We start from the raw sequence: 56,193 nt of genomic DNA on the forward strand, positions 1-56,193 counted from the left end.
GTGCCAGGTCGCAGCCGAGGTCGATGGTGACGGTGGCCCGTACGCCGACCGTGGCGGTGGAGACGATCCGCAGCTCCTCGGTGAGGCCGTTGCGGGTGGCCCGCCGGAGCCGGTCGACGCGGACGGTGGGGTCGGGCGTGGGGTCACCGAGCCAGCGGGCCAGGCTCACGAAGTGTGCGCCGTGCGGGCCGTCGTCGCCGCGGGTCAGCCCTTCGAGCTCCCGCTCGTCGATCCGCAGCTCGGCGCGGGAGAGCACCCGGGCATCGGCGTGGAAGACGCCCTGGACGCCGGTCGGGCGGATCTGCCCGGTCGCGTCCCCCAGCGCGCTGGTGGGGGCGAAGACCACCCCGACCAACTCGTGCAGGAGGGGTTGCAGCTGGCGTTCGATCACGGTGTAGCTCCAGATCCTCGGGGTGCGGGGCGGCCATCTTGACAACGCGCCCCTGGCGGTGCAAAGTGCGAAACATTCCAGAAACTTGAACGATCTAATCCTGCACTATCCGAATTGGATCGTTCAAGATGGCGAGAGGGATTAAGTGGCCGAAAAGGTGACCATCGCGACGGTGGCCCGGCACGCCCGAGTCAGCCGGCAGACGGTGTCCAACGTGCTCAACAGCCCGCACATCGTGCGGCAGGAAACCCGTCAGCGGGTCGAGGACGCGATCAACGCGCTCGGCTACCGGGCCAACCAGGCCGCCCGGCAGATGCGCACCGGCCGGTCCCGCCTCATCGCCGCCCGGATCGACCCGACCCGCGACGGCATCAACGGCTCCGTGCTCGACCGCTTCCTGCACGGCCTCACCGAGACCGCCGACGCCGCCGGCTACCGGGTGCTGCTCTACACCGCCACCGACGACGAGCGCGAAATCGCCACGTACGACGACCTGCTCGGCACGTACGAGCTGGATGCGTTCGTACTCGTCGGCACGAAGTACGGCGACCCGCGTACCGCCTGGCTTGCCGAGCGGGACGTGCCGTTCGTGACCTTCGGCCGTCCCTGGGACGCCCTCGACGCGCACCCGTGGGTGGACGTGGACGGCGCCGCCGGCACCGCCGGAGCCACCCGGCACCTGCTGGCGGCCGGGCACCGACGGATCGCGTTCATCGGCTGGCCGGCCGGTTCGGGCGTCGGCGACGACCGGCGCGCCGGCTGGCGCGACGCGCTGCACGAGGCCGGTGTCGACCCGACCGGGCTGCACCGCGAGACCGAGGACGGCATCGCCGAGGGCGAACGCCTGATGCACGACCTGCTCGACACCGTGGCGCCGAGCGCCGTGGTCTGCGCCAGCGACTCACTCGCCCTCGGCGCCCTCCAGGCGATTCGCGGCGTCGACCCGCCCGTGGCGGTGATCGGCTTCGACGACACGCCGGTGGCCGCCGCGGTCGGGCTGACCAGCGTCAGCCAACCGCTCGGCGAGGCCGCCGCCCGCTGCGTGGACCTGCTCACCGGGGTCCTCGACGGCGACCACGAGACCCCCACCCCCGTGCTGCTCCAGCCCTCGTTGGCACTGCGGCACACCGCGTAGTCCCACCCCCCACCAGGAGAAACCATGGCACCCCGAACAATCACCCGGGCAGCGGTGGCCGGCCTCGCGGCCGTCGCCCTCCTCGGCTCCGCCGCCTGCGGCAGCGGCTTCGACGACTCCTCCGGCGACACCGCCCAGTCCAGCGGCCCCGCCAGCCTGCAGATCCTGATCGGCTCGTCCGGCGAGGCCGAGACCAAGGCCGTGCAGGACGCCGCCGCGAAGTGGGCCAGCAGCTCCGGCAACACCGCGACGGTCACCCCGGCGCAGGACCTCACCCAGCAGCTCGGTCAGGCCCTCGCCGGCGGCACCCCGCCGGACGTCTTCTACGTGGACGCGGCCCAGTTCGCCAACTACGCCAGCGTCGGAGCCCTGGAGCCGTACGGCGACAAGATCAGCAACTCGGGCGACTTCTACGAGAGCCTGCGCACCACCTTCACGTACGACGGCAAGCTCTACTGCGCGCCCAAGGACTTCTCGACCCTGGCCCTGCAGATCAACACCGACCTGTGGAGCAAGGCCGGGCTGACCGACGCCGACGTGCCGACGACCTGGGAGCAGCTCACCGCCGCCGCCCAGAAGATCAAGGCCAAGGGGCAGGTTGCGCTGGCCCTCGGTGACACCCGGGACCGGGTCGGCGCCTTCATGGTGCAGAACGGCGGCTGGCTGGTGAGCAAGGACGGCAAGCAGCCGACCGCCGACACCCCGGAGAACCTCGCCGCCCTCCAGTACGTCAAGACCATGCTCGGCACCGGCCTGGCCAAGTACCCGAAGCAGCTCGACGCCGGCTGGTCCGGTGAGGCGTTCGGCAAGGGCAAGGCCGTGATGACCATCGAGGGCAACTGGATCAAGGGTGCTCTGCAGAACGACTTCCCGAACGTGAAGTACAAGGTCGTGGCGCTGCCGGCCGGCCCCAAGGGGCAGGGCACCCTCTCCTTCACCCAGTGCTGGGGCATCGCCGCGAAGAGCAAGTACAAGGATCAGGCGATCAAGTTCGTCGAGGCGATGACGAGCGGCGAGCAGCAGCTGACCTTCGCCAAGGCGGTCGGCGTGATGCCGTCCCGGCAGTCCGTGCGCGACCAGTACACCGCGGCCAACCCCGAGGACAAGCCGTTCATCGACGGCGCCGCGTACGCCCAGGGTCCGGTGAACGCCCCGAAGATGGACAGCGTCCTCAAGGACCTCGACACCGGCCTGCAGGCGCTGGCCAACGGCGACCCGAAGACCGTGCTGCAGAACTTCGACAAGAACGCCAAGGCGGCGCTCGGCGGCAGCTGAGGTGATGGCGGGGGCCCCGGCCAGCACCGGGGTCCCCGCCGCACGTCGGCCGGAGAGAGGAAGGGAGGGAAGATGGCAACCGAGACACTGACCGCCGTGGCGACCGCGGGCGGGGCCGGCACCCGCCGAGGCAGGGGCGGCATCCGGAGCAACGAGAACCTCGCCGGCTGGCTCTTCGTTGCGCCGGTGATCGTCATCCTGGGGCTGTTCCTGCTGCTGCCCATCCTGATGGCGCTCTGGGTCAGCCTGACCGACTGGAACGGCCAGGGCAGCCCCTTCACCGGCGACGTCCCGTTCGTCGGCGCGCACAACTACACCCAGTTGTTCACCGAGGACGGGCTGGCCCGCCGCGACTTCATGACCAGCATCCGCAACAACATCTACTACGTGGCGATCGTGGTGCCGACGCAGACCGTGCTCGCGCTCGGGCTGGCGTTGGTCGTCAACAACCGGATGCTCAAGGGCAAGAGCTTCTTCCGCAGCGCCTTCTACTTCCCCTCGGTCACCAGCTCGGTCGCGATCAGCGTGGTGTTCCTGTTCCTCTTCGCCAATTCCGGCGCGGTCAACGCGCTGCTCGGCTTCGTCGGGATCGACGGCCCGGAGTGGTTCGCCGATTCCCGGGGTGTGCTGCACCTGCTGTTCGGCGTGGTCGGCGTCGACTCGCCGCCAGCGGCACTGGCCGACGGTGGCCCGTTCGGACTGACCTGGTGGGACTGGTTGGCCGGCCCGAGCGTCGCGATGATCTCGATCATCACGTTGGTCGTCTGGACCACCTCCGGCACCTTCATGCTGATGTTCCTGGCCGGGCTGCAGAACGTGCCGGTCACGCTGGACGAGGCGAGCACCCTCGACGGCGCGTCCCGGTGGCAGCGCTTCCGGTACGTCACCCTGCCGATGATCAGGCCCACCACCTTCCTGGTGCTCACCCTCGGCATGATCGGCTCCTGGCAGGTCTTCGACCAGGTGTACGTGATGAGCCAGGGCGACCCGGCCAAGACCACGCTCACCCCGGCCTACCTGTCGTACCGGACCGCCTTCCGGGACTTCGACTACGGCTCCGGCGCGGCGATCTCGTTCGTCCTGTTCCTGATCATCATCGTGTTCACCCTGATCCAGCGTCGAGCGCTGGCCGAGCGGGACACCGACCGGCCGCGCCGCGGCTGGTGGCGTCGGCGCGTACCGGAAAGGTCCTGAGATGGCCGTGCTCACCGACCGCCCGGCGGCGACGCCCGCGCGGCGACACCAGCGCGCGGCCCGCACCCTGGCCACCCGCTTCCTGGGGTACGCCACGCTGGTCTTCTTCGGGCTGGTGTTCCTCTACCCCTTCGTCATCCAGATCGGCAACGCGCTCAAGACCGAGCCCGACGCGGCGGCGAACCCGCTGTCACCGTTTCCGGACCCGCTCACGCTGGCCGGCTTCGAACGGATCTTCGCCGGCACCAACTTCCCCCTGTGGCTGGGCAACTCGTTGCTGGTGACGGTGCTGGTCACCATCGGCCGGGTCTTCTTCGACTCGCTCGCCGGGTACGCGCTGGCCCGGCTGCGGTTCCGGGGCCGGGGCGGGCTGTTCGCCGCCGTCATCGCGGTGATGGCGGTGCCCGGAGTGGTGCTGCTGATCCCGAAGTTCCTGGTGCTCAACCAGCTCGGCCTCTACAACAGCTACGCCGGGCTGGTGGTGCCGCTGCTGGCTGACGCGGCGGGCGTGTTCATCATGAAACAGTTCTTCGAGTCGATCCCGGTGAGTGTCGAGGAGGCCGCCCGGATAGACGGGGCAAGCATCTTCCGTACCTTCTGGTCGGTGGTGCTGCCAATGGCGAAGCCGGCGCTGATCACCCTCACCATCCTGTCGTTCCAGGGCTCCTGGAACGAGTTCCCGCACAGCCTGGTGTCGGTGCAGGACCCCGACCTGTTCACCCTGCCGCGCGGGTTGGCCGACCTGGTCAGCGGCTCGCTCGGCAAGGGCACCCAGTACCCGCTCAAGCTCGGCGCCGCGCTGCTGGCCACCATCCCGGTAGCGATCATCTTCGTGGTGTTCCAGCGGTACTTCGTCCGCGACGCCAACGACGGCTCGGACAAGGGCTGACGGCCCGGTGTGGCGGCCCTGCCGGGGCCGCCACACACCGGTTCACTCGGCCGGTACCTTCTCGGTCGGCACGCCCACGTGCAGACGCACCTGGGGCACCAGCATGTCGTCGACGTCCAGCGCCCGGGCCGCGCCGTCGAGCTCCCAGCCCGTGCTGGTGAGGAACTTGCGAGTCGCCTCGTCACCGTCGAACGCCCAGGCCACCGCGCGACTCAGGCCGTCCTCCCGCCACAGGTCGACGGCGGCGGCGAGCAGTCGGCTGCCGTGCCCACGCCGACCCCAGCGCGGCTCCACCAGCAGGTCGGTCACCGCGGCCACGTCCGGGCCGAGTGCGTCGGCCGGCTCACCCGGGGCCAGCGCCTCGCCGTCGGCCGGCCCGGAGGCGGCGAACCCCACCAGATACGATTGCTCGGCCTGTTCGACGGCGACCAGCACCCGGTGCGCGGCTGAGGGCGGCTCCAGCACCGCCGCGCTCCACCGCCGGGCGAGGAACGCCTCGTCCAGGTTGTCGAGCACGTGCCGAGGCAGGATCCGGCGGTACGCAACCCGCCAGGTTGCGAGCTGGATGCGTGCGATCTCGCCGGCGTCCTCGGGACGCGCCGGGCGGACGTACCCGAGAGCCATGGGACGGAAGCCTACGCAGGGCGAGGGAGGCGACGGTGGCGCAGGGTGCCAACAGGACGACCGCGCAGGTCGTCGGGGTGGTGGTGCTCGCCGCGGCGGTCGCCGCGTTCCTCGCCGTCGCCGCCGTACGGCACGGCTTCTTCGACCTGAAGGTCTACTACGGCGCGTTGACCTGGTGGGTGCACGACGGCGGGGAGATCTACGACTACCTCAAACCCAACACCCAGTACGGCTTCACCTATCCGCCGTTCGCCGCGCTGGTCATGCTGCCGATGGCGTACCTGCCGTGGTCGGCCGCGATCCCGGTGAGCGTGCTGGCGAGCGTCGTCACCACGGCGGTGCTGATCTGGTGGCTGGTCGACCCGATCGCCCGCCGCGCCGGCTGGACCAGGTGGTTCGCCCTCGCCGTGGCGCTCTGTCTGGCCGCCGCGTTCGAGCCGATGCGCGAGACCGTCAACTTCGGCCAGGTCAACACGTTGCTGCTCTTCCTGGTGGCGGTGGATCTGCTGCGGCTGCTACCGGCTGGCAACCGCTGGGCCGGGGTGGGCATCGGGCTCGCCACCGCGATCAAACTGACCCCGGGCGTCTTCATCGTCTACCTGTTGCTGACCGGGCGATGGCGGGCGGCTCTCACCGCCAGCGGCACGGCCGCCGGGGTGTCGCTGCTGGCCGGCGCGCTCTTCCCGGACGCGTCCCGGGAATTCTGGACCGAGGCCCTGTGGAACACCGGACGGGTGGGCGAGTTGGCCTTCGTCTCCAACCAGTCGTTGCGCGGGGTGGTCGCCCGGCTCGACCCGCAGCACCCGAGCACCCTGCTGTGGCTGCTGCTGGTGCTCGGCACCCTGGCGCTGTGGGCCTGGCGATCCCGGGCCGCCGTCGCGGTGGGCGACGAGGCGACGGGGCTGGCGCTGACCGGCGCGGTCATGTGCCTGGTCAGCCCGGTCACGTGGGTGCACCACCTGGTCTGGCTGCTGCCCGCGCTGATCCTGGTGGTCGACAACGCGATGGCCGCGCCGGCCGGCCGTCGACGGTGGGTCCTGCTGGTCGCCGCGACCATCGGGTACGTGCTGCTGATCAGCCGGACCGTCTGGTTCTGGGAGAAGGACTTCACCGGCGTCGACGGTTTCCTGGGCAGCAACGCCTACGTGTGGATCAGCTTGGCGCTGCTGGCTTTCCTGCCGATCCGCCGCTGGCTGTCTCCGCCGCACGGGTCAGTGGTCGATGCGTCCGGCGTACCGCAGCTCGACCAGCCCGACCGGCCCACTCCCGCCGGCGAGCGGCACCTGATAGGTCGACTGCTCACCGTCCGCTGACAGTCCGGCCCGTTCGCAGAACCGACGGGCCCGTCGGTTGTCCGCCAGCACCCACGCCCGGAACCCGGTCCAGCCCCGCTCGCTGAGCCCGGCTCGGGCGGCGGCCAGGAGCGCGGTGGCGGTCCCGTCACCCCAGCACGAAGGCTCGACGTAGAGCGCCACCACCTCGCCGACCGTCGGGTCCAGGTCGTCGCGGTCCTGGTTGCGGCGGTACGGCCCGAACGTGGTGAAGCCGACGACCAGCCCGTCCACCTCGGCGAGCAGGGTGGTGAACGGATGCTCCGGGTCGGCGGTGCCGACGTCCCGGCGGCGCTGCGCCCAGGCCGTCACGTTCAGCCGTCCGAGCACCTCGTCCGGCATGAAGCCGGCGTAGCCCGCCTGCCAGCCGTGCACGTGCACCCGGGCGACCGCCTCAGCGTCGTCCGGCTCCTCTCGGCGGATGGTCAGCATTGCACCGTTCTATGCCCCGTTGGTCGTCGCGTCCAGCTTCCCGCACCGACGTCGTACCGATGAATTAAGGTCGCCGACGATGGCCGCACCGGAATCACTCTCGCTCGCCCAGGCTCGGCGGGTGGCGCTCGCCGCTCAGGGCTTCACCGACCCGGCGCCGGTCGGCGTGCCCACGCGCCGGCACCTGCGCCGGGTGCTCGACCGGGTCGGGTTGATCCAGATGGACTCGGTCAACGTGCTGCAACGCGCGCACTATCTACCGCTGTTCAGCCGGCTCGGGCCCTACCCGACCACGCTGCTCGACCAGGCCGCCTACCGGCGCCCGCGTGAGCTGTTCGAATACTGGGGCCACGAGGCGTCGTTGGTCCCGGTGGCGTTGCACCCGATGCTGCGCTGGCGGATGGCCCGGGCGCAGAGCGAAGCCTGGGGCGGGATGCGGCGGATCGCCCAGGAGCAGCCCGAACTGGTCGCCTGGGTCCGCGGCGAGGTGGCCGCCCGAGGTCCGCTGACCGCTGCCGAGATCGAGCACGACGCGCCTCGGGAGACCGGCAACTGGGGGTGGAACTGGTCGGCGGTCAAGCGGGCCTTGGAGTTCCTCTTCTGGGCTGGAGAGGTGGCCGCCGCCGAGCGCAGTACCTCCTTCGCCCGCCGCTACGACCTGCCCGAACGGGTGCTGCCCGCGGCGGTGCTGGCCGCGCCCACCCCGACCGACGCCGAGGCGTACCGCACGCTGGTGGCTCTTGCCGCGCGGTCCCTCGGCGTGGCCGCCGAGCCGGAGCTGCGCGACTACTTCCGACTGCCGCTGGCCGGTGCCCGGCAGGCCGTCGCGGAGCTGGCCGAGGCCGGTGAGCTGGTGCCGGTCAGGGTTGCGGGCTGGCGCCAGCCGGCGTGGCTGCACGCGTCCGCCCGACTGCCCCGTTGGGTTCGAGGCAACACACTGGTCAGCCCTTTCGACCCGCTGATCTGGGAACGTGCCCGCACCGAGCGGCTGTTCGACTTCAGCTACCGGATCGAGATCTACGTTCCCGCGCCACAGCGGGTCTACGGCTACTACGTGTTGCCCTTCCTGCAGGGCGACCGGTTCACGGCCCGGGTCGACCTGAAGGCCGACCGCAAGGCCGGGGTGTTGCTGGTGCCGGCCGCCTGGATCGAGCCCGGCGCCGACCCGGGGGAGACCGCGGTGGCGCTCGCCGCCGAGCTGTACCGGCTCGCCGGCTGGCTCGGCCTGGACGCGGTGGCACCGCCGCTGGCCGGCGACCTGGCCGGTCCGCTCACCGCCGCGTTGGCCAGCTTGTCCGGTGTACCGTGAGCGCGTGACGAGCGCTCCCGGTCCGGTCGACCAGCCGCAGCCCGCCCCCGGGGCGGTCCACACGGTGCCGACCGATGCGGCTGCCGCAGGTCCGGCCAACGCGGGTCCGGTCGGTTGGCCGACGACCCCGCCGGCTGGCTACCCGACCCCCGAGCCGGACCGGATCACCCGGTTCGTGCTACGGCTCTACGAGCGTTCGCCGCGCTGGGCGGTGCCGCTGGCCGCGGTCGGCTGCGTCGCCGCCGGCATGGGCTACGCGCTGATCAGCGACCCGGCCGACGCCAACCCAGACGCCGCGCCCACCTGTCTGCTCAAGCTGACCACCGGTCTGGACTGCCCAGGCTGCGGCGGCACCCGCGCACTCTGGTACGTGCTGCACGGCGACCTGCCAGCCGCCGCCCGGCACCACTTCCTGTTCGTCTTCGCGCTGCCGTTCCTCGCGTACCTCTTCGTGGCCTGGGCGGGCAACCAGGCGTTCGGTTGGCGACTGCCCGAGCTGCGGATCAGCTCGAAGGTCATCGGCGGCTTCCTGGCCGCGTGGCTCGCCTTCTCGGTGCTGCGCAACCTGCCCTGGGCGCCGTTCACCTCGCTCTACGTCTGACCCCGGCCGCTCCCCGTCTGACCCACCGCCGCTCTACGTCTGACCTGCCCGCGCTGCGGGCTCTCGACGGCCGGAAGCGCGGGTGGTGGTGAAGCGTCAGTGTGGCTCGTCCAGCCCGAGGCAGGGCCTTGCGGTGTCCCTGTAGAGCTGCCCCGTGTGCGGGGCAGCGGCCCGGGGCGTGGGGTGCGGGGAGGGTGCTCAGAGGTGGAGCGCGGGGCGGGCCGGCTTGTCGCTGGGGACTCGGCCGGACCACGCAGCGCCTGCCCCACATCTGGGGCAGCTCTACAGGCAACCGGGGAGGTGTCAGGGGTCGGCGGTGGTCGGCGAGATTGTCGAGATCTTGGACACCTCTGGCCCCTGCTGATGCGGGAGGCGTCGGTAATTTGCCGGTAGCTGGGCGGTTTCTGCACCGCGAGCCCGAGTTGGGCTCGGGACCGCCGACCACTACAGTCCCAGGAATGCCGGAGATGGTGCAGCCCCAGGTCAAGTTGATCGCGTGGACCCAGTTCGCGGCCCCGGACGACGTGCCGTGGTCGACCGACGCCGAGGGGGGCCAGGCGCTCGCCGAGTTCGCCGGCCGGGCCTGCTACCAGTCGTGGAAGAAGCCGAACCCGGCCACCGCCACCAACGCCGGCTACCTGGCGCACATCCTCGACGTCGGGCACCTCTCGGTGCTGGAGCACGGGTCGGTGACCTTCTACTTCACCGGGGTGTCCCGCTCCTTCACCCACGAGTTGATTCGGCACCGGCACTTCTCGTACTCCCAGCTTTCGCAGCGCTACGTCCCGGAGCGGGACGCGGCCATGGTCGAGCCGGCGGTCATCGCCGACGACCCGGAGCTGCACAAGAAGTTCGTGGAGGCCGCTGAGGCGAGCGTTCGGGCGTACACCGAGTTGCTGGAGGGCCTCGAGCAGCGCTTCTCCGACGAGCCGAACCCGACGCTGCGCCGCAAGCAGGCGCGGCAGGCGGCCCGAGCGGTGCTGCCCAACGCCACCGAGACCCGGATCGTGGTCAGCGGCAACTACCGGGCCTGGCGGCACTTCATCGCGATGCGGGCCACCGAGCACGCCGACGTGGAGATCCGCGAGCTGGCCGTGGAGTGCCTGCGTCAGCTGCAGGGGGTCGCCCCCAACGTGTTCGCCGACTTCGTGATCTCCACGTTGCCGGACGGCACCGAGGTGGCGGCCAGCCCGCACGAGGCGTCCTGAGCCCTTCCCTGGCGGGCCCCGGCTGGTCGTCCGCTAGGTTGGGGGGTATGACGCACGACCACCTCGACACCGCTGACCGACCGGTGTCCCGCCCCTTCGGCCGGCTGCTCACCGCCATGGTGAGCCCGTTTGCTCCCGACGGCTCCCTCGACCTCGACGGTGCCGCCCGGCTGGCGAGCCACCTGGTCGACGAGCAGGGCAACGATGCGGTGGTCGTCAACGGCACCACCGGCGAGTCGCCGACCACCACCGACGCGGAGAAGGAACACCTGATTCGGGCCGTGGTGGAGGCTGTCGGTGACCGCGCCAAGGTGGTCGCCGGGGTCGGCACCAACGACACCCGGCACACCATCGAGTTGGCCGCCGCCGCCGAGAAGGCCGGCGCACACGGACTGCTCGTGGTCACCCCCTATTACAACAAGCCACCGCAGAGCGGGTTGCTGCGGCACTTCACCGCGGTGGCCGACGCCACCGGCCTGCCGGTGATGCTGTACGACATCCCACACCGCTCGGGCGTGCCGATCGAGACCGAAACGCTGGTCCGGCTCGCCGAGCACGGCCGAATCGTCGCGGTCAAGGACGCCAAGGGCGACCTGACCGCCACCAGCTGGGTGACCAGCCGGACCGCCCTCGCCTTCTACTGCGGCGAGGACGCACTCACCCTGCCGGCGCTGGCCGTCGGCAGCGTGGGCCTGGTCGGCACCTCGACGCACTTCGTCGGGGCGCTGACCGCACAAATGATCGAGGCGTTCGACGCGGGGAACATGCCGGCCGCGCTTGCCCTGCACCGGCGGCTGCTGCCGCTGTTCACTGGCATCTTCCGCACCCAGGGCACCATCCTGGTGAAGGCGGGCCTGGCGTCGCTGGGCCTGCCGGCCGGCCCGGTGCGACCCCCACTGGTGGACGCCACCGACGACGAGATCGCCCAGCTGCGCGCGGACTTCGCGGCAGTGGGCCTGGAGCTGCCCGAATGATCGAACGACACGATGGGCGCCGGGTTACGGCGTCGCAGAATGAGGTGGACGCGTGACCGAGGCGCACATCGACGCGGAGCTTCCCCCGCCGCTGCCCGAGGGCGGGCTGCGGATCATCCCGCTCGGCGGGCTCGGCGCCATCGGTCGCAACATGACCGTCTTCGAGTACGACGGCAAGTTGCTGATCGTCGACTGCGGGGTGCTCTTCCCCGACGTCGAGCAGCCGGGAGTGGATCTGATCCTGCCCGACTTCGGCCCGATCCTGGACCGGTTGGCCGACGTCCAGGCGATCGTGCTGACCCACGGCCACGAGGACCACATCGGCGCGGTGCCCTACCTGCTCGCCCACAAGCCCGACATCCCCCTGGTCGGCTCACAGTTCACCCTCGCCCTGGTCGAGGCGAAGCTGGCCGAGCGGCGCATCCAGCCATACACGTTGACCGTGCGGGAGGGCGGCCGTGAGCGGCTCGGCCCGTTCGAGTGCGAGTTCTTCGCGGTCAACCACTCGATCCCGGACGCCCTCGCGGTGGCCATCCGCACCCCCGCCGGCCTGGTGCTGCACACCGGCGACTTCAAGATGGACCAGCTCCCGCTGGACGGCCGGATCACCGACCTGGCCGGCTTCGCCCGGCTCGGCGCCGAAGGCGTCGACCTGCTGCTGTCCGACTCCACCAACGCGGAGATCCCCGGCTTCGTCACCCCGGAACGAGAGATCGGGCCGGTGCTCGACTCGATCTTCGCGAAGGCCAAGGGTCGGATCATCGTGGCCTCGTTCGCCTCGCATGTGCACCGCGTGCAGCAGGTCTTCGACTCCGCCGCGGAACACGGCCGCAAGGTCGCGTTGATCGGGCGGTCCATGGTCCGCAACATGGGCATCGCCCGGGACCTCGGCCTGCTCAACATTCCGGCCGGTCTGGTCATCAGCATCGACGAGGCGACCACGCTGCCGCCGGAGGAGATCGTGCTGATGTCCACCGGGTCCCAGGGGGAGCCGATGAGCGCGCTGGGCCGGATGGCCAGCGGCGACCACCGGCACATCACCATCGCCCCCGGCGACACGGTCGTGCTGGCCTCCTCGCTGGTGCCCGGCAACGAGACCTCGGTCTACCGGGTGATCAACCGGCTGGCCCGGGCCGGCGCGGTGGTCGTACACAAGGACGTGGCGAAGGTGCACGTCTCCGGGCACGCCCCCGCCGGGGAGTTGCTCTACCTGCTCAACGTGGTCCGGCCCAGCAACCTGATGCCCGTGCACGGCGAATGGCGCCACCTGCGCGCGCACGCCCGGCTCGGGATCGAGTCGGGAGTCGCCGCCGACCGGGTGGTGCTCTGCGAGGACGGCGACGTTGTCGACCTGGTCGAGGGCCGCGCCAGCCTGGTCGGGCACGTGAAGAGCCGGTACGTCTACGTGGACGGCCTCGCCGTCGGTGACGTCAGCGAGTCGCTGCTCACCGAGCGCCGGATCCTCGGTGACGGCGGATTCATCGCCACCACCGTGGTCGTCGACTCGGTCACCGGCAAGGTGGTCGCCGGCCCGACCCTGTCCGCGAAGGGCTTCTCGGAGGACCCGGAGGCGTTCAACCCGGTGGTGCCGCTGGTCACCGAGGCGCTCAACCGGGCCGCGGCGGACGGCATCACCGACCCGCACCAGCTCCAGCAGATCGTCCGGCGGACCGTGGGGCGGTGGGTCAACGACAAGTACCGTCGTCGGCCGATGATCGTGCCCACCGTCGTCGAGGTCTGACACACAGGATCGGGCCGCTCGCCGACATCCCCCGTGGATGTCGGTGACCGGCCCGATCCTGTTGGTACGCGCCCCGGCTCAGCCCCGCGACATCCGACGCCGCAGCACGAGCAGTCCGACCCCGAGGGCCAGCAGCACCGCGCCGATGAGGCCGTACGTGCTGCCGGAGGTGCCGGTGCGGGGCAGCTGCGCCGCTTCCGGGGTGGACGTGCCCACCGTGGTCGGCGTCGGCGTCGGCGTCGGCGTCGGCGTGGCGGTCGGATCGGCCGGTGGCGGGGTGGTGGCGTCGCCGGCACCGGATCCGCCCGTGCCGCCCAGGCGAAGCGTCAGCGCGGAGTCCTTGTTGGTGTAACGGTCCGTCGGGGCGAGGGAGAGCTGCACGGTCTTCGTGCCCGCGGTGACCGTCAGTCGTACGTCGAAGCTGTCGGTGGCACTGTCGGCGATCACACGCCGCCGCGGGATCTCGCAGCCCACGCCGTTCATCCGGCCGCTGTCGGAGCACGCCGGCGCGGTCACCCGCACCCCGGCCGGGGTGGTGATGTTGAGCGAGTAACCGCCGATGTCGAAGGTGCCGGTGTTCGTGACCTGCACCCGTACCGTCGTCATCCCGTCGACGACCGGAGCCGCGGTGGCCCGCAGCCGTAGGGACGCACGGTCCGGCCAGTTGATTCGGAAGTCGGTGAACTGATCGGTGACCCCGGCGGCGTCCCGGCCGGCGACGGAGCCCCACGCGCTCACTCCGAAGACCGGCTTCGGCGCCGACGACGTGACCACCAGCCGGTACGCGCGCTCACCCCCGGCGGGAAGCTCCGCGCCGCCGCAGAGCCAGCTCCGTGGCGTGCCGCTGATGGCCTTGCAGTCCCCACCCGAGGTCGGCTCGACGGAATTCGGCAGCCGCAGAACGAAGAAACCCTTCGCCGCCGTGGCGCCGGGGTTCTTGACGGTGACCTCCAGCGGGCCGGACGGGAACCACGGGTCCTGGGCGAGGAAGACGATGTCGCCACGAGCGGTGACCGTGGGCGCGGCGGTCGCGCTCGGCGACGCGGTCGGGGCCGGCGCGGCGGCGGCCGGCCCGGCGAGGGTGGGCACGAAGAGCAGGGCGGCGGCGAGGAGGCCGGAGCTGAGCAGGCGGTTCATGACGACTCCCGGAATCTGTGGTCGGTGATGGCCGTACCACATCGACACAGCGCTTCCGGTTGCGCACTGTCGGATGTCGCATAGTCGCGCCCCGGGGTGCAACCTCTTGCCCTGTTCGCGACTTAGGGCAGCGCGGCGACCGCCTCGGCGTACGCCACGCCGGTGGTGATGGCGGCGTCCACCAGGACCATGAGTTGCGCCGGTGCGACCCCGTGCGCCAGGTCCGTGGCCACGTCGCCGGCCAGCACCAACTCCTCGCCCAGCTCGTGCGCGTACGCCTTGGGCAGCAGCCGGTCGTGGTTCCACGCATTGCAGAAGGCGTACGCCTCGGCGCGGCGGGCTGCCGGCAGCCGGCGGGTGGCCATGACCCGCGCGTGCAGCACCTCCCCGCGCTCACCGGCCCGCCGGAACTGGATCACCGCGCCACCCCACCGGCCGGCCACCGTGTCGCCCTCCTCCACCAGGTACCGGTCGCCGCGCCCGACCAAAACTTTGGTGATCATGTCGAGGCTCAGCGCCACGAGCTCCCGCTCGCTCCACTGGGCCTCATCGTCGGACCGGTCGGCGTCGGGCTCGTCGAGTTCGTCGTCGGCGGGCAGCGGGACCGATGCCGCGAGCGGGCGCTCGGCGAGCCAGGCAGCTATCCGTCCGGAGTGGTGGCCGGTGCCGTTGCGGGCGTCGAAGCTGCCGGCCAGCTCGTTCGCCACCCCGAGCAGCAGGGCACCGAGTCCGGCCACGTCCGGCTCGGTGGGGGGTCGCCCGCCGTACGCCGGGCGTGGCATCGTCCGCCCGCCCAGCCCCGCCTCCACGGCCAGCGCGCAAACGAGCGCTCCGGCGGCGGCGAACTCCATGGCGGCGAGGTCGTCGGTCGGCTGGTCCAATCGGGGCAGCTGCTCGGCCAGGATGGTCAGCCCGCGTCCCAGGTGCCCGCCCAGTGCGCAGAACCGCAGGTGCGCGGCGAGATGCGCGAACGCGGCGCGCTCGCGTCGGTGCCGGCGGTACGCCCGAACGTGTGCCGCCGCGGCCCGCTCCGGCTCGCCGGCCCGCAGGGCGGGCAGCAGGCCGGCGACCAGATCCCGTTCGGGCTGGTCGGTGCAGGCCTCTCGGTCACCGTCGGACTCCCGTAGTTCGTCGAGCGCGGCCCGCCACTCGCCCCAACCGGCCAGCAGTTCCGCTCGCCGGGCCGGGGCGCAGCCCGGGCAGCCACCGGCCGGGCCGGGCCGCTTACCGGACCACCGTTCGTACCAGTGGCGGGCGGTGGGCTCGTCGCCCAGGTGGTCGGCGATCCGGCAGTGCAGCTCCGCGACGGTCGGCGTGTCCGGACCAGCCACGCCGACCCGGTGGGCCAGGTCGTGCAGCAGGGAGCGGGTCTGGTCCAGACCGACCCGCGGGGTGCCGATCAGTGCCTCCACCGCGTACCGCTGGTAGCGCAGCAGCAGCCCGGCCTCGGCTTCGGTGAGCAGCTCGGGCCGGTGGTCGGCGGCGGCCCGGCAGCGCCGGACCGGCTCGACCAGACGCCACCGCTCCCCGTGCAGCAGGTACGCCTCGATCAGCGCGAACCGTGCGTCCATCCCGGACCGGACGTCGCCGGTCGCGTCGGCGCGCTCGGCGAGCCGCTCCAGGGCGGCCTGCCGGGCTGGTCCGTCGGGCAGGTCCCGGGCGTCGGCGAGCGCGGCCTCCAACGCGGGCAGGCGGCCCCCGCCGACCCCGCCGACCCCGCCGACCCCGCCGACGTGCGGCGCGTCCAGGTCGGCGGCCCGGTCGGTGCGGCTGTCGGTGAACTCGTCCCGGCCGGTCACGACGGCACCGCGCCGGGCAGCCGCCGGACCGCCACGGCGAGTTGGCAGCCGGTGGAGATGCCACAGTCGAGCAGTTGGTCGAGCTGGTGCGGGGTCACCCCGCGTTCCAGGTCGGTGATCACCTCGCCGTAGACCCGGGCCCGACCGTCGTCGTCGACGTGCACGAACGCCTTGGGCCAGAGCCGGTCGTGGTTCCACGAGTTGCAGAAGGCGTACAGGGCGGGCACCTGCTCGATTCCGAAGGTGGCAGTGACCATGGTGCGGACCTGGAGCAGTTCGCCGTCCCCGCCGAGGCGCAGGAACCAGATCATGTTGTCGTCGAAACGGCCCACCAGTTCGCCGTCCACGGTCAGGCCGACGGACCGGCCGCGGGCGGCGAGCACTGCGGCGACCAACTCGTCGGTCAGTGGGCGCAGTGCGCCAGGGTGCCCGGCCAGCGGTTCGCCCGGATCGCTCTCGATTTCCGGCGACGCCATGGGGCATCCCTTCTGAGGCGGATATCACGACCGGCGGCGGGGCCGGTGTTGCGACGCGCGGACACGACCGGGAAAAGCGGGGATCTGCCCGGTCCCACCGTTACCGTGACTCTATGGCGGGCCGTACCTCTCAGGCGAGCCGGCGGCGCGGCGCGTCGCCGCGCGGTGGCACCAACAGTCGTGCCCGTCAACCGGCGAAGAAGACCCGGGCGCCGGTCCGGCGTCGTACCACGCCGGCCCGGCCCGGCCCGGCGGTGTACGTGGGCCGCGCGGTGGGTGCTTTGTGGATGGGCGTGGCGCACGGGATGGGTTGGGCGGTGCGCGCCGCCGGTCGGCAGGCCGCCTCGGCTCGCGATCTCGACCCGGAGCACCGCCGTGACGGCGCCGGCCTGCTGATGTTCGGGCTCGCCCTGCTCACCGCGGTGGCGCTCTGGTTCTCCGGAGCGGGCCCGGTGGGCGCGCGACTGGCCGACTCGATCCGGTTGTTCCTGGGCGCGATCTCCGTCGTCGTGCCGGTGCTGCTGATGATCGGGGCGTGGCGGTTGATGCGTCAGCCGGTTGATCCGGAGCACCGGGGCCGCGGGTTGATCGGCTGGACCTCACTGCTCGTGTCGACCGCCGCGCTGCTCCAGATCGGTCAGGCCCCGGCCAACCCGTTGCAGCGGGACTTCGCGGGTGGCCTGGTCGGCGCGGGCGTCGGCGGGTTGCTGGAGCGCGCGGTCACCGCCTGGGTGGCGGTGCCGCTGCTGATCCTGCTGCTGCTCTTCGGTCTGCTCGTGGTGACCGCGACCCCGATCAACAAGATCCCCGAGCGGCTGGGCCTGCTCGCTGGCGGTCTGGTCGCCCCGTCGGACGCCGCCGTCGGCGAGGAGTCGGACGAGGCGGCCCCACGACCGGCGCGCAAGAGGCCGGCGAAGCGGATGCCGCCGCCGCTGGACCCGGACGACTTCGAGGACCTGGACGGTGCGGACCTCCAGGAGACCATGGTGCTGCCGCGCAAGTCGCCGGCGAAGGTGCCGGCGAGCCGTCGGCCACCGGCCGAGCCGCCGGAGCACTCGCCCCCGCCGACCCGGGCCGAGCAGCTCGCATTGACCGGGTTGGCCGGGGACTACGTCCTGCCGCCAGCCAACATGCTCAGCGCCGGAGCCGCCGCGAAGACCCGCAGCAAGGCCAACGACGAGGTGATCGCCGCACTGACGGGCGTCTTCGACCAGTTCGATGTGGACGCCGCGGTCACCGGTTTCACTCGTGGCCCGACGGTCACCCGGTACGAGGTGGAGTTGGGGCACGGCGTCAAGGTCGAACGGATCACGCAACTCTCCCGCAACATCGCGTACGCGGTGAAGTCACCGGACGTGCGGATCCTCAGCCCGATCCCGGGCAAGAGCGCCGTCGGCGTGGAGATCCCGAACACCGACCCGGAGAACGTCGCCCTCGGCGACGTGCTGCGCTCGCGGGCGGCGACAAGCGACCACCACCCGATGGTGGTGGCGCTCGGCAAGGACATCGAGGGCGGCTACGTGGTGGCCAACCTCGCCAAGATGCCGCACATTCTCATCGCCGGGGCCACCGGAGCCGGAAAGTCGAGCTGCCTCAACACCCTGCTGGTGTCCGTCCTCACTCGGGCGACCCCGGACGAGGTGCGGCTGTTGTTGATCGACCCGAAGCGGGTCGAGATGACCGGCTACGAGGGCATCCCGCACCTGGTCACCCCGATCGTGACAAACGCCAAGAAGGCGGCCGACTCGCTGGACTGGGTGGTCCGCGAGATGGACATGCGCTACGACGACCTCGCCGCCAACGGGGTCCGGCACATCGACGACTTCAACCGCAAGGTCCGCAACGGCGAGATCAAGGCCCCGCCGGGCAGCGAACGGGAGATGCGCCCGTACCCGTACCTGCTGGTGATCGTGGACGAGCTGGCCGACCTGATGATGGTCGCGCCCCGCGACGTGGAGGACTCGGTCGTCCGGATCACCCAGCTGGCCCGTGCGGCCGGCATCCACCTGGTGTTGGCCACCCAGCGCCCCTCGGTCGACGTGGTGACCGGTCTGATCAAGGCGAACGTGCCGTCCCGGCTGGCGTTCGCCACCTCCTCGCTCGCGGACTCCCGGGTCATCCTCGACCAGCCGGGCGCGGAGAAGCTGCTCGGTCGTGGTGACGGGCTCTTCCTGCCGATGGGCGCCTCCAAACCGGTACGCATCCAGGGCGCCTGGGTCACCGAGCGGGAAATCGCCGACGTGGTGAAGTTCTGCAAGGACCAGCGTGAGCCGGAGTTCCGCAAGGACGTGCTGGCCCCCGCGCAGGAGAGCAAGAAGAAGATCGACGAGGACATCGGCGACGACCTCGACCTGTTGGTGCAGGCGGTGGAACTGGTGGTCACCTCGCAGTTCGGCTCGACCTCGATGCTGCAGCGCAAGCTGCGGGTCGGTTTCGCGAAGGCGGGCCGACTGATGGACCTGATGGAGACCCGTGGGGTGGTTGGGCCGTCCGAGGGGTCGAAGGCGCGCGACGTGCTGGTCAAGCCGGACGAGTTGGAGGAGGTCCTGGCCGGTCTGCGCGGCGACGGCGACTGATTGTCAGGGTGCGACCGAGCCTTGTCGGGGTGGCCCGAGCCGGAGTGCGCGACGGGCCCGCCGGATTCCGGCGGGCCCGAGTCTGTGCGGCGTGGTCAGTTGTTGATCAGCGCGCTGAAGACCGCCACACCGATGATCGCGGCCACGACGCTGGCCGCGGCGGCGTACCAGCCCAGCGGCTTGTCACCCAGCACGGCGCCGACAATGCCCGCGATGACGCCGAGCACGCCGAAGATGATCGGGTTGAGCAGCAGTGCGAGGACCGCGAAGACGAAGCCCACGATGGTGAGGATTCGGGCGGCGTTGCTGCGGGGACGGGCGGTGCTGGGCAAGTCGGCCATGTCTTCCTCCGGTTGAGAGCCTGTCGTGACGTATCGACAACTACCCACTGTGGGTGTTGGACACGCCTGTCGATGCGGCTCGTCAGTGGAAGATCTTCAGGCCGATCACGCCGGCGACCACCAGCAGCAGGCACAGGATCCGGGGCAGGCTCGCCGACTCGCCGAGCGCCACCATCCCGACCACCGCGGTGCCGACCGCACCGATGCCGACCCAGACCGCGTACCCGGTGCCGACCGGGATGTCGCGCAGCGCGTACGCCAGCCCGGCCATGCTCAGGGCCAGGGTCACCACGAACACCACTGATGGGATCAGCCGGCTGAAGCCGGCGCTGCGGTCCAGGGCGATCGCCCAGGCCGTCTCCATCAGTCCAGAGATCACCAGCACGAGCCAGGCCATCGTTCACCTCACGCGGGAGTGCCCGGACCGCCGGGGCCGGGACGAGTCGTGTCTGCACGTCGCGGGGCGTCTTGGCCTGACCGGGTACGCCCACCACTCGTCCGGGGTGGCCGCGGGCGACCGGGCCACCGCCGCCGACGCTAGCACCGGTCAGCGGTCGTGGTGGATCGGTCGGGCGGGGTGCCGATGATCCGGTGACCTCCGCCACCCTGCATTGACCTGAACTTGACTCTAACTTGCAGTATGGCGACCATGACGCTGCTGTATGCCGACCCCGAGGTCGCCACCGCGCTGGACGCGGCCACCACGGTCGACGCCATGCGTGCCGCGCTCCTGGCCGCGTACGAGGGACGCCTGGTCGCCCCGCCCCGGGCCGCCGCCCCGCTCAACGGGGGGCGGCTGGTGCTGACCGCCGGGCACCTGGTCGGCGAGTGGTACGGCTTCCGCTCGTACGACACCTTCGGTCACCCGCAGAGCGAGCAACTGGTGGTGCTGCACGATGCCCGGACCGGGGCGATCCGGGCCGTCGCGGTCGGCGAGGAGTTGGGTTCCCGTCGTACCGGAGGGTTGGGTGGCCTGGCCGTCGACGCGTTGGCCCGCCCGGACGCGGCCACCCTCGGGGTGATCGGCTCCGGCCGGCAGGCATGGACCCAGGTCTGGGCCACCGCCGCGGTCCGCCCGCTGCGCGAGGTGGTGGTGCACAGCCGCTCCGCCGCCCGGCGGGACGTCTTCGCCGCTCGGGTCCGCGCCGAGCTGGGCGTGTCGGCCCGCGCGGTGGCCGATCCGGGCTCGGCCGTGGCCGGGCGGGACATCGTGGTGCTCGCGACCACCAGCCCGACCCCGGTGCTCTGCGCCGCCGACCTCAGCCCCGGCACGCACGTCAACGCGGTCGGCTTCAAGCAGCGTGACCGCAGTGAATTCGGCACCGACCTGCTGGACGCCGCGGACCTGCTGGTCACCGACTCGCCGGCCCAGGCGGCGGACTACCAGCCGCCGATGCTCGCGGCCACACCCCCGTACGCCGGACGGTTGCGGGACCTGGGTGGGATCCTGGCCGGCGCGGTCCCCGGCCGGACCAGCGCGGACCAGATCTCCGTCTTCTGCTCCACCGGCCTGGCCGGCACCGAGGTCTTCCTGCTCGACGCGCTGACCCGGATGGGCGCGGAGTGCGGCCGCGCCGCTGCCCGGGGTAGGTGACGAGGCATACACCGGCCGTGCGCACAGCCCGCGTGCGTGGGCTTCCGTGGCCGGCCCGGTACCCTCGGATGGTGTCTGCCACCTCTCCTTCTCCCTCTGACCACGCCGAGGGCCGTCGCGTCGCCCTGCTCACCCTGGGCTGTGCCCGCAACGAGGTCGACTCGGAGGAGCTCGCCGCCCGGCTGCACGCCGACGGCTGGCAGGTGACCACCGACGGCGAGGGTGCCGACGTTGTGGTCGTCAACACCTGCGGCTTCGTGGAGAAGGCCAAGCAGGATTCCATCCAGACCCTGCTCGCCGCCGCGGGCACGGGCGCCAAGGTGGTCGCCGCGGGCTGCATGGCCGAGCGGTACGGCCGGGAGCTGGCCGACAGCCTGCCCGAGGCGCAGGCGGTGCTGAGCTTCGACGACTACCCGGACATCGCCGCCCGGCTGAACGCGGTCGTCGCCGGCGAGCAGATCACCGCGCACACCCCCCGGGACCGGCGTGAGCTGCTGCCGCTGACCCCGGTGAAGCGGCGCGACAGCGCCGTGTCGCTGCCCGGGCACGGCACCGTGACCCGCACCGCCGTCGACACCGACGAGCACACCCCGGCACACCTGCGGCAGATTCTGCGCCGTCGACTGGACACCGGCCCGGTGGCCTCGCTGAAGCTCGCCAGCGGCTGCGACCGGCGCTGCGCGTTCTGCGCCATCCCCGCCTTCCGTGGGGCGTTCGTCTCGCGTACCCCGGACGAGCTGCTCGCCGAGGCGGAGTGGCTGGCCAAGTCCGGCGTACGGGAGCTGGTGCTGGTCAGCGAGAACTCCACCTCGTACGGCAAGGACCTGGGCGACCCCCGCGCGTTGGAGAAGCTGCTGCCACAGCTCGCCGCGGTGACCGGCATCGTCCGGGTGCGGGCGAGCTACCTCCAGCCGGCCGAGACCCGCCCCGGGCTGATCGAGGCGATCGCCAGCACCCCGGGCGTGGCCCCGTACTTCGACCTGTCGTTCCAGCACTCCAGCGAGCCGGTGCTGCGCAGGATGCGACGTTTCGGCTCCACCGACCGGTTCCTGGAGCTGCTGGCCAGTGCCCGCGCGTTGGCCCCGGACGCGGGCGCCCGGAGCAACTTCATCGTCGGTTTCCCCGGCGAGACCCGCGCCGACATCGATGAGCTGGTCCGGTTCCTGACCGAGGCCCGTCTCGACGCGATCGGCATGTTCGACTACAGCGACGAAGACGGCACCGAGGCCGCCGGCCTGCCCGGCAAGGTCTCCGCCGCGACGATCAAGCGGCGCTACGACCGGCTGAGCGCGCTCGCCGACGAGCTGTGCTCGCAGCGGGCCGAGGATCGGCTCGGCTCGACCGTCGAGGTGCTGGTCGACTCGATCGCGGACGGCGTGGTGGAGGGTCGGGCGGCGCACCAGGCGCCGGAGGTGGACGGCTCCACCACCCTGGTCGCTCCGGCCGAGGGTGGGGTCGACCTCGCCGCGCTGCGCCCGGGTGATTTGGTCCGCGCAACGGTGACCGGCACCGAAGGGGTGGACCTGCTCGCTGTGCCGGATGAGATGATCTCGGCGGCGCCCGGCGCGGCACGGTGACGGTGGGCCCGAGCGGAGCGGGGGAGCCCAGTGGTGTGGTGCCGGAAACGCCACGGTTGCCGGAGCGGAGTGCGGCGGTGACCGGAGCGACGGAGTCGACCCCCGCCCGGGTGGTCGCCGTGGTGCCCGTCGTCAACGCGGCGAACGCGCTGACCGCCCTGCGGCTCGTGCTGGTGCCGGTCTTCGGAGCCTCGGTGATCATGTCCGGGATGACCCACTCCGGCTGGCGGATGGCGGCTTGTCTGATCTTCGCGGTGGCCTCGGCGACCGACCTGGTGGACGGCTGGATCGCCCGCCGGTTCGGGCTGGTCACCTCGGTCGGCAAGGTGGCCGACCCGATCGCCGACAAGGCGCTCACCGGTGCGGCCCTGGTGCTGCTCTCCTGGTACGACCAACTGCCCTGGTGGGTGACCGCGCTGATCCTCGTCCGCGAGCTGGGCATCACGGGGTTGCGGTTCTGGGTGCTCCGGCACGGCGTGATCGCCGCCAGCCGGGGCGGCAAGGTCAAGACTGCGCTGCAGATCCTCGCCATCGCCTGGTACCTCTGGCCGATGCCGGCGGCCCTCGCTGGCGTCGGCCCGTGGATCATGGCGGCTGCCGTCCTGGTCACGGTCGCCACCGGCTTCGACTACGTAGCCCAGGCCCTCCGCCTCCGCCGTCCGCACTGACCCACCCCGACCCATCCCCGGTTGATCATGAAGGTATCGCCACTCGGGGCGGCGTGTCGTGCCGCTAACTTCATGATCGACGCGATCGGGCCGGGAAGGTTGGGGGTCGTTGGGTGGGGAAGGAAGGGTTGATGCAGCGAGAGGCGGATGGTGCGGCGGACGACGCCGCGACAGGCAGCGCGGCGGCGGGTGTGGTGCACAGTCTGGCGCAACGGCACGAGACCCTGGCCACGGTCGAATCGCTCACCGGTGGGCTGCTGGCCGCATCGATCGTGGAGATCGCCGGGGTCAGCGGGATCTACCGCGGCGGCCTCGTGGTCTACGCCACCGAGTTGAAGGGGACCCTGGCCGGCGTGCCCGCCGACCTGCTGTCCGAACGGGGACCGGTGGACCCGGAGGTGGCGACGGCGCTCGCCGAGGGTGGCCGCCAGCGCTGCGACGCGGTCTGGGGAATCGCCACCACCGGCGTCGCCGGCCCCGAGCCGCAGGACGGCAAGCCCGTCGGCCTGGTCTACGTCGCGGTCGCCGGCCCGAACGGCACCGAGGTCCGCCAGCTCTCCCTCGACGGCGGGCGGGAGCACGTCCGCGCGGCGGCGGTGGTCGAGGCGCTGCGGTTGCTCGCCGAGCGCATCCACGCCGCCGAAGACGCACAGGCCGCTGCCGACGCCGCCGCCCCTGACGCCGACTCCCAGACCGTAGCCGGGGCCACCCGGGGCGGGGCGGGGTCGGCCCGCGCCGACCGCCGGTGAGCCCGTCGCGGCGAACCGACGGGCGGGGCGGGATGTCGGCCGGGCCCGCAACGGGTACGGTTGCGGGAAGGCTCCGACGTTTCGGGGTCGGCGCGGGTCTACCGCGGCCGGCCGCCCAGCGCCGGGCGCGAGGTATCCCTCAGGGGGAGGTGCGATGATCCTGCTACGCCGGGTGATCGGTGACGCACTGCGGGCGCGCCGGCAGGGGCAGCAGCGCACGCTGCGTGAGGTGTCCACCGCCGCCAACGTCAGCCTCGGCTACCTCTCCGAGATCGAGCGGGGGCACAAGGAGCCGTCCAGCGAGCTGCTCGCCGCGATTTGTGACGCCCTCGGCGCCCGTCTGTCCGAGCTTCTGCGTGAGGTGAGCGACACCGTGGCACTCGCCGAGCAGATGCCCGAGGTGCTCGTCTCGATGCAGGACGAGCCGGCCGATGCCGCGACAGTGCCCAAGAGCACCAGCCGCGGTGTTCGTCAGGTCACCTCCGATGGCAAGGTCGCCGTTTCGGTCCGCCAGGACTCTCCGCTCAAGGCCACGTTGCGCAGCTCCCGCGTCCGCCCGACCGAGCGCGACCGGGACGTGGTCTGCGCCGCCTGAGTCCGGCCTCTGGTTGCCCCCTGGGTGGGCTGGCCCCAGCCGCGTAGGGTGGCCCGCAGGAGCTGCCGGTGCGATCGACCGCCCGGTACGGATGCCCCGTTGGCGTTCGACTGGGACGATGGAGATCGGCCGGTGGTGGTCGGGTCGGTTCATCCGGCCCGGCCGTGGTGGAGCGACGCAAATGAGGGGATACCGCGGAGATGGCGAACCCGTTCGTCAAGGGTTGGAACTACCTGATGGCGCTCTTCGGTGCGAAGATCGACGAGCATGCCGATCCCAAGGTGCAGATCCAGCAGGCCATCGAGGATGCCCAGCGGCAGCACCAGGCGCTGGTCCAGCAGGCCGCCGCGGTGATCGGCAACCAGCGTCAGCTGGAGATGAAGCTGTCCCGGCAGATGTCCGAGGTCGAGCGGTTGCAGGGCAACGCCCGGCAGGCGCTGGTGCTCTCCGACCAGGCCCGGGCCAAGGGTGACGAGGCCGAGGCAGCGCGGTTCGAGCAGTCGGCGCAGACCCTGGCCACCCAGTTGGTCTCCGCCGAGCAGGCCACCGAAGACCTGAAGACCCTGCACGACCAGGCGTTGGGTGCCGCCGCCCAGGCCCGCCGCGCGGTCGAGAACAACTCGATGATCCTCCAGCAGAAGCTCGCCGAGCGCACCAAGCTGCTCAGCCAGCTGGAGCAGGCCAAGATGCAGGAGACGGTGGCCCGCTCGCTGGAGTCGATGTCGTCGCTGACCGCGCCCACCAACACCCCGTCGCTGGACGAGGTGCGTGACCGCATCGAACGGCGTTACGCCAACGCGATGGGTCGCGCCGAGCTGGCCGGTAACTCCGTCGAGGGTCGGATGTTGGAGATCCAGAAGGCGACGATCGACTCGGCGGGCTCGGCCCGGCTGGAGCAGATCCGGTCCAGCATGGCTGGGGAGCAGCTCGGTGGTGCGTCGCAGCGACCGGCTGTGCCGCAGGCCGAGAAGACCGGCCCGGCCAACGACCCGACGGCCGCTGCCCGGCTGGACGAGCTGCGCGCCAGCATGGCTCGCGAGCGGGGCACCGGCGACCCGACCGCCGCCGGCTGAACGACCGGACCGAGGAGGTCAGGGTGGCAGACGAGCGGACTCGATACTTCCGGAGGCTGGGTCGGCTTCGCCGGTCCGCCCGACGGTGGAGCGTGCTGGCCGGTGGGCTTGGCGGCGCGGCGGCGGTGCTGACCCCGTACGCCGGGCTTGGTCTGCCCGACGCGGCCTGGGCCGGCGCCGCGGGCAGCGCGGTGGCACTCGCGGCCTGGCGTTGGATCGACGTGCGCGCCCTCGCCGCCCAACCGGCGCCACCTGCGCTCGACCCGGCCGAGGCCGCGGCCCGGTCGCGGGCGCGGCTGATCGCCGCCGTCGAGCGGCTGCCGGTCGGCCCGGGTGTGCTGGCCGAAGTCCGCCGGGTCCGGTCCCGCATCGCGCTGCGCGGCACCAGCGCGGGTGAGCAGTGGGCCCGACTGGACCGGGCGGCACTCACCCTCGCCGGGATGGCCTCCCGGCTCACCGGGCTGGCCGAGCCGGCGGTGCTGGAGGCCGCCGCCGCCGACCGTTCGCTGCGCGACCTGGCCGCACGGGTGGCCAGCGTCGAACGTGCGCTGCGGCTGGCCCCGGCCGACGCCCGGCCGCCGCTGGCCGAGGCACACGCCGTGCTGACCGCCCAACTGGAGGGCGGGGTAGCGGCCTACGAACGGCTGGTGGTCGCCGCCGCCGGCTACCTGGCCGAGGACGCCCGACCAGAGACCGCCCACCCGGCCGCCGAGCGGCTCACCGAGGCAACCGACCTGCTGCACGGGGTTGCCGGGGCCCTGGCCGAGCTGCGCGCCGTCGGCACCCCGCTGCGCGCACCCACCCGCTGACCACGCACGCCCGCCGCACGACGCGGCCCCCGCGACCGGTCACGGCGGCGTCGTGATCAGGACCGGGCGGGTGTACGGCGAGCTGCCCACGACGTTGAACGAGCGGATGCGGTAGTGGTAGGTCACCCCTCGGGCCAGTCCCGTGTTGGTGAAGCCGCGACCGGTCACCGTGAAGGTGGCCGCCTCCTGGTCGAACGCCGGGTCCAGCGCCCGCTGCACGATGAACCCGGACCCCGGGCCGGCAGGTGTGCTCGCCGCCCAGGCGAGGATCACCGTCGCGGTGTCCGGCCCCGGTGCGAGGGCGGTGACGCTCACCCCACTCGGGGTGCCCGGCGCGGGTGGAGAGGTCACCGTGGCGACCGTGGACCAGGCCGAGGCGGCGCCCAGGTAGGTGGTCCGTACGCGGTAGTAGTACGTGGTGTCCGGGGCGATCGTCACGTCCAGGTGGTTGTCGCCGGCGCCGATCGCCGTGGTGCCCGGGCCGCTGGTGAACGTCGGGTTGGTGGCCCGCTGCACGTCGATCCCGGTGGCGAACGAGCGGTTCGCCCAGCGCAGCGCCACTCGCAGCGGCGCGGCGGGCGCGAGTGCCGCGACCAGCCCGCTCGGCGCGGCCAGGTGCACCGAGGCGGGCACGCTGTTCGACCAGGACGAGTAGCTGACCGCGTTCTCCGCCCGGATCCGGTAGTGGTAGGTCACCCCGGGGGTGACGGACGCGTCGGTGTACCGGGTGGCGGCGGCCGCAACGGTGATCGTGGTGACCTCGCTGAAGGTCGCGTCGGTGGCCCTCTGCAGCAGGTGGCTGGTGGCCGGTGGTCGACCGCCGTTGCTGGTCCAGGCCAGCGCGATCGCGGGTAGCGCGGTGGCGGAGCCGGGCACCGGCGTGGCGGTCAGCCCGGTCGGTGCCTTCGGTGCCACCCGCAGCACCAGTGGCCGGCTCATCCCGCCGTCGCGATGGCCGGCGAGCTGGCTGTGCCAGCGATACTCCCAGCCCAGGTTGACCAGTTGGTTGACCACCGTGGCGGGCCGTCCGTCCGCCGGGCTGATCGGGGTCGACCCGGTCCTGGTCCCGGCCGGGCGGCCCGGGTCGAGCAGCCGCACGCTGTCGCCCAGCTTGAACGGCAGCACCGGGGCGACCGGGCGCAACGCCACCACCACGTCCTCCCGGGGGTTGACCCGGACGATCTGCTTCCAGCCCAACTCCGTGCCGTGTGGGAGCCGCAACGTGCCGTCCCAACCGACCCGGTTGACCACCTGCACGTCGCAGCCACCGAAATGCAGCGGCTCGGTCTGCCGGACGTTGCCGCTGATCCGCCAGAGCTGGGTGCCGTCGGTCGGAGTGCCCACCGGCACGGCGAGGTCGGTGGCGAAGACGACCTCGGTGACCGGGTCGGTCGGACCGAGCGGCAGGGTCGTCGGGTTGAACGGCCCGGCGTGCGGGTGTCCGACGCCGAGCCGGCCGGCCAGCCGGCCGTGGTCGGGCTCGAAGACCTGCTGTGCGGCTTTGACCGCGATCGGCAGGGTCACCGGGCCGGCGCCCGCTGCCGGCGTGAACGTCACCGAGGTGGCGTGCACCGGCACCATCGTCTGCGCCGCGGTCCGGGTGCCGAACGCCGGGTCGTACGCCGGCTGGGGCACGATCGGCGGGCGTTGGCTGGCCGCGTACGCCAGGGGCAGCCTTTCGCGCAGCCGGTCCAGGTCGTACGGCGGCGCCGCCGCTCCGGTGACCCGGAACTGGAGCAGGGTGCGGGTGTTCGGGCCGTACCCCGGTTCGGTGGGGGGTGGGCCGCCCTCGGCGGTCCGGTCCGGCGCGTCGGTGTGCTGGTCGTTGCGTGGGTCGAACCCGGGCAGTGGAGCCGGGGCGTCGTTGTAGAGGAGCAGAGTGCTGCCCGGCGGCACGGTGGAGAAGTCGACAAGCACGTCGGCCCGTTCACCCGGGGCGAGCAGCAGGGCGTGCCCGTCGACGTTCAGCACCGTCGGGTCGAGCCGGTCGTAGCGGTAGCCGATCGGTCGGTTCGGCAGCACCACCGGGGCGGGCAGCAACCCGGCCTCGTTGCCGATCTGGATGAACTCCGGCCCGGCGGCGCGCGGGTCCGGCACACCGCCGTCGCGTCCGTCGGTCGGCCACCCCGTGGGCCGGTCCACCGCCCGCACGGCGGGCACCATCGGCACCTCCCCGGCGTCGGCGTCGGCGAGTGCCCCGTCGGCCGACCAGATGGCATCGTCGGAGCAGGCGCGGTAGAGCTGGAGGTTGAGGCTGCGGTCCAGGCAGGCGTTGAGGATCCGGAACCGGTACGCGCGCGGCAGCACCTCCAGGTACGGGTAGGCGACGCCGTTGACGAGCGGCGTGTCGCCGTACGCCTCGGGAACTGCGGACGGGTGCGGCACGTCAGGGCTCAACGGCGGCTCGTCCGGCGCGGAGACAGGGTCGTGGTGCGGGTTCGGGACCCAGCCGTCGGTGTGGGCGCCGTCCCGGTCCGGGTTGCGCGACCAGGGGCCGTAGTCCCACCGGCCGGTGGGGTTGCGTCCGCCGGAGCGGTATGGGTTCTGCCGCGGCTGGTAGACGTGTGGGTGCCACAAGCTGCCCCGGGCGCCCCAGCGTTCCCGGTCCCAGGTCGGGTCCTCGGCGGCGAGTTGGACGTCGTCCGGCACGAACGTCTTGTCCTCGATCACCAGCGGCAGTTGGTCGGCCGGCAGCACCGCGTCGGCGACGAGCTGGTCCTCGGCCGGGTCGCTGAGCAGGTAGAGCGCGAGCTGCCCACCGTAGACGGTGAGCCGGGCCAGGCCGAGGGTGTTGTCGTGGAACCACAGCAGTCGGCCGCTCTGCTCGTTCGGGTAGTACAGCGTGGTGGCCCCGGCACCCGGCGCCGGCATGTCCGGTACGTGGGTCACCCCCACCCCGGTCGGGTACGGGGTGATCTCTCCAGCCGGAGTGATCCACTGCCCCGGGTTGCCGGCGCTGGTCCACCCGGTCTGCGCTCCGGACAGGTGCAGCACCGCGCGGTTCTGCGGGAACGGCGCCGGCCCGTCCAGTGGGCCGAGGCCGGCTCCCTCGATCGTGTCGTCGACCGGCAGGAACAGTTCGCCGGCCCGACCGGTCGGGAGTTGGTTGATGAACTTCACCCGGACCGGTCGGCCCCGGCGGGCGAGGATCATCGGGCCGAGGTGCCAGGGCCGCTCCGGGGGTGCGACCGTGTTGTGGCCCGCCTTGTCGGTGCCCAGGTTGAGTTGCCGGTAGCCGCGCAGCCGGGTGACCGGCAGGTCCCGGTGCAGCCGTTGCGCGTACTCCTGCACGCCGATCTCGTAGTAGTCGCAGCCCGGATAGCTGATCGTGTCCGGCGTGGCCACCGGCAGGTGGCCACCGAGGTCGGTGCGGCCCTGCTGGCCCGGGATGGGCAACGGGTCGACGAACTTGCGCAGTCCGGTCCCGGGCACCAGCTGCCCGGAGGCGTCGCGCGTTGGGCGAGGGCTGTGTGCGAAGTTCGGCACGGGGCCGAAGCAGCGGGGCACCACGGCCGGGTCCAGGCTCGGTGCCGGGGCGGCCGTCTCCTCGGCGGTACGCGCGGCCGGCACGGCCGTGGTCCGGCCGTTGACGTGGCCGGTGGTGTCGCGGGTGGTCCGCTCGAAGAAGGTGGAGCGGAGTCTGCGGAACATCGCCATGACTCTCCCCGGGTCGGGGCGCGAGGTCCGCCACCCCGGCGTGGTGGACCTCGGCGCTCTGCTGACGATCGGTGAGCACTCAATCGCAGCATGCGACTCCGACGGCCAGTTAGGAATTACCCAATCGTCCGTTTCTGGGATGGCGCCGGGCGATGGGCTCCCTGCTCAGCCGGTTGTCGACGAGCCCGGTTGCTCGGGCTGGCAGACCGGGCACCAGTAGGTGACCCTTTCGCCCAGCTCTTCCTTGCGGATGGCGGAGCCGCAGCGGCGGCAGGGCTGGGCGCGGCGACCGTACACGTAGGTGGTCTGCCCCCGGTGCAGTGAGCCGGTGCTGCTCTGCGTCCACCGACCGCGGTTGGCGGCGAGCAGCCGCTGCGCGAGGGCCACCAGGCCGGGCAGGTCGGGCACCGCGCCGACCGGGGCCCACGGCGACACACCGCGCAGGAACAGCACCTCGCACTTGTAGAGGTTGCCCACCCCGGCCAGGTTGCGTTGGTCGAGCAGCGCCGCACCGATGGTCTGCTCCGGGTGGTCGGCGAGTCGGCGGACCGCCTCGGCCGGGTCCCAGTCCGCGCCGAGCAGGTCGGGGCCGAGGTGCCCGACCAGCTGGTTCTCCTCCGCGGTCGGCACCAGAGTCACCTCGTGCAGGTGATAGCCGACGGCGACAGCGCCGGGGCTGCGCAGCACCACCCGGATCAGGTGGGCGGGCCGACCGGTCCAGCGTTCCCCCGGGGCGTACGCCCGCCAGGCCCCGTCCATCCGCAGGTGCGAGTGCAGGGTCCAGGGCGCGTTGTCCGGGGCGTCGAGGCGCAGCAGCAGGTGCTTGCCCCGGCTGGCCGACTCACGGACGGTCCAGCCGGTGAGATCCGTGGTCGCCAGCTGTGGCACCCGGAAGTCGCTGCTGGTGATTCGCGCGCCGGCCAGCGCGCGGTGCAGCACACGCGCGGTGTTCCAGACGGTGTCGCCTTCGGGCACCCTGCCATCCTCCCTCTTTCGAGCGGGATTCGCATGTGTCGCTATTTGTACACAGGTTCCTCCTGATCTCCCGACATGCGAGGGTCAGGGGGTTCTGAGGAGAATATCCATGACCCGACCTCGTTGTCGTTTCTCATCCGTCGCCCTCGTCGGCACTCTCTCCCTCGTCCTCACCGCGGCACTCCTGCCCGCCGCCGGTGCCCCGAGCACTCTCGCCGCTGCCGGCGGCCCGATCGCTCTCGCCGCTGCCGCAGCCCCGGGCACTCTCGCCGCAGCCCCGGGCGTCGAACGGTGGAACGTCGACCTGTCCGTCGTCGACCGCGACGACGTCAACGTCCGGCGCACCGCCACCGGGCTGCGACTGCGGGCGGCCAAGCCCACCGGGCGCAACGCGCGCAGCCCACGCAGCGCGGTCGCCGAGGGGATGCTCCTGAGCACGTCCCGCACCCTGGCCCGGCCGGCCACCCGCGTCCGTGCCGAGATCACCGCCTCGGTCCCCGCGGGTGCCACCGTGGAAGCGCAGGTCCGCGGGTGGCGGACCGCCGGCTGGACGGAGTGGCGGGCTGCCACCGCCGGCGCGGTCTTCGACCGGCCAGTCACCCAGGTGCAGGCCAGGGTGGTGCTGACCGCGTCCAACGGCGGCGCCACCGCGACGGTACGCGGTGTGCAACTCACCGCCGACGCGGCCGCCGCCGTCTCCGCCGCCACGCCCGGCCGCACCTACCGGGTGTACGCCACCCGCATCGGCTTGGTCGGCGAACTGACCGCCAACGGTCGAACCGTCCAACCCCGGGACCACTTCGCGGCGCTACCGTCGCGGCGCGGCCTGTCCCCACTCAACACCGGCGACTACACCGTGCGGGTCTGCACGACCAGCGGCTCCCGCTGCGAGTACGCCCCGGTCTGGGATGTCGGGCCGTGGAACACCCGCGACGACTACTGGAACCTCTCCTCGGTCCGAGAGAACTGGAAGGACCTGCCGCAGGGCCGGCCCGAGGCGCAGGCCGCGTACCAGTCGGGCTACAACGGCGGGCGCGACCAGTTCGGGCGTACCGTGCTCAACCCGGCGGGCATCGACCTGGCCGACGGCACCTTCTGGGACGGCCTGCAGTTGACCACGAACGCCTGGGTGGACGTCGCCTACCTGTGGACCGGGGGCGGGCCGCGCGGCGTGGTCGGTGACGGGCCGCTCAACATCCGCGCCGGGGCCAGCACGTCGTACGCGATTCGTGGCCTCGCCGCCCGGTTGGCCCACGTGCCGATCCAGTGCTACGTCATCGGCCAGTCGGTGGCTGGTCCCTACCGCACGACCACCCGCTGGAACCGCCTGGCCACCGGGCAGTACATCAGCCACGCGTACATCTCGGGTGTGTACGGCGGCACTGTGCCCGTCTGCTGAGCCACGCTTGCCCGGCGGGCGCCGATCAGGGGCGCTCGTCGGGGCGAGCCGGGCGCACCATGTCCTGGTAGCGCGGGTGGCTGGCACCGTAGACGGCGTAGTTGAGTCGGGCGTGCGAGAGGCTCAGGTCGCCGTTGGGGCCGCCTCGGACCGCGTCCGCGTCGGCGTCGGTCTGGCCGTCATCGGTCCAGAAACAGACCGGGCAGGTCCCCCCGCCGGTCCGGGATGCACAGCAGGGACAACCCACGGGAACCACTTGTTCACCCACCGGGGCAGCATTCCATAGTCGAATATCAGCCGGATACCCGCAGGAGGTCCCCGGTCATCGGCCGGGGCGCCGCCGAGCGTCCGTTCCGTACGGCCGGCCCGGCCGGCGTCGAATCCGGCGGACCGACGCGCAGCGCCGCCGGGAGCGGGTCGACCGGCGAGAGGCGGATATGGGACAGCAGGGCCACCGGCCAGCCCTTCCCGCCGCCGGACGCCGTTGGGCAGACTGCCAGGGTGACAGTTCGGAGCCTGCCCGCCGTCGGAGCCCTGCTGGTCGCCGTCGCGCTCGCTGCCGGCTGCGGCAGCGGTGACGCCGACCAACCGACCGCGGCCCCATCCGGTCCGTCCGTGTCGGCTCCGGCCGCCTCCGGTTCCCCGAGCGCGACACCCCCGGCTATTCCGCCCACCGCGGGCGGCGCGGCCTCTCCGCCGGCGTCGCCTCCCGCGCCGGCCACGCCGGCTCCACCCGCCGAGGCGCAGGGTCCGACGCAGCGACGGCGGGCCACCCCACCGCCGGTGGTGCTGCCCCAACGCCCGGCCGGGGCACCTGGGGCGAAGCAGGTCGTCGACGCGTTCAAGGCGGCCGGCCTGAAGGTGCCACATGCGAAGGACCGCTCGGTCGACTGCGGACCGGACGGGCTCGGCCTGGGCTGCTCCGAGGTGATCGCCACCGACACCGTCACCGTGTACGTGTTTCCGGACGAGATCAGCGCCGGCGACATCGCGGAGACCTGGGGCGGTCAGTCGTACCGGCGTGGCGCGGTGGTCCTCAACTATCTCGAGGCGAAGACCCCGGCCGCCGAGCGCGCTCGTTATGAGCGGGTGCTCAACGCCCTTCGCTGACCGCCAACTTGTCCCCTCGGCGATCTGGGCAGCGATGTCTGGTGAGTGGTATACCGGTGTGTCATAAATATGACTCACAGGTATACCGCTCTCTCGGGTGCGATGGGTCGCGTGGTGGCTCGTCCAGATTGCGCTCGGGCGCCGACCGATGTCTCGCAGTGACGGGTGCCGCTCCGGCCACGCGCGAAAGGGACCTCAGCCGGCGCGAGGTCGGCCGGCGCGTCACCACCCGGCGCGTCACCACCCGGCCCGATGCCAGCTGGCCCGATGCCAGCCGGTGCGAGGTCAGCCGGCCCGTCGCCGGCAGCCATGGCGCGGGGCTGGGTCAGCCGCGCAGGCGCAGGCCGCGTGGGGTGGCCCGGAAACCGGCGGCGGTCAGCGCGTCGCGCAGCGGCGAGGAGTGCACGGCCTCGCCGTCGGCCCGCTCCACCGACAACGCACCCAGGGCCCCGGAGTGGACCGCGTCGGCGAGCGCCTTGCCGGCTGCGGCGAGCGCGTCGGTGTCGTCGCTGAAAGACAGCAGTGTCCGGCCGCCGCGTTCCACGTAGAGGACCAGCTCGCCGCCGACCTGCACCACCAGCGCGCCCGCCTTGCGGCCGGCCCGGTGTCCGGTCGCCGGGGTGGCCCCGTCGCCGGAGTCGACGACGCGCTCCGGCCAGGGCAGCGCCGCGCCGTACGGATTGGCCGGGTCGGTGGCGGCGAGCACGGTGGCCGGCGTGCCACGGCCCCGGGCACCGTCGGCCGGCTCGGCCAGTGCGCGCAGCCGGTCCACCGCGCCGGGCACCGCGAACTGCGCCGCACCCAGCCCTTCGACGAAGTAACCCCGACGGGCAGCGCCGCGCTCCTCCAGTGCCGACAGCACCGGGTAGACCGCCGAGAACCCGCCGACGACCTGCTCGGCCATCACCGCACCGCGCGTGACCACCCCGTGCCGCTCCAGCAGCACGTCGGCGAGGGCGGCGGCGCGTCGGGTCGGGTCGACATCGCGCTCGGGTAGGCGTGACCAGCGACCGGCGACGGTCGGCGGACCACCCCGGCTGGGCAGCGCCACCCGACCGGGTCGCCGGTAACGGGTGCGCGGCGCGGTCGGCCGCGAGCGGTGTGCGCCCCCGGCGCCGAGCACCGCGCGCAACGGGGCGAGCGTGTCGTTGGTGAGATGCCCAGCCCAGACCAGGTCCCAGATCACCCCGGTCAGCGCCGCGTCGTCGGTCGAGCCGACCCGGTCGGCCAGCGGCCGGAAGAACAGCGCCTGCCCGTCGCCGAGCGCGTCGAGCACCGCGTCGTGCAGCGGGGTGCGGGTCAACGCCTCGTCGGGCGGCGGGAGCAGCAGCGGTGCGGAATCCGCGTACGCCAGGGTGACCCAGCCGTCGCCCCCGGAGATCGCCCCCGACCCAGCCCAGAGCACCTCCCCGCTGGCGCACAGCTCGTCGAGTTGGGCGGGGGAGTAGTCCGCGACCCGACCGGGCAGCACCAACCGCTCCAGTGCGGACGCCGGCACCGCCGCGCCCTGCAACTGCTCCACCGTCGCGGCGAGCGCCTCCACGCCCCGGGCGGACGAGCCGACCTGCTGCCAGCGGGGCAGGAACGTGGCCAGCGCCCGGGGCGGCACCGGCTCGATCTCCCGGCGCAGCGCCGCGAGCGAGCGGCGGCGCAGCATTCGCAGCACCTCGGCGTCGCACCACTGGGCGCCGGCCGAGTCCGGGGTGAACTCCCCGGAGACCACCCGCCCGGTGGCGCCGAGCCGGCGCAGCGCCTGCTCGACGACGAACACACCCAACCCGAAGCGGGCCGCGCAACTGGCTGCGGCGAACGGCCCGTGGGTGCGGGCGTAGCGGGCCACCAGGTCACCGAGCGGATCGGCCACCGGGGCGAGGTACGCCTCGGCCACACCGACCGGCAGCGCGACACCGAGGGCGTCGCGCAGCCGGGCGGCGTCCTCGACGCCCACCCAGCGCTGCTCGCTGGCGATGCGGACCCGCAGCACCCGGCGGGTCGCCTCCAGCTCGGTCAGCCAGGACTCGGGCACACCCCGCTCGGTCAACTCGGCGTCGCTCAGGTCACCGAGCACTCGCAGCAGCTCGACGACGTCTTCGGCGTCGCGGGGGCGGCGTTGCTCGGTCAGCCAGCGCAGCTGCCGATCGGTCTCGGTGAGCACGGCGGGGTCGAGCAACTCGCGCAGGTCGACCCGGCCGAGCAGCTCACCGAGGAGGGTGGAATCCAGGGCAAGCGCGGCGGCGCGCCGCTCCGCGAGCGGGGCGTCGCCCTCGTAGAGGAACGCGCCGACGTAGCCGAAGAGCAGCGATCGGGCGAACGGCGACGGCGCGCTCGTCTCCACCTCGACCAGCCGCACCTTGCGGGTGGCCAGGTCGCGCATGAGCCCGGCCAGCGCCGGCTGGTCGAAGACGTCCTGGAGGCACTCCCGGGCGGCTTCCAGGGTGACCGGGAAGTCCGCGTACTCGCGGGCGACGTCGAGCAGTTGCGCGGCCCGTTGCCGCTGCTGCCAGAGCGGTTGGCGGCGACGCGGGTCGCGGCGGGGCAGCAGCAGTGACCGGGCGGCGCACTCCCGGAAGCGCGCGGCGAAGAGGGCGGAGGTGCCGACCGACTCCTCCACGAGCTGAGTGATCTCGTCAGGCTCGAAGACCACCACGTCGGCACCGGGCGGCTCGTCGGCGGTGTCGGGAAGTCGCACCACGATGCCGTCGTCGGAGGGCATCACCTGGGCGTCCACCCCGTACCGTTCGGCCAGCCGGCGGCCCACCGCGAGGGCCCACGGCCCGTTGACCCGCGCACCGAGGACGCTGTGCACGGCGAGCCTCCAGTCGCCCAGCTCGTCGCGGAACCGCTCGACCACGATCGTGCGGTCGTCAGGCAGCGAGCGGGTGGCCTCCCGCTGCTCGCGCAGGTATGCCATCAGGTTGCTGGCGGCCCAGTCGTCCAGCCCACCGTCGTGCAGCGCGGCCAGCGCCGCTTCGTCGCTCTGCCGGAGCAGGGTGCGCACCCGCGCACCGATGGCGCGGCCCAGCTCCACCGGCCGGCCCAGCTGGTCGCCCTTCCAGAACGGCATTCGCGCGGCCTGCCCGGGTGCGGGCGAGACCAGCACCCGGTCGGGGGTGATCTCCTCGATGCGCCAGGACGAGGAGCCGAGCAGGAAGACATCGCCGACCCGGGACTCGTAGACCATCTCCTCGTCCAGCTCGCCGACCCGGGCGGCCCGTTCGGCACCGGCCAGGAAGACCCCGAACAGCCCACGGTCGGGGATGGTGCCGCCGCTGGTCACGGCGAGTCGCTGTGCGCCGGGACGGCCGGTGAGCAGGTCGGTGGCCCGGTCCCAGACCAGGCGGGGGCGTAGCTCGGCGAAGGCGGTGGACGGGTAGCGGCCCGAGAGCATGTCCAACACGGCGTGCAGCGCCGAGTCGGGCAGCTCGGCGAAGGGCGCGGCCCGGCGGATCAGCACGGCCAGATCGCCGAGTGGCCACGGCTCCAACGCCACCATCGCGACGATCTGCTGGGCCAGCACGTCCAGTGGGTTGCGCGGGTAGTGCAGCTCCTCGATCGCGCCGTCGGTCATCCGCTCGGCGACCACCGCGCAGGAGAGCAGGTCGCCGCGGTGCTTGGGAAAGACGACCCCACGGGAGACGGCGCCCACCTGGTGCCCGGCCCGGCCGACCCGTTGCAGCCCGGCGGCCACGCTCGGCGGCGCCTCGATCTGCACCACCAGGTCGACCGCGCCCATGTCGATGCCCAGCTCCAGGCTGGAGGTGGCCACCACCGCCGGGAGCTGACCGGACTTGAGGGCCTCCTCGATGTGCTTGCGCTCCTCCCGGGAGACGCTGCCGTGGTGGGCGCGGGCTATCACCGGCGTCGCGCCGGTGGCCGCGCCGGACTGGGCCATCACCTCGGCCGGGGGCCGGTTGCGTGCCGGACCGGCGGGGCCACCCCACCGCTGCGCGTCGGACGCGGGGCCGCCGTCGCCGGCCGGGTCGTCGCCGCCCGACAACCCCTGCGGTACGCCGAGGGCGCCCTCGGTCGAGGCGGAGGTCACCTCTTCGGCGGCCAACTCGTTGAGTCGGGCGCAGAGACGCTCGGCACTGCGTCGGGAATTGGTGAAGACGATGGTCGAGCGGTGCTGCCCGATGAGGGTGAAGACCCGCTCCTCCACGGCCGGCCAGATCGAGGCGCGACGCGGCCCGGGGCCACCGAGGTCGTCCTCCGGTGGCTGCTCCTGCTCGTCCAGGCGGGTCATGTCTTCCACCGGGACCTGCACGCTGACCTCGATGGTCTTCGTGCTGGCCGGCTGCACGACGTCGACCGGGCGGGCGCCGCCGAGGAACTGCGCGCAGGCGTCGATCGGCCGCACGGTGGCGGAGAGGCCGATGCGCTGCGCCGGGGCGGGCAGCAGCTCGTCGAGGCGTTCGAGGGAGAGGGCGAGGTGAGCGCCCCGTTTGCTGCCGGCGACCGCGTGCACCTCGTCGACAATCACCGTCTGGATGCCGCGCAGTGAATCGCGGGCCGCGGACGTGAGCAGCAGGAACAGCGACTCGGGCGTGGTGATGAGGATGTCCGGTGGGGTGCGGGCGAAGGCTCGTCGCTCGTCGGCTGGCGTGTCGCCGGTGCGCATGCCGACGGTGATGTCGGGTGGTGCGACGCCCAGCCGGGTCGCGGCCTGCCGGATGCCGGCCAGCGGGGCGCGCAGGTTGCGCTCCACGTCGACGGCGAGGGCCTTGAGTGGGCTGACATAGAGCACGCGGCATCGTTGGCGAGCCTCGGCCGGTGCGGGCTCGCGGGCCAGCCGGTCCAGTGACCAGAGAAAGGCCGCGAGCGTCTTGCCGGAGCCGGTGGGTGCCACCACCAGCGCGTTGCGGCCGGCGGCGACCGACCGCCAGGCGCCGGTCTGTGCGGCGGTGGGCGCGGCGAAGGCGGCCTCGAACCAGGCACGGGTGGCCGGGCCGAAACCGGACAGCACCGCGCCGGCGTCTGCGTCTGCCCCGGTCACCGGTCCATCGTGCCCCGCCGGTACGACATCCACGACCGACCCACAGGGGAATGTGCCGGACCAAAGCAAAAAGCGCTAAAAGCGCGCTTGATGCGTTAAGTCTCACTTAACTGCTTGCTTCCAAGGAGCAACATAAAGTAACTTCACTCCCAACGCGAATCGGGGTGAGGGGATTCGATGGCCGGCGAGCAGCGCAACGTCGAACCGGGCACCGACGTGCTGATTCGCAAGGTCGACAGCCACCTTGCCGCGCTCCGCAGTGGTCTGCACGGCCCCGAGCTGGAGCTCGCCGAACGTCTCGCCCGCTGCCTGCGGGAGCTGGTCCTGTGCACCGCCCAGGCCAGCGCCGCCGATCGGGGCCAGGTCCGCGTCGCCGTCCATTACTTCGTCCTGCGCCGCGAGAGCCGCGGCCGATTGCTCGCGGTGCGGTCGCTGGCCGCCGCGGAGCGGGTGGTCGACAGGGTCGCGCGCCAACTGGGCCGCGTCGACCTGCTGGCCGAGCTGGCGCGCGACCGCCCCGCCCGCGACGACGCGCTGCCCATCAGCGACGCCCTGCTGCACTGACCCCCCGCGGGCCCCCGCGTTGCTGCGCCCCCACTCCCGGCCCAGCCGAGGGCGAATTCCGGCAAAACCCCCCGGGGGGCAACGAACTGGCGTCTGATCGCTGCTAGGCGCCACCGCTGCCCGGGCGTCGGCCACCTCGATCGGGAGCGCAGGTGCTGGTACTGCTCGTCCTCCATCTCGTGGCGGCCCTTGCTGCGCCTCTGCTCGTCCGATGGTGGGGTCCACGCGCGTGCTACCCGTTGGCGCTGGCGCCGGCCGCCGCGTTCTGCTGGGCGGTGGCCCACACGCCGGCCGTCGATGACGGCGGGGCGGTGGTCGAGACGTACCCGTGGATCCAGCAGTTGGGCCTTGACATCGCATTACGGCTCACCACCCTGTCCTGGCTGATGACCCTGCTGATCGGCGGAATCGGCGCGCTGGTGCTGGTCTACAGCGCCCGCTACTTCAGCGCGGGTTCGAGCGGGCTGGCGCAGTTCGCCGCGGTCCTGGTCGCCTTCGCCGGCGCGATGCTCGTCCTGGTCTTCGCGGACGATCTGCTGCTGCTCTACGTCGGCTGGGAGTTGACCACGATCTTCTCGTACCTGCTGATCGGGCACAGCACCGAGCGGCGTTCCAGTCGGTGGGCGGCGGCGCAGGCGTTGACCGTCACCACGCTGGGCGGGCTCGCCATGCTGGTCGGGTTCATCCTGCTGGGCGAGCACGCGGGCACCTACCGCTGGTCGGAGATCGCCGCCCAACCGCTGTCCGGCGGCGGATACCTGATGGTCGCCGTGCTGCTGATCCTGGCCGGCGCGCTGTCCAAGTCGGCGGTGCTGCCGTTCAGCGCCTGGCTGCCGGTCGCGATGGCGGCACCCACGCCGGTCAGCGCATACCTGCACGCCGCCGCGATGGTCAAGGCCGGCGTCTATCTGGTCGGGTTGCTCGCGCCGGTGCTCGCCATGGTCGGCCCGTGGCGGCCGGTGGTGCAGATCGCCGGCGTGGCCACCATGCTGCTCGGGGGCTGGGCCGCGCTGCGGCAGACCGACCTGAAGCTGCTGCTGGCGTACGGGACGGTCAGTCAGCTCGGCCTGCTGGTCGCGGTGACCGGGTCGGGCACCCCGGACGCCGCCCTGGCCGGCACCGCGATGCTGCTGGCGCACGCCCTCTTCAAGGCGGCGCTGTTCCTGGTCGTCGGCATCATCGATCACGGCGCCGGCACCCGTGACCTGCGTGAGCTATCCGGGCTGCGGCACTGGTCCCGGCCCCTGTTCGTGGTCGCGGTGCTCGCCGCGGCGTCGATGGCCGGGGTGCCACCGTTGGTCGGCTTCGTCGCGAAGGAGGCGGTGTTCGGGGCGTTCATTGACCAACCGGTGCTCCTGACCGGGCTGGTCGCCGGGACGGTGCTCACCGTCGCGTACAGCGCCCGCTTCCTCTGGGGCGCGTTCGCCCACCGGCCGGGTGTGGCACCGCCCCAGCCGGGCCCGATCGCCGCGTCGCTGCTGGTCCCGCCGGCAGTGCTCGCCGGAATCGGTCTGCTCGTCGGCCCGGCCGCGAGTGTGCTGGACGGCCTGCTGCGCCCGTACGCCGATCTGCTCGGCGGGGTCGACGCGCATCTGGCGCTCTGGTCCGGACCGACCCCGGCGCTCGGCCTGTCCGTGCTGGCGCTCGCCGGAGGCGGCCTGCTCTTCGCCGTGCGCGGGCCGCTCGCCCCGGTGCTGGCCCGGCTCCGTGCGCCGGTGGGCGGCAACCAGGGGTACGAGTGGATCGTGGGCCGGTTCGACCGGCTGGCCATCGAGGTCACCGGTGCGACCCAGCGCGGCTCCCTGCCGCAGTATCTCGGCGTCATCCTGGTGACCCTGGTGCTGGTGCCCGGCGGGGCGATGCTCTCCGCCAGCCCCTGGCGGGCTCGGATCCCGCTCTGGGACAGCCTGCTGCAACCGGTGGTCGTGCTGGTCATCGCGGTGGCCGCGGTGCTGGCGGTCGGTGCCCGCCGTCGCCTGACCGCGATGCTGCTGGTGGGGATGACCGGCTACGGCACCGCGATGCTGTTCGTCCTGTATGGAGCGCCGGACCTGGCGCTCACCCAGTTCCTGGTGGAGACCGCGACGATCGCGGTCTTCGTGCTGGTGCTGCGTCGCCTGCCGGAGCGGTTCTCGGCCCGCCCGCTGCGCCGCAGCCGGTGGACCCGCCGGGCACTCGGGGTGGCGGTGGGTCTGGTGGCCGCCGGGCTGGCCCTCACGGCCGCCGGCGCCCGTCGGGCACCGGACATCTCCGCCGCCTTCCCGGATCTGGCGGTGGCGCAGGGGTACGGGCGCAACGTGGTCAACGTGACCCTGGTCGACATTCGGGCCTGGGACACCATGGGCGAACTGGCGGTGCTGGTGGTGGCCGCGACCGGGGTGGCCAGCCTGATCTTCGAGCGGTCCCGCACCGGGCCGCGACCGCGCCGGCCGGAGTCGGACGCGCAGGCGAACCGACCCGGCCGGCCGGTGTGGCTGCGCGGCGGACCCACCCTCTACGAGGAGCGGCGCTCGATCGTGTTGGAGGTGGTCATCCGGCTGATCTTCCACACCGTGGTGCTGTTCTCCCTGTTCCTGCTCTTCTCCGGCCACAACGCGCCGGGTGGCGGTTTCGCCGGCGGTCTGGTCGCGGGTCTCGCCCTGGTGGTCCGCTACCTGGCCGGCGGCCGCTACGAGTTGACCGAGGCGGCTCCGATCGGCGCCGGTGCGATCCTCGGTGCCGGGCTGGCCGTGTCGGTGGGCAGCGGCCTGGTGGCGCTGCTGGTCGGTGGATCGGTGTTGGAGAGCGCCAAGGTCGACCGGTCCCTGCCGCTGATCGGCGACGCCCACCTGGTCACGTCGCTCTTCTTCGACATCGGCGTGTACCTGGTCGTGATCGGGCTGGTGCTGGACATCCTGCGCAGCCTCGGGGCCGAGGTGGACCGGCACATCGAGGCAACCGGGGTGGCCACGGGCGGCCTGACCGTGGACAAGGGCGAGCGGGCATGAGCGCGAGGAGTGAGCCGGGTTTGCGAGCCCCGCAGTCGCGAAGAGAGGTGGCGCCATGAGTGGGAACGGCGCTGGGCCGACGTTGGTGCTGGTGCTGGCCGTCGCGGTGCTGGTCGGTTGTGGAGTGATCCTGCTGTTGGAGCGCAGCCTGACCCGGATCCTGCTCGGGGTGATCATGCTCGGTAACGGGGTCAACGTGTTGATCCTGCTGGGCGGGCGGCCCGGTGAGGCGCCGGTCGTCGGCACCGGCCCGATCGAGCGGATGAGTGATCCGCTGCCGCAGGCGATGGTGCTGACCGCCATCGTGATCACCTTCGGGTTGGCCGCGTTCCTGCTCGCGGTGGCGTACCGGAGTTGGTATCTGACCGGCGACGACGAGGTGCCCGACGACCTGGAGGACCGGCACATCATCCGGCGAGCCGTGCGTGACGAGGTGAGCACCGTCGACCAGGGCGGGGAGGGCCCGAACGGCGATCCGGAGCAGGTCGATCCGGAGCCCGCCCGCCGCCGGCTGCGGCGTGGGGACGAGGCGTGATGAGCACGCTGGTGCCGCTGCCGGTGGTGGTGCCGCTGCTCGGCGCGGCGTTGACCCTGCTGCTGGCCCGGCAGCCCCGGCTTCAGCGGACCATCAGCGTGCTCTGCCTGAGCGGCACTCTCACGGTGGCGGTGCTGCTGCTGGTGCAGGCGTACCGGTACGGGCCGGTGGTCGTGGCGGTCGGGGCGTGGCCGGCGCCGATCGGCATCGTGCTGGTCGCCGATCAACTCGCCGCGCTGATGGTGGTGGTCTCGTCGGCGGTCACCCTCTGCGTGCTGCTGTACTCGATCGGGCAGGGTCGCAGTGAGACGAGCGAGACCACGCCGGTGGTCATCTTCCACCCGACGTACCTGGTGCTCACCGCGGGCGTCACCAACGCGTTCCTCGCCGGTGACCTGTTCAATCTCTTCGTCGGCTTCGAGATCCTGTTGGCCGCCAGCTTCGTGCTGATCACCCTGGGCGGCACGGAGACCCGGATCCGGACCGGATCGACGTACGTGGTGGTCAGCATCCTCTCCTCGATGGTCTTCCTGACGGCGGTGGGCCTGGTGTACGCGGCCACGGGCACGCTCAACCTGGCCCAGCTCGCCCAGCGCCTCGACGACCTGCCCGACGGCGTCCGACTGGCCCTGGAGCTGACGTTGCTCCTGGCCTTTGCGATCAAGGCGGCGGTCTTCCCGCTGTCGGCGTGGCTACCGGACAGCTATCCCACCGCGCCCGCCCCGGTCACCGCCGTCTTCGCGGGTCTGCTCACCAAGGTCGGCGTCTACGCGATCATCCGTACCGAGACGTTGCTGTTTCCCGGTGGGCAGGCCGACGTGCTGCTCATGGTCGTCGCCGGGCTGACCATGGTGATCGGCATCCTCGGCGCGGTGGCCCAGTCCGATCTGAAGCGGCTCTTCTCGTTCACCCTGGTCAGTCACATCGGCTACATGATCTTCGGCGTGGCGTTGAGCACCGCCGCCGGGCTCTCCGGCGCGATCTTCTACGTGGTGCACCACATCACCATCCAGACCACGCTGTTCCTCGTCGCCGGGCTGGTCGAGGTGCGCGCCGGCAGCACCGACCTGCGCCGCATCGGCGGGTTGGCCCGGGTGGCGCCGCTCCTCGGTGTCCTGTTCTTCGTCCCGGCCATGAACCTCGCCGGGGTGCCGCCGTTCTCCGGTTTCCTCGGCAAGCTCGGTCTGCTCCAGGCCGGGGTGGCGGCCGGCGGGACGCTGCCCTGGGTGCTGGTCGCGGCTGGCACGCTGACCAGCCTGCTCACCCTCTACGTGGCGTCGCGGGTGTGGAACATCGCCTTCTGGCGCGCATCCCGGCTGGCCACCAGTGAGCCGTCCGTCCCGCTGCCGAAGCTGATGGTCGGTGCGACGGTGGCCCTGGTCGCCTTCGGGTTGGCGCTGACCGTGCTGGCTGGTCCGCTCTTCGATGTCACCGCCGATGCGGCCGCCGACCTGCGACTGCGTACCCCGTACGTCCGTGCCGTGCTGCCGTCGGGCGTGCCGTGACCGGCCCGCCCGAGACGGCCCGGGATGCGCTCGGACCGGCGGGGTCGGGTCGCCGCCGGTTCGGGCGCTGGCGGGACCAGACGGTGGCGCTTGGGTGGCTGGTGGTGGTCTGGAATCTGCTCTGGGGCGACATCAACTGGGCGAACGTGGTCGGTGGCCTGCTGGTGGGCGGCGCGGTGCTGCTCTTCTTCCCGCTGCCGGCGGTCAGCTTCGGTGGGCGGCTGCGGGTCCGGGGGATGTTGGTGTTCGCGGCGCGGTTCGCTGTGGAGCTGGTCAGCGCGAGCCTGCACGTCGCCCGGATCGCCGTGCAGCCCGGCTACCGGCCGCGAGGGGCGATCATCGCGGTCCAGTTGCGGGTGCCCACCGACCTGAACCTGGCGCTCACCGCCGAGGCGGTCTCCTTGGTGCCGGGCACGCTGATCCTCGAGGTGGACCGGGACTCCGGAACGCTCTACCTGCACGTGCTGGACACCCACGGGCCGGCCGACCTGGACGTGGCCCGGGAACGCACCCGCACCGTCGAGCGGCGAATCGTCCGTGCGGTGGGCTCCGCCGCCGAACTGCGCCGCGTCGAGACCGACCAATCCGAGAGGGGAATCCGCCCGTGACCACGCTCCTGGCCGCCGTCCTCACCGTACTGCTGTCGGTGACCGCGCTCCTCGCGCTGGCCCGCCTCTACCGCGGTCCGTCGCTGCTGGACCGGGTGATCGCCGCGGACATGCTGCTCGCCACCATGATCGGTGCGGTGGGCGCCGAGGCGGCGGTCAACCGCCATGCCACCACACTGCCCGTGCTGGTGGTGCTCTCCCTGCTCGGCTTCGTGGGGTCGGTGTCGCTGGTCCGCTTCGCGGTGCGGGAACAGCAGTGATCGCCACGATCGCGGACTGGCTGGGCGCCGGTTGCCTGGTGGCCGGCGCGCTGCTCGGCCTGGCCGCCGGGGTCGGCGTGCTGCGCTTTCCGGACGCGCTGTCCCGGATGCACGCGGCCACCAAGCCGCAGGTGCTCGGGGTGCTCCTGCTGCTGCTGGGCATCGCGTTGCGGCTGCGATCTCCGGCGGATCTGGGCATGATCCTGCTGGTGGCGGTCTTCCAGTTGGCGACCGCGCCGGTCGCGGCCCAGATGATCGGGCGGGCCGCGTACCGCTCGGGGCGGCTCGACCGGGGCCTGCTCGACGCCGATGAGCTGGCTGAACGGGGGTCCGGTGGTGGGTCGGCCGGACCGGCGTGACGACCTGGCGGCGGCGGGCGAACCGGACGATCCGCTCCTTCGGCCCACCCCCAGCGGAGTCCCAGCCCGCGCCGATAAAATAGCGGCATGATCGACTCTTCTGCCCAGGAGGGCAGCAGTAGCCAGCCGGGTCGTGCCCGGCATATCCCCGTACCGACGACCCCGGGAGCCCTGAGCAACCCGTGTTGATCGTCGTTGGTCTTCTTCTGATCATCGTGCTCACTGCCGCCACCGGTTATTTCGTGGCGCAGGAGTTCGGCTATGTCGCCGTGGACCGGGGCAAGCTACGCCAGCTTGCCGACGACGGCGATCAGGCCGCCGCCCGGGCACTGACCGTCACCAGCCGGCTCTCCTTCATGCTCTCCGGCGCCCAACTCGGCATCACCGTCACCGCCCTGCTCGTCGGTTACGTCGCCGAGCCGTACCTCGGCGGCGGCCTCGCCGACCTGTTCGGCGTGGCCGGCTTCAGCGAGGCCGTCAGCCTGCCGCTGTCGGTGGCGTTGGCCCTGGTCATCGCCACCGTCGTACAGATGGTCCTCGGTGAGCTGGCCCCGAAGAACCTGGCCATCGCGCGGGCCGAGCAACTGGCCCGGGCGCTGAGCCGATCCACCCTGATCTACCTGGCCGTCGCCGGGCCACTGATCCGGCTCTTCGACCGGGCATCGGTGCGTCTGCTGCGCCGGATCGGCATCGAGCCGATCGAGGAACTGCCCAGCGGCGCCACCCCGGCGGACCTGGAACAGATCATCGCCGAGTCCCGCGAGGAGGGCAGCCTCGACGCCGAGATGTCCACGCTGCTCGACCGAGGTCTGGACTTCCGGGAGCTGACCGCCGGCGAGGCTATGGTGCCCCGGGTCGACGTGCACACCGTACGGGCGCACGAGCCGGTCAGCCGGGTGGTCGAGCTGCTGGACACCGGCCACTCCCGCTTCCCGGTGCGCGGGGCGGAGGGCGTCGACGACCTGCTCGGCGTCATCGGCATCGCCGACGTGCTCGGCGTACCCCCGGGGGAGCGGGCGACCACGCCGGTGAGCGCGGTGGCCGGGCCGCCGCTGCTCGTACCGGAGACGTTGCCCCTACCCACGGTGCTCGACCGCCTGCGGTCCGGGCACCGGCAGATGGCCTGCGTGGTCGACGAGTACGGCGGTTTCGCCGGCGTGATCACGCTGGAGGACATCGCCGAGGAGCTGGTGGGCCCGATCCGGGACGAGGACGACCCGCCCGATCGGGCGCCGGCCCAGCAGGACGACGGCTCCTGGGTGGTGCCGGCCCGCTGGCGGATCGACGAGGTCGCCGACAGCACCGGCATCGCGTTGCCCGAGGCACCGGAGTACGACACCCTGTCCGGGTTGGTGATGCGGGAGCTGGGCCGGGTGCCGGAGGTCGGTGACCGGCTGGAGATCAGCCTGCTGCCCGAGGGCGCGGACGGTGAGGACAACGAGGCCGAACCGAGGGCGTTGGTCGAGGTGCTGGCCGTGGACCGGCACGTGGCCGACTCGGTACGGCTGCAGTTGACCAAACCGGGGGTGACCGCATGAGCGCGAGGAGCGAGCTTGCGAGCCCCGCAGTCGCGAATGAAGGAAAGCACCGATGAGCCCCGGGATCGCACTGTTCATTTCGGTGATCCTGCTGGCGCTGAACGGGTTCTTCGTGGCCGCCGAGTTCGCTCTGGTGGCCAGCAAGCGGTACCGCCTTGAGCAGGCGGCGGCCGGAGGGGGTCGGGCGGCACGCGCCGCGCTGGACGGCGTCCGCGAGCTGTCGCTGATGTTGGCCGGCGCGCAGCTCGGCATCACGCTCTGCACCCTGGGTCTCGGTGCGCTGGCCGAGCCGGCGATCGAGCACCTGCTCAGCCCGCTGCTGCACGCGGTGGGTCTGCCGGACGCGGCCAGTCACCTGGTCGCCCTGGTCTTCGCCCTCGGGGTGGTCACGTTCCTGCACCTGGTGGTGGGGGAGATGGCGCCGAAGTCGTGGGCGATCACCGACGCGGAGCGTTCGGCGACGTTGCTCGCGCTGCCGTTCCGCGCTTTCGCCCGGGTGTCCCGACCGGTGCTCTCCGCGCTCAACGCCCTGGCCAACGCGATCCTGCGGCTGTGCGGGGTGAACCAGCAGGATCAGCTCGCCCAGGTGCACGGCCCGGACGAGCTGCGGATCCTGCTGGAGCAGTCCCGTGAGCACGGGCTGCTCGGCGCCGAGCAGCACCAGTTACTGACCAGCATGCTGGAGTTGCAGGGCACGTCCGTGGCGCAGGTGATGGAACCGTTCGCCACGATGGTCACCGTCCGTCGGGACGACCCGGCCGAGCGGATCGAGGAAATCAGCCGGGACAGCGGTCGGTCCCGGCTGGCGGTGCTGGACGAGGCGGGCGACGTCTGCGGCCTCGTGCACGTCCGGGAGGCGGTGCGGGTGGTCACCACCGGCCGCGTCGCCACCGCCGGGGCGCTGATGACGCCCGCGTTCACGCTGCCCGCGACGTCCTCGGTCACCGAGGCGGTGGCAGCGATGCGGGCCCGGCAGTCGCAGCTCGCGCTGGTGCGCAACGGCGGTGGCCCAGCTCGGCCGATCGGCTTCGTGGCCCTGGAAGACCTCCTGGAGGAGGTCATCGGCGAGTTCGACGACGAGACCGACACGGTGCCGCGCGGGCGGCGACTGCGCTGAGCTGCCGACCCCGGCCGCGCCGACGAGGTGCGGCCGGGTGTGTTGCGGGCTTGAGGTCGCCTCGACGGGGTAGGCGCGCCTGGTGCGGGGCCGGCGGGGCCCCGTCCCGGGAAGGGGTGCGCGGTGCGGCTGACGGGGGTGTCCCGGGAGTCCGGCTGGACGGGGCTCTCCGTGCAGACCACGCTGCCCAACCCGAGCACCCGGCCGGGCCTGCGTCTGCCGGGGCGGGTGACCCTGGCCGCCGGGCCGGAGGATGTGCTGGTTCGGCACATCCGGCTCGGCCTCGTCACCACCGTCGAGCCGGATGATCCGGCCGCCCCCCGGCGACTCGTGCAGTTCCATCACCTGCCGATCGCCGGCCGGTTCGTCGTACCGGCCGGTCGGCGGCGGGCGGTCGACTTCGCGTTGCCGCTGCCGTGGGAGACCCCGGTGACCATCTTCGGCGGGGTCCCGCTGCTGAGTCTGCGGATGGGTCTGCGCACCGAGGTGTCCGTCGACCCTGATCTCGACCAGGGGGCCATGGTGCCGGTCTTCGTGCACCCGATCCCCACCCAGCAGCACGTGCTGGCCGCGCTGGACACGCTGGGTTTCATGATTCGCCAGTCCGGGTTGCAGGAGGGCGGGCTGCCCGGGGTGGAGCACTCCTTGCCACTGCACCAGCGCTGGGGCTACTGGGTGGGGCCGCTCTATGCCGGCCCGATCACCGAGCTGGAGGTCATCTTCGTGACCAACTCGGCGGGCCTGGAGGCGATCCTCTGGATGGATCGTCGGCTGGCGCTCGCCGGGATCACCCACCAGAGCATCAGCCGGTTCCGGATCTGGCATGCGGACGCGGGCCGGCGGGACTGGGTCGCCACCGTGGACGGCTGGATACGCCAGGCGATCAACCGGCACGCGGCGGCTGCCGCGCACGCCGACTGGTCCGCGCAGATCGCGGGGTCGGCCCACGTCAGCCGCCACCCCGACGAGCCGGTCCATCCCGGCTACGGCCTCGGCGGCACCGCCGGCAGCGCCGGCGTGGGAGGCGGTGGCTCCGGCGGTGACGGCACCTGACCGGGCCCGGTCAGCGGGGGTTAGCCGGCGCTGGCTGTGGCCAGCTTGAGGCTGAAGGCCAGGAAGAGGGCGGCTACCGCGGTGGTGCCACCGGCCGCCAGGCGGCGGCGTTGGCGGAACTGGGCGGCGAGGAAGGTGCCCGCGAAGATCAACGCGGTCAGGTAGAGCGCGCTGGTCACCTGCGCGATCAGTCCGAGCAGCAGGAACGACAACGCCGGCCAGGCATAGCCGGGGTCGACGAACTGGATGAAGAACGAGATGAAGAACAGGATCGCCTTCGGGTTCAGCAGGCTGATCACCAGTGCCTTGCGGAACGGGCTGCGCATCGCCGCCGGCTCCGCGGCGTCGATGAGCCGCGGCGTGCTCGGGTCGTTGCGGTCGCGCCAGCGCCGCACCGCGCCGAGCAGCATGGTCACCCCGACATAACCGAGGTACGCGGCACCGGCGTACTTGATCACCAGGAACAGCGGCGGGTACGCCTTGAGCAGTGACGCCACCCCGGCCGCGGAGAGGAACATCAGCACCCCGTCGCCGACGAACACGCCACCGGCGGCCCGGTAGCCGACCGCGACACCCCGTTTCGCCGCGGTGGAGAGCACGAAGAGTGAGTTCGGCCCGGGCAGCAGGATGATGGCCACGGTGCCCAGCACGTACGTCCAGATGTCGGTGATCCCCAGCACGCCCGCCATCATCACGCCACCGGTGCCGTCCGCAGAAGTCCTTCTCGCAGCCTGGCCTGTGCGTTCGGCCACTCGTCGACGGTCATCGCGTACTGCACGGTGTCCCGCCAGGAGCCGTCCGGGCGTTGCCGGTGCATCCGCAGCACCCCTTCCCGGGTCGCGCCGAGCCGTTCGATGGCCGCCTGGGAGCGAACGTTGCGGATGTCGGTGTGCCAGGCGACCCGTACCGCGCCCAGGTCGTCGAAGGCCCGGCTGAGCAGCAACAACTTCGCCTCGGTGTTGATCCCGGTACGCCACCAGGGTCGGCCGAGGAAGGTGTGTCCGATCGCCACCGCCCGCCGCTCCGGGTCGATGTCGTAGTAGGAGGTGCTGCCCACCACCGCCCCGGTCGCCGCGCACCGCTGCACCCAGGCCACCCGCTCGCCCCGGTGCTGGGCAGCCAGGGCGGTGCCGATCACCTCGGCGGTACCGGCGGGAGCGGTGGGCAACGCGGCGCTGAGGTGTCGCCACACCTCCGCGTCGGCCGTGGCGGTGTGCAACTCGTCGGCGTGCGCCAACTCCAGCGGCTCCAGCCGGACGTGCTCGCCGTGCAGTGACACCGGCTCGTGCCAGGGCGTGCGGGGCGTCCGCAGGTACGCCGGCAGCGGCGCGGTGACCCCGGCGTCCGGCTCGGGTGCCCCGGCGGTCAGTCGTAGCGGCAGCACGCCGGCCCAGTGCGGCAGGTGCAGGTCGGCCTCGTCCTCGCGGACCCCGCCGGTGCGGGCCCGGACGGACACCTCGCGCAGTGGCAGCGCCAGTACGGCCGTCTCGGCCAGCTCGCGGCGGCTCGGCGGACGGGTGGCGGTGCTGCGTCCCGCGCCGACCTTCTCGACCAGCGCGGTGAGCATGGCGAGCTTCTCCCGCTCGTCGGTGACCAGTCGGGCGGTGCCGAGCGCGACGACCGAGCGGTAGTTGGCGCTGTGGTGGAACTGGGAGCGGGCGTAGACCAGCCCGTCGAGCAGGGTCACCGCGACGCAGACCGGCAGCCCCTCGCCCCGGGCCGCGAGCAGCGGACGACTGCCGGTGGATCCGTGCAGGTAGAGCGTGTCACCGATGCGGACGTGCAGGGTGGGCAGCACCCGTGGCTGGCCGTCGACGGTGAAGCTGAGCGCACAGTCGTACGCCTCGTCGAGCACCGCGTGAGCGGCCGCCCGGTCGTAGCTCATCTTGTCGCGCGACCGGTTGGGTGTGGTCCGGGCGGTGGGTGGGTACATGCTCGCCCCTTTGTGCTAGTACAATCTCCTGATTGTGTCAGCACGCTATCAGCTCACCGGTACGACGGCCGTCCAGATTTCGGCCAGCATCGAGTCAGGCATCCGTACGGGCGCCCTGTCACCGGGGGCCGCCCTGCCTCCCGTGCGGGCACTCGCCGCCGAGCTGGGCGTCAGCCCCGCCACCGTGGCCCGCGCCTACCAGGAGCTGCGCCAACGCGGCCTGCTCGCCACGGCCGGCCGGCACGGCACCCGGGTACGCCCCCGCCCCCCGGTGGCCGCCCGACGCTCCGCGCTGCGACCCCCACCGTTGCCCGGTGCCCGAGACCTGTCCGGGGGCGAGCCCGACCCCCGGCTGCTCCCCCCGCTCGGCCCGCACCTGGCGGCGCTCGCCGCCCACACCGGCCCGTCGATCGGCTACTCCGACGCCGGGGTGCTGCCCGAGTTGGCCGAGGTGGCCCGCGCCCGGCTGGGCGCCGACGGCGTACCGGCGGGGGAGCTGACCCTCACCGGCGGCGCGCTGGACGGCATCGAGCGGCTGCTCGGCGCACACCTGCGCCCCGGGGACGCGGTGGCGGTGGAGGACCCGGGCTGGGCCAACCTGCTCGACCTGGTCGCCGCGCTGGGGCTGCGCCCGATCGGCGTACCGCTCGACGACGAGGGTCCGCTGGTGGCTGGGGTGGCCGCCGCGCTCGACGCCGGCGCACGGGCGCTGGTGGTCACCAGCCGGGCGCAGAACCCGACCGGCGCCGCCGTCTCGGCTGCCCGCGCCGAGGCGCTGCGGGCGCTGCTCGCCGGGCGGCGGGACCTGCTGGTGATCGAGGACGACCACGCCGCCGAGCTGGCCCGGGTACCCCTGCACCCGCTGGCCGGGGCGACCGGGAGCTGGGCCTTCGTCCGCTCGGTGAGCAAGCCCTTCGGCCCGGACCTGCGGATGGCGGTGCTGGTCGGCGACGAGACCACGGTGGCCCGGGTGACCGGCCGTACGCGGGTCGGTGCCGGTTGGGTCTCCACCGTGCTGCAGCGGTTGGTCCTCGCTCTCTGGCAGGACCCGACGGTCACCGAGTTGGTGCAGCGGGCGGCGCAGAGCTACGAGCAGCGGCGCGACGGGCTGCTGGCCGCGCTGGCCGAGCACGGCCTGACCGCGCACGGCCGCAGCGGCATCAACATCTGGCTGCCGGTGGCGGACGAGACCAGCACGGTCACCGCGTTGCGGGACGCCGGCTGGGCGGTGGCCCCCGGCGCCCTCTACCGGATCGCCGCGCCACCCGCCCTCCGCATCACGGTCAGTCCCCTGAACACGGAGGATCTAGCCCCCTTGGCGGCCGCGCTGGCCCAAGCCGAAAACCCCACCCCACCCCGAGGCTTCCCCACTTAACTCACCCCACCCCCGCCCCGCCCCCAGGCCCGCGATCTTGCGCTTTGTGTCGTTGATATGCCCGCTATGGCTAATAAGTCGGGGCAGAAAGTGCAAGATCGCGAGGATTCGGGAGGGATGTGATGGGTATGCGGGCGCCGGAGGTGGGGGTCATGGCTTCAGGTGGTGGGTCGCGTAAGGGCGTCTGGATCGCGGTGGCGGTGGCGGTGATCATCATCATCATCGTGCTGATCGCGATCGCTTCCGGTGGGGATGGCGGCGGCAACGGGTACTGACGCGGGACAGCGTTCGGCACCGCGCCGGGGCGTACCCGGCAGTGAGCATCGAACGGGTATATAACAGTCGGCATGGCCGAGCAGACCGGGAGTGCCCCGGGCGCCCAGCGGTTCATCCCGCCCGACGCCGACACCATCGACGACCTGCGCACGGGGGCCGGCGGCTGTCGGGGCTGTGAGCTGTACCGGGACGCCTCGCAGACGGTCTTCGGTCGAGGCGACGAGAGCGCCCGGGTGGTGCTGGTCGGCGAGCAGCCCGGCGACATGGAAGATCAGAAGGGGTTGCCCTTCGTCGGGCCCGCCGGTCGCCTTCTGCGCCGTGCGGTCGATGACGCCGGGCTGGACCCGGGCGAGCTGTACCTCACAAATGCCGTAAAGCACTTTCGTTTTGAACTGCGCGGCAAGCGGCGGATCCACCAGACCCCGGACCAGGTGCACATCACCGCCTGCCGTCCCTGGTTGGTCGCCGAGTTCGCCCGGCTGCGTCCGGAGATCGTGGTGGTGCTCGGCGCGACCGCCGCCAAGGCGCTGCTCGGTCCGTCCTTCCGGGTCACCCGGCAGCGGGGCGAGCTGCTGCCCTGGCCGGAGTCGGCCCAGCACCCGGAGGACTTCACCCAGGTGCCGATCGACAGCACCGGCGCGGTGGCCGACGCGCCGACGGCCCGGCTGCTGGCCACCATCCACCCGTCTGCCGTGCTGCGCGCCGACGACCAGGACAAGGCGTACGAGGGACTGGTCTCCGACCTCACCGTCGTCACCCGCGCCCTGCCCGGCTGACGCCGAGAACGGAGCACCGGGCACCGCCGGGTGGCGATGAGGGAGTGCGACAGCAACGACGACGCGCCCGGCCACTGGCCGGGCGCGTCGATCGACGGTGTCAGACGATGCTGTTGAAGCCGTTCCAGCCGCTGCCGATCTGCTTGCTGGCGGAGTAGGGGACGCCGTTGTCGCGGACGAAGTTGTTCGCGTACAGCAGCAGGGTGCCGTCGGTCTTGCGGCCGACGAGGTCGGTGAAGCCGTCACCGGTCACATCGGCGCCGACCAGGGTGTCGAAGCCGTTCCAGCCGCTGCCGATCTGCTTGCTGGCGGAGTAGGGGACGCCGTTGTCGCGGACGAAGTTGTTCGCGTACAGCAGCAGGGTGCCGTCGGTCTTGCGGCCGACGAGGTCGGTGAAGCCGTCACCGGTCACATCGGCGCCGACCAGGGTGTCGAAGCCGTTCCAGCCGCTGCCGATCTGTCGCGCCGACGCGCTGCTGTACGGGGTGCCGTTGTCCCGTTCGATGTTGTTCGGGTACAGCCAGAGGGTGCCGTCGGTCTTGCGGGCGACCAGGTCGGTGTAGCCGTCGCCGGTCACGTCCGCGCCGACGATCCGGTCGAAGTTGCCCCAGCCGCTCCCGATCTGCCGCGCCGAGGAACTGCTGTACGGCACGCCGTCGTCGCGGACAATGTTGTTCGGGTACAGGAGCATGCTGCCATCCGGCTTCACGAGGAGTAGGTCGGTGAAGCCGTCACCGGTGGCGTCGGCGTTGACGATCCGGTCGGAGTCGCCCCAGCCGCTGCCGATCTGTCGCGCCGACGCGCTGCTGTACGGGGTGCCGTTGTCCCGTTCGATGTTGTTCGCGTACAGCCAGAGGGTGCCGTCGGTCTTGCGGGCCACCAGGTCGTGGTAGCTGTCGCCGGTCACGTCTGCGACCCCGGGGTCCTTCTCCGGAGTCTGGCCGCTGGTGGTGATGTTCTTGTAGCGCCGTGCGACGTAGTTGCTCGCCGGGTGCGAATCGATGAGACCGTCCCCGCCGCCGCTCAGGGTCTCCGTGGCCATCTTCACCGGCGTCGAACCGAAGGCGTAATACTCGAATGTGCCCGTGGACTGGTTGGTCCAGCGTTTGAAGAGGATGACGTGCTCGCTCGCGGAGTTCAGGATGTCGCCCGGCTGGAGGTCGCTCTTACTGATCTGCGTCGACACCGTGTACATGTTGTAGGTCGTCTTCGACGTCGAGAGGTGCCAGGCCATCGAGACGAACCCCGAGCAGTCCCTGCGGTAGTTCTTGCCGTTCTCGTCGGGAAAGTAGCCGCTCTGGCTGTAATTGATGCTTCCGCGATTGTCGTACCAGTACCGGGCGCGACTGAGCACCTCGGTCGGACTGATCGACCCGCCCACGCTCGATGCGGCGAAGGCGGCCTCGGGAGTGCTTGCCAGCACGGTGGCGACACCCCCGGAGAGGCCGGCGCCGGCGGCGAGTGCCACACCGAGCGCCATGGTGGTCAGACGGCGAATAGCACTTCTTTGCATGGTGTTCCTTTCGGTTTCTGTCCTATTTTCAGGCAAGTTTGTTCGGCCACCGAGTCGTGATCGGTGACAGGAGCGTCGAGAAATTAGGGAAAATCGTGCTGTGGGTCAGATGATTCGCCACGAGTAGAGCAGGGCAGTGCTGGCGATCGTCTTGTCGACAACGTGACGCAAGGTGTCGGCGGCCTCCGTCGGGTCGTCGGTGTCGACAAACGCCAGGATGTCGGCGCTGTCTGGGCCGGCGCGGACTCGTAGGTGCTCTACGCCACTTCCGGCCAGGGCGTGCACGTGGAGCAGATCTCGCAGTTCCGCAGGGCCGATGGCTGTCGTCGAGGTGAGCGGGGCGATGCGGATGTACGTCGCGATCATCAGAGCATTCCGGCTGGATTGACCGGTGCTGGTGCACCCCAGCCAAACCCATCGGCCACAAGTTGGACAGGTGACGTTTCCTGCGGAGGGCTGCCCCATCCGAAGCCGTCGGCGAGTGCCACCGTCGCGCCCGGCCCCGTGCTCAGGATGATTGCCAGACCGACGACGAGGAGAGCGAACGCCGCAAGACGGTAATTGGAATTGATGAACCGGAACATGCGATCAACTTCTCTCTGTGTATGGCATTCCGCTGTCGGTTTGGATCTAGACGCTCTGTGGTCGATGTTTCCGCCGTGAATTAAGCATCGCGATTCCACCCCGCCTTGTCACCGGGCGCGGCCTGGCGTGACCCCGCCCGGCGGGACCACGCCAGTTGCTCGGCCGGGTCCACGAAAACGATCAGTGCCCGGCAGAATGGCGGGCGTTGGTCCTACTCGGGGAGGGGCTATGTTCGATTTGCTCGGGTTGTCCGCGCAGCACGAGAGTGTCTACCGCGCCATGTTGCAGCGTCCTGATCTGAACATCGCCGGGCTCTCTGCTCACCTCGGTGTGGAGCCCGGGGAGGTGCATGCGGCACTGGACGTGCTGGCCGACCTCGCGCTCATCCGGCTCGACCCGGAGGGTGATCACGCTCGACCGGTGCGCCCGCAGGCCGGGCTGACGGCGCTTCTGACCAAGGTGGAGGCGGAGGTCGCGGTCCGGCAGAAACACGTCGAGGCGACCAAGGCCGCCATCGCCGCCATCGCGGCCGCCCACGACGACTACCACCAGGGGGCGGAAGGCCGGGTGCTCGAAG

Annotated in this window: 51 protein-coding genes and 1 riboswitch (2 of these 52 only partly in view); of the genes, 34 read left to right on the top strand and 17 right to left on the bottom strand. The window is 72.1% G+C overall.

Annotated elements, in window-relative coordinates; genetic code table 11:
- A protein-coding gene (locus tag JOD64_RS33535; RefSeq protein ID WP_204943839.1) for an amylo-alpha-1,6-glucosidase crosses the window boundary here: on the bottom strand, positions 1 to 391 show its 5' portion. The gene continues 1,712 nt to the left of window position 1, outside the view; the window shows 391 of its 2,103 coding nt (coding positions 1-391); its start codon is at positions 389 to 391; its stop codon lies beyond the left edge, outside the window.
- A gap of 145 nt (positions 392 to 536) precedes the next feature.
- Here JOD64_RS33535 and JOD64_RS21435 point away from each other — a divergent pair, with 145 nt between their 5' ends.
- From JOD64_RS21435 to JOD64_RS21450, 4 genes are all read left to right on the top strand, one after another.
- Positions 537 to 1,526, top strand: a complete 990-nt coding sequence (locus tag JOD64_RS21435) for a LacI family DNA-binding transcriptional regulator (protein WP_204943840.1) — start codon at positions 537 to 539, stop codon at positions 1,524 to 1,526.
- A 24-nt stretch (positions 1,527 to 1,550) separates the two neighbouring features.
- Complete coding sequence (locus JOD64_RS21440; RefSeq protein WP_204943841.1) at positions 1,551 to 2,801, top strand: sugar ABC transporter substrate-binding protein; 1,251 nt, start codon at positions 1,551 to 1,553, stop codon at positions 2,799 to 2,801.
- Positions 2,802 to 2,873: 72 nt separating this feature from the next.
- Positions 2,874 to 3,995, top strand: a complete 1,122-nt coding sequence (locus JOD64_RS21445) for a carbohydrate ABC transporter permease (protein ID WP_204943842.1) — start codon at positions 2,874 to 2,876, stop codon at positions 3,993 to 3,995.
- Position 3,996: 1 nt separating this feature from the next.
- Positions 3,997 to 4,884 carry a carbohydrate ABC transporter permease gene (locus tag JOD64_RS21450; protein WP_204943843.1) on the top strand — a complete coding sequence of 296 codons (888 nt, stop codon included), beginning with the start codon at positions 3,997 to 3,999 and terminating at the stop codon, positions 4,882 to 4,884.
- Between the two features lie 42 nt (positions 4,885 to 4,926).
- Here JOD64_RS21450 and JOD64_RS21455 read toward each other — a convergent pair whose 3' ends face one another.
- Positions 4,927 to 5,508: a GNAT family N-acetyltransferase gene (locus tag JOD64_RS21455; protein ID WP_204943844.1), complete on the bottom strand. Its 582-nt coding sequence runs from the start codon at positions 5,506 to 5,508 to the stop codon at positions 4,927 to 4,929.
- 35 nt (positions 5,509 to 5,543) lie between these two features.
- Here JOD64_RS21455 and JOD64_RS21460 point away from each other — a divergent pair, with 35 nt between their 5' ends.
- Positions 5,544 to 6,821: a glycosyltransferase family 87 protein gene (locus tag JOD64_RS21460; RefSeq protein ID WP_204943845.1), complete on the top strand. Its 1,278-nt coding sequence runs from the start codon at positions 5,544 to 5,546 to the stop codon at positions 6,819 to 6,821.
- On the opposite strand, the gene JOD64_RS21465 is transcribed toward JOD64_RS21460, so the two are convergent.
- Positions 6,720 to 7,271 (bottom strand): GNAT family N-acetyltransferase, encoded by a 552-nt coding sequence (locus tag JOD64_RS21465; RefSeq protein ID WP_204943846.1) that lies wholly within the window; start codon positions 7,269 to 7,271, stop codon positions 6,720 to 6,722. The genes JOD64_RS21460 and JOD64_RS21465 overlap by 102 nt on opposite strands.
- 79 nt (positions 7,272 to 7,350) lie before the next feature.
- Here JOD64_RS21465 and JOD64_RS21470 point away from each other — a divergent pair, with 79 nt between their 5' ends.
- The 5 genes from JOD64_RS21470 to JOD64_RS21490 all read left to right on the top strand — a co-directional run bounded on the left by JOD64_RS21470 (position 7,351) and on the right by JOD64_RS21490 (position 13,104).
- Positions 7,351 to 8,580, top strand: coding sequence for a winged helix-turn-helix domain-containing protein (locus tag JOD64_RS21470; RefSeq protein WP_204946177.1), 1,230 nt, complete (start codon positions 7,351 to 7,353; stop codon positions 8,578 to 8,580).
- 64 nt (positions 8,581 to 8,644) lie between these two features.
- Entirely contained in the window at positions 8,645 to 9,181 is a 537-nt protein-coding gene (locus JOD64_RS21475; protein WP_307813972.1) for a DUF2752 domain-containing protein, read from the top strand.
- A gap of 467 nt (positions 9,182 to 9,648) precedes the next feature.
- Positions 9,649 to 10,389 carry an FAD-dependent thymidylate synthase gene (thyX, locus tag JOD64_RS21480; protein ID WP_184188768.1) on the top strand — a complete coding sequence of 247 codons (741 nt, stop codon included), beginning with the start codon at positions 9,649 to 9,651 and terminating at the stop codon, positions 10,387 to 10,389.
- A 47-nt stretch (positions 10,390 to 10,436) separates the two neighbouring features.
- On the top strand, positions 10,437 to 11,363 hold the full coding sequence (gene dapA, locus JOD64_RS21485; protein WP_204943848.1) for a 4-hydroxy-tetrahydrodipicolinate synthase: 927 nt from the start codon (positions 10,437 to 10,439) through the stop codon (positions 11,361 to 11,363).
- Positions 11,364 to 11,415: 52 nt separating this feature from the next.
- The gene (locus JOD64_RS21490) at positions 11,416 to 13,104 is read left to right on the top strand and encodes a ribonuclease J (RefSeq protein ID WP_204943849.1); all 1,689 of its coding nucleotides are present in this window, start codon (positions 11,416 to 11,418) and stop codon (positions 13,102 to 13,104) included.
- A gap of 78 nt (positions 13,105 to 13,182) precedes the next feature.
- On the opposite strand, the gene JOD64_RS21495 is transcribed toward JOD64_RS21490, so the two are convergent.
- From JOD64_RS21495 to JOD64_RS21505, 3 genes are all read right to left on the bottom strand, one after another.
- Positions 13,183 to 14,241: an LPXTG cell wall anchor domain-containing protein gene (locus JOD64_RS21495; RefSeq protein ID WP_204943850.1), complete on the bottom strand. Its 1,059-nt coding sequence runs from the start codon at positions 14,239 to 14,241 to the stop codon at positions 13,183 to 13,185.
- Positions 14,242 to 14,363: 122 nt separating this feature from the next.
- On the bottom strand, positions 14,364 to 15,932 hold the full coding sequence (locus tag JOD64_RS21500) for a type III secretion system chaperone family protein (RefSeq protein WP_239561495.1): 1,569 nt from the start codon (positions 15,930 to 15,932) through the stop codon (positions 14,364 to 14,366).
- A gap of 104 nt (positions 15,933 to 16,036) precedes the next feature.
- A complete protein-coding gene (locus tag JOD64_RS21505) occupies positions 16,037 to 16,516 on the bottom strand; it encodes a type III secretion system chaperone family protein (protein ID WP_204943852.1) in 480 nt (159 codons plus the stop codon).
- A 113-nt stretch (positions 16,517 to 16,629) separates the two neighbouring features.
- On the opposite strand from JOD64_RS21505, the gene JOD64_RS21510 reads away from it, so the two are divergent.
- On the top strand, positions 16,630 to 19,092 hold the full coding sequence (locus tag JOD64_RS21510) for a DNA translocase FtsK (protein ID WP_204943853.1): 2,463 nt from the start codon (positions 16,630 to 16,632) through the stop codon (positions 19,090 to 19,092).
- Positions 19,093 to 19,187: 95 nt separating this feature from the next.
- Here the strand turns inward: JOD64_RS21510 and JOD64_RS21515 are convergent, their stop codons facing one another.
- Positions 19,188 to 19,433, bottom strand: a complete 246-nt coding sequence (locus JOD64_RS21515) for a hypothetical protein (protein ID WP_204943854.1) — start codon at positions 19,431 to 19,433, stop codon at positions 19,188 to 19,190.
- An 82-nt stretch (positions 19,434 to 19,515) separates the two neighbouring features.
- A complete protein-coding gene (gene sugE / locus JOD64_RS21520) occupies positions 19,516 to 19,830 on the bottom strand; it encodes a quaternary ammonium compound efflux SMR transporter SugE (RefSeq protein WP_110566159.1) in 315 nt (104 codons plus the stop codon).
- 60 nt (positions 19,831 to 19,890) lie between these two features.
- Positions 19,891 to 19,957: riboswitch (guanidine-III (ykkC-III) riboswitch) on the bottom strand.
- Between the two features lie 125 nt (positions 19,958 to 20,082).
- Here sugE and JOD64_RS21525 point away from each other — a divergent pair.
- The 7 genes from JOD64_RS21525 (at position 20,083) to pspM (ending at position 26,498) form a co-directional block, all read left to right on the top strand.
- Positions 20,083 to 21,027: an ornithine cyclodeaminase family protein gene (locus JOD64_RS21525; RefSeq protein WP_204943855.1), complete on the top strand. Its 945-nt coding sequence runs from the start codon at positions 20,083 to 20,085 to the stop codon at positions 21,025 to 21,027.
- Between the two features lie 68 nt (positions 21,028 to 21,095).
- Entirely contained in the window at positions 21,096 to 22,604 is a 1,509-nt protein-coding gene (gene rimO / locus JOD64_RS21530; protein WP_204943856.1) for a 30S ribosomal protein S12 methylthiotransferase RimO, read from the top strand.
- A gap of 77 nt (positions 22,605 to 22,681) precedes the next feature.
- Positions 22,682 to 23,272: a CDP-diacylglycerol--glycerol-3-phosphate 3-phosphatidyltransferase gene (gene pgsA / locus JOD64_RS21535; RefSeq protein ID WP_204943857.1), complete on the top strand. Its 591-nt coding sequence runs from the start codon at positions 22,682 to 22,684 to the stop codon at positions 23,270 to 23,272.
- Positions 23,273 to 23,403: 131 nt separating this feature from the next.
- On the top strand, positions 23,404 to 24,021 hold the full coding sequence (locus JOD64_RS21540) for a CinA family protein (RefSeq protein WP_204943858.1): 618 nt from the start codon (positions 23,404 to 23,406) through the stop codon (positions 24,019 to 24,021).
- Positions 24,022 to 24,175: 154 nt separating this feature from the next.
- Complete coding sequence (locus JOD64_RS21545) at positions 24,176 to 24,616, top strand: helix-turn-helix domain-containing protein (RefSeq protein WP_204943859.1); 441 nt, start codon at positions 24,176 to 24,178, stop codon at positions 24,614 to 24,616.
- Positions 24,617 to 24,816: 200 nt separating this feature from the next.
- Positions 24,817 to 25,689 carry a PspA/IM30 family protein gene (locus JOD64_RS21550; RefSeq protein WP_204943860.1) on the top strand — a complete coding sequence of 291 codons (873 nt, stop codon included), beginning with the start codon at positions 24,817 to 24,819 and terminating at the stop codon, positions 25,687 to 25,689.
- Between the two features lie 23 nt (positions 25,690 to 25,712).
- Positions 25,713 to 26,498: a phage shock envelope stress response protein PspM gene (gene pspM / locus JOD64_RS21555; protein WP_204943861.1), complete on the top strand. Its 786-nt coding sequence runs from the start codon at positions 25,713 to 25,715 to the stop codon at positions 26,496 to 26,498.
- Positions 26,499 to 26,537: 39 nt separating this feature from the next.
- Here the strand turns inward: pspM and JOD64_RS21560 are convergent, their stop codons facing one another.
- The gene (locus JOD64_RS21560; RefSeq protein ID WP_204943862.1) at positions 26,538 to 30,155 is read right to left on the bottom strand and encodes a hypothetical protein; all 3,618 of its coding nucleotides are present in this window, start codon (positions 30,153 to 30,155) and stop codon (positions 26,538 to 26,540) included.
- A 165-nt stretch (positions 30,156 to 30,320) separates the two neighbouring features.
- Positions 30,321 to 31,130, bottom strand: coding sequence for a DNA-formamidopyrimidine glycosylase family protein (locus JOD64_RS21565; RefSeq protein ID WP_204943863.1), 810 nt, complete (start codon positions 31,128 to 31,130; stop codon positions 30,321 to 30,323).
- A 109-nt stretch (positions 31,131 to 31,239) separates the two neighbouring features.
- On the opposite strand from JOD64_RS21565, the gene JOD64_RS21570 reads away from it, so the two are divergent.
- Entirely contained in the window at positions 31,240 to 32,529 is a 1,290-nt protein-coding gene (locus JOD64_RS21570) for a DUF8814 domain-containing protein (protein ID WP_204943864.1), read from the top strand.
- A gap of 25 nt (positions 32,530 to 32,554) precedes the next feature.
- Here the strand turns inward: JOD64_RS21570 and JOD64_RS33140 are convergent, their stop codons facing one another.
- Positions 32,555 to 32,797 (bottom strand): CPCC family cysteine-rich protein, encoded by a 243-nt coding sequence (locus JOD64_RS33140; protein WP_110566168.1) that lies wholly within the window; start codon positions 32,795 to 32,797, stop codon positions 32,555 to 32,557.
- A 233-nt stretch (positions 32,798 to 33,030) separates the two neighbouring features.
- On the opposite strand from JOD64_RS33140, the gene JOD64_RS21580 reads away from it, so the two are divergent.
- Complete coding sequence (locus JOD64_RS21580) at positions 33,031 to 33,639, top strand: hypothetical protein (protein ID WP_204943865.1); 609 nt, start codon at positions 33,031 to 33,033, stop codon at positions 33,637 to 33,639.
- Between the two features lie 325 nt (positions 33,640 to 33,964).
- Here the strand turns inward: JOD64_RS21580 and JOD64_RS21585 are convergent, their stop codons facing one another.
- Entirely contained in the window at positions 33,965 to 38,632 is a 4,668-nt protein-coding gene (locus JOD64_RS21585; RefSeq protein ID WP_204943866.1) for an ATP-dependent helicase, read from the bottom strand.
- A 177-nt stretch (positions 38,633 to 38,809) separates the two neighbouring features.
- Here JOD64_RS21585 and JOD64_RS21590 point away from each other — a divergent pair, with 177 nt between their 5' ends.
- The 10 genes from JOD64_RS21590 to JOD64_RS21635 all read left to right on the top strand — a co-directional run bounded on the left by JOD64_RS21590 (position 38,810) and on the right by JOD64_RS21635 (position 49,158).
- Entirely contained in the window at positions 38,810 to 39,196 is a 387-nt protein-coding gene (locus tag JOD64_RS21590; protein ID WP_204943867.1) for a hypothetical protein, read from the top strand.
- 152 nt (positions 39,197 to 39,348) lie between these two features.
- Positions 39,349 to 42,183, top strand: coding sequence for a Na+/H+ antiporter subunit A (locus JOD64_RS21595; protein ID WP_204943868.1), 2,835 nt, complete (start codon positions 39,349 to 39,351; stop codon positions 42,181 to 42,183).
- Positions 42,184 to 42,238: 55 nt separating this feature from the next.
- A complete protein-coding gene (locus JOD64_RS21600) occupies positions 42,239 to 42,718 on the top strand; it encodes a Na(+)/H(+) antiporter subunit C (RefSeq protein WP_204943869.1) in 480 nt (159 codons plus the stop codon).
- Positions 42,718 to 44,223: a Na+/H+ antiporter subunit D gene (locus JOD64_RS21605; protein WP_204943870.1), complete on the top strand. Its 1,506-nt coding sequence runs from the start codon at positions 42,718 to 42,720 to the stop codon at positions 44,221 to 44,223. The genes JOD64_RS21600 and JOD64_RS21605 overlap by 1 nt, the downstream gene beginning before the upstream one ends.
- Complete coding sequence (locus tag JOD64_RS21610) at positions 44,220 to 44,831, top strand: Na+/H+ antiporter subunit E (RefSeq protein WP_204943871.1); 612 nt, start codon at positions 44,220 to 44,222, stop codon at positions 44,829 to 44,831. The genes JOD64_RS21605 and JOD64_RS21610 overlap by 4 nt, the downstream gene beginning before the upstream one ends.
- Positions 44,828 to 45,091, top strand: a complete 264-nt coding sequence (locus JOD64_RS21615; RefSeq protein ID WP_204943872.1) for an MrpF/PhaF family protein — start codon at positions 44,828 to 44,830, stop codon at positions 45,089 to 45,091. The genes JOD64_RS21610 and JOD64_RS21615 overlap by 4 nt, the downstream gene beginning before the upstream one ends.
- A complete protein-coding gene (gene mnhG, locus JOD64_RS21620; RefSeq protein WP_204946178.1) occupies positions 45,091 to 45,450 on the top strand; it encodes a monovalent cation/H(+) antiporter subunit G in 360 nt (119 codons plus the stop codon). The genes JOD64_RS21615 and mnhG overlap by 1 nt, the downstream gene beginning before the upstream one ends.
- Before the next feature lie 182 nt (positions 45,451 to 45,632).
- Positions 45,633 to 46,988 (top strand): hemolysin family protein, encoded by a 1,356-nt coding sequence (locus tag JOD64_RS21625; protein ID WP_204943873.1) that lies wholly within the window; start codon positions 45,633 to 45,635, stop codon positions 46,986 to 46,988.
- Between the two features lie 52 nt (positions 46,989 to 47,040).
- Positions 47,041 to 48,105, top strand: a complete 1,065-nt coding sequence (locus JOD64_RS21630) for a hemolysin family protein (RefSeq protein ID WP_204943874.1) — start codon at positions 47,041 to 47,043, stop codon at positions 48,103 to 48,105.
- Between the two features lie 123 nt (positions 48,106 to 48,228).
- Positions 48,229 to 49,158 carry a sporulation protein gene (locus tag JOD64_RS21635; RefSeq protein ID WP_204943875.1) on the top strand — a complete coding sequence of 310 codons (930 nt, stop codon included), beginning with the start codon at positions 48,229 to 48,231 and terminating at the stop codon, positions 49,156 to 49,158.
- 20 nt (positions 49,159 to 49,178) lie between these two features.
- Here the strand turns inward: JOD64_RS21635 and leuE are convergent, their stop codons facing one another.
- Both leuE and JOD64_RS21645 read right to left on the bottom strand, forming a co-directional pair.
- A complete protein-coding gene (gene leuE, locus JOD64_RS21640) occupies positions 49,179 to 49,850 on the bottom strand; it encodes a leucine efflux protein LeuE (protein ID WP_204943876.1) in 672 nt (223 codons plus the stop codon).
- Positions 49,850 to 51,091: a bifunctional pyridoxamine 5'-phosphate oxidase family protein/GNAT family N-acetyltransferase gene (locus tag JOD64_RS21645; RefSeq protein WP_204943877.1), complete on the bottom strand. Its 1,242-nt coding sequence runs from the start codon at positions 51,089 to 51,091 to the stop codon at positions 49,850 to 49,852. Before JOD64_RS21645 ends, leuE begins: the two co-directional genes overlap by 1 nt.
- A gap of 34 nt (positions 51,092 to 51,125) precedes the next feature.
- On the opposite strand from JOD64_RS21645, the gene JOD64_RS21650 reads away from it, so the two are divergent.
- From JOD64_RS21650 to JOD64_RS21655, 3 genes are all read left to right on the top strand, one after another.
- On the top strand, positions 51,126 to 52,466 hold the full coding sequence (locus tag JOD64_RS21650) for an aminotransferase class I/II-fold pyridoxal phosphate-dependent enzyme (RefSeq protein ID WP_204943878.1): 1,341 nt from the start codon (positions 51,126 to 51,128) through the stop codon (positions 52,464 to 52,466).
- A gap of 152 nt (positions 52,467 to 52,618) precedes the next feature.
- Entirely contained in the window at positions 52,619 to 52,741 is a 123-nt protein-coding gene (locus JOD64_RS33545) for a hypothetical protein (protein WP_275581580.1), read from the top strand.
- A 72-nt stretch (positions 52,742 to 52,813) separates the two neighbouring features.
- Positions 52,814 to 53,518 (top strand): UdgX family uracil-DNA binding protein, encoded by a 705-nt coding sequence (locus JOD64_RS21655; RefSeq protein WP_204943879.1) that lies wholly within the window; start codon positions 52,814 to 52,816, stop codon positions 53,516 to 53,518.
- Between the two features lie 100 nt (positions 53,519 to 53,618).
- Here JOD64_RS21655 and JOD64_RS21660 read toward each other — a convergent pair whose 3' ends face one another.
- The 3 genes from JOD64_RS21660 to JOD64_RS21670 all read right to left on the bottom strand — a co-directional run bounded on the left by JOD64_RS21660 (position 53,619) and on the right by JOD64_RS21670 (position 55,615).
- Complete coding sequence (locus tag JOD64_RS21660) at positions 53,619 to 55,031, bottom strand: FG-GAP repeat domain-containing protein (RefSeq protein WP_204943880.1); 1,413 nt, start codon at positions 55,029 to 55,031, stop codon at positions 53,619 to 53,621.
- A gap of 105 nt (positions 55,032 to 55,136) precedes the next feature.
- Positions 55,137 to 55,397, bottom strand: a complete 261-nt coding sequence (locus JOD64_RS21665) for a hypothetical protein (RefSeq protein ID WP_204943881.1) — start codon at positions 55,395 to 55,397, stop codon at positions 55,137 to 55,139.
- On the bottom strand, positions 55,397 to 55,615 hold the full coding sequence (locus JOD64_RS21670) for a hypothetical protein (RefSeq protein WP_204943882.1): 219 nt from the start codon (positions 55,613 to 55,615) through the stop codon (positions 55,397 to 55,399). The genes JOD64_RS21665 and JOD64_RS21670 overlap by 1 nt, the downstream gene beginning before the upstream one ends.
- A 229-nt stretch (positions 55,616 to 55,844) precedes the next feature.
- Between JOD64_RS21670 and JOD64_RS21675 the strand changes: the two genes are divergently transcribed.
- Positions 55,845 to 56,193, top strand: the beginning of a protein-coding gene (locus JOD64_RS21675) for a LuxR C-terminal-related transcriptional regulator (protein ID WP_204943883.1). The gene runs 623 nt beyond the window's last position; only the first 349 of its 972 coding nucleotides appear in the window; it begins with the start codon at positions 55,845 to 55,847; the stop codon falls past the right edge of the window.

Source organism: Micromonospora luteifusca, from assembly GCF_016907275.1.
Lineage (GTDB): Bacteria > Actinomycetota > Actinomycetes > Mycobacteriales > Micromonosporaceae > Micromonospora > Micromonospora luteifusca.

What these genes read in the sequence shown, in the direction of transcription:
- JOD64_RS21455 (WP_204943844.1), bottom strand. Translation starts at nt 5,508, where the DNA reads ATGGCTCTCGGGTACGTCCGCCCGGCGCGTCCCGAGGACGCCGGCGAG.
- JOD64_RS21440 (WP_204943841.1), top strand. Translation starts at nt 1,551, where the DNA reads ATGGCACCCCGAACAATCACCCGGGCAGCGGTGGCCGGCCTCGCGGCC.
- JOD64_RS21660 (WP_204943880.1), bottom strand. Translation starts at nt 55,031, where the DNA reads ATGCAAAGAAGTGCTATTCGCCGTCTGACCACCATGGCGCTCGGTGTG.
- JOD64_RS21605 (WP_204943870.1), top strand. Translation starts at nt 42,718, where the DNA reads ATGAGCACGCTGGTGCCGCTGCCGGTGGTGGTGCCGCTGCTCGGCGCG.
- JOD64_RS21505 (WP_204943852.1), bottom strand. Translation starts at nt 16,516, where the DNA reads ATGGCGTCGCCGGAAATCGAGAGCGATCCGGGCGAACCGCTGGCCGGG.
- JOD64_RS21600 (WP_204943869.1), top strand. Translation starts at nt 42,239, where the DNA reads ATGAGTGGGAACGGCGCTGGGCCGACGTTGGTGCTGGTGCTGGCCGTC.
- JOD64_RS21550 (WP_204943860.1), top strand. Translation starts at nt 24,817, where the DNA reads ATGGCGAACCCGTTCGTCAAGGGTTGGAACTACCTGATGGCGCTCTTC.
- thyX (WP_184188768.1), top strand. Translation starts at nt 9,649, where the DNA reads ATGGTGCAGCCCCAGGTCAAGTTGATCGCGTGGACCCAGTTCGCGGCC.
- JOD64_RS21510 (WP_204943853.1), top strand. Translation starts at nt 16,630, where the DNA reads ATGGCGGGCCGTACCTCTCAGGCGAGCCGGCGGCGCGGCGCGTCGCCG.
- JOD64_RS21470 (WP_204946177.1), top strand. Translation starts at nt 7,351, where the DNA reads ATGGCCGCACCGGAATCACTCTCGCTCGCCCAGGCTCGGCGGGTGGCG.
- JOD64_RS21515 (WP_204943854.1), bottom strand. Translation starts at nt 19,433, where the DNA reads ATGGCCGACTTGCCCAGCACCGCCCGTCCCCGCAGCAACGCCGCCCGA.
- JOD64_RS21560 (WP_204943862.1), bottom strand. Translation starts at nt 30,155, where the DNA reads ATGGCGATGTTCCGCAGACTCCGCTCCACCTTCTTCGAGCGGACCACC.
- JOD64_RS21590 (WP_204943867.1), top strand. Translation starts at nt 38,810, where the DNA reads ATGGCCGGCGAGCAGCGCAACGTCGAACCGGGCACCGACGTGCTGATT.
- rimO (WP_204943856.1), top strand. Translation starts at nt 21,096, where the DNA reads ATGGTGTCTGCCACCTCTCCTTCTCCCTCTGACCACGCCGAGGGCCGT.
- JOD64_RS21465 (WP_204943846.1), bottom strand. Translation starts at nt 7,271, where the DNA reads ATGCTGACCATCCGCCGAGAGGAGCCGGACGACGCTGAGGCGGTCGCC.
- JOD64_RS21540 (WP_204943858.1), top strand. Translation starts at nt 23,404, where the DNA reads ATGCAGCGAGAGGCGGATGGTGCGGCGGACGACGCCGCGACAGGCAGC.
- JOD64_RS21630 (WP_204943874.1), top strand. Translation starts at nt 47,041, where the DNA reads ATGAGCCCCGGGATCGCACTGTTCATTTCGGTGATCCTGCTGGCGCTG.
- JOD64_RS21525 (WP_204943855.1), top strand. Translation starts at nt 20,083, where the DNA reads ATGACGCTGCTGTATGCCGACCCCGAGGTCGCCACCGCGCTGGACGCG.
- JOD64_RS21450 (WP_204943843.1), top strand. Translation starts at nt 3,997, where the DNA reads ATGGCCGTGCTCACCGACCGCCCGGCGGCGACGCCCGCGCGGCGACAC.
- JOD64_RS21545 (WP_204943859.1), top strand. Translation starts at nt 24,176, where the DNA reads ATGATCCTGCTACGCCGGGTGATCGGTGACGCACTGCGGGCGCGCCGG.
- JOD64_RS21665 (WP_204943881.1), bottom strand. Translation starts at nt 55,397, where the DNA reads ATGATCGCGACGTACATCCGCATCGCCCCGCTCACCTCGACGACAGCC.
- dapA (WP_204943848.1), top strand. Translation starts at nt 10,437, where the DNA reads ATGACGCACGACCACCTCGACACCGCTGACCGACCGGTGTCCCGCCCC.
- JOD64_RS21495 (WP_204943850.1), bottom strand. Translation starts at nt 14,241, where the DNA reads ATGAACCGCCTGCTCAGCTCCGGCCTCCTCGCCGCCGCCCTGCTCTTC.
- JOD64_RS21570 (WP_204943864.1), top strand. Translation starts at nt 31,240, where the DNA reads ATGACCCGACCTCGTTGTCGTTTCTCATCCGTCGCCCTCGTCGGCACT.
- JOD64_RS33545 (WP_275581580.1), top strand. Translation starts at nt 52,619, where the DNA reads ATGGCTTCAGGTGGTGGGTCGCGTAAGGGCGTCTGGATCGCGGTGGCG.
- JOD64_RS21645 (WP_204943877.1), bottom strand. Translation starts at nt 51,091, where the DNA reads ATGTACCCACCCACCGCCCGGACCACACCCAACCGGTCGCGCGACAAG.
- JOD64_RS21670 (WP_204943882.1), bottom strand. Translation starts at nt 55,615, where the DNA reads ATGTTCCGGTTCATCAATTCCAATTACCGTCTTGCGGCGTTCGCTCTC.
- leuE (WP_204943876.1), bottom strand. Translation starts at nt 49,850, where the DNA reads ATGATGGCGGGCGTGCTGGGGATCACCGACATCTGGACGTACGTGCTG.
- JOD64_RS21655 (WP_204943879.1), top strand. Translation starts at nt 52,814, where the DNA reads ATGGCCGAGCAGACCGGGAGTGCCCCGGGCGCCCAGCGGTTCATCCCG.
- sugE (WP_110566159.1), bottom strand. Translation starts at nt 19,830, where the DNA reads ATGGCCTGGCTCGTGCTGGTGATCTCTGGACTGATGGAGACGGCCTGG.
- JOD64_RS21445 (WP_204943842.1), top strand. Translation starts at nt 2,874, where the DNA reads ATGGCAACCGAGACACTGACCGCCGTGGCGACCGCGGGCGGGGCCGGC.